Origin of the sequence: Vibrio sp. T11.5 (assembly GCF_027587155.1) — a bacterium.
Lineage (GTDB): Bacteria > Pseudomonadota > Gammaproteobacteria > Enterobacterales > Vibrionaceae > Vibrio > Vibrio neptunius.
Window position 1 is genome coordinate 1 of record NZ_JAPPTP010000009.1, and the last position, 57671, is coordinate 57671.

Annotated in this window: 46 protein-coding genes (1 of these 46 running past the window's edge); 18 read left to right on the top strand and 28 right to left on the bottom strand. The window is 43.1% G+C overall.

Annotation, left to right across the window (positions count from 1 at the left end):
• Positions 1–246: 246 nt before the first annotated feature.
• The 3 genes from OH455_RS11180 to OH455_RS11190 form a co-directional block, all read right to left on the bottom strand.
• Positions 247–1299 carry a hypothetical protein gene (locus tag OH455_RS11180; RefSeq protein WP_287226078.1) on the bottom strand — a complete coding sequence of 351 codons (1053 nt, stop codon included), beginning with the start codon at positions 1297–1299 and terminating at the stop codon, positions 247–249.
• Positions 1300–1384: 85 nt separating this feature from the next.
• Positions 1385–2995 carry a D-arabinono-1,4-lactone oxidase gene (locus tag OH455_RS11185; RefSeq protein ID WP_269981426.1) on the bottom strand — a complete coding sequence of 537 codons (1611 nt, stop codon included), beginning with the start codon at positions 2993–2995 and terminating at the stop codon, positions 1385–1387.
• Positions 2996–3060: 65 nt separating this feature from the next.
• Positions 3061–4902: a carotenoid oxygenase family protein gene (locus OH455_RS11190; protein WP_269981427.1), complete on the bottom strand. Its 1842-nt coding sequence runs from the start codon at positions 4900–4902 to the stop codon at positions 3061–3063.
• A 403-nt stretch (positions 4903–5305) separates the two neighbouring features.
• Between OH455_RS11190 and OH455_RS11195 the strand changes: the two genes are divergently transcribed.
• Positions 5306–6937, top strand: coding sequence for a methyl-accepting chemotaxis protein (locus OH455_RS11195; RefSeq protein WP_269981428.1), 1632 nt, complete (start codon positions 5306–5308; stop codon positions 6935–6937).
• Positions 6938–6974: 37 nt separating this feature from the next.
• Complete coding sequence (alr, locus tag OH455_RS11200) at positions 6975–8192, top strand: alanine racemase (protein WP_269981429.1); 1218 nt, start codon at positions 6975–6977, stop codon at positions 8190–8192.
• A gap of 174 nt (positions 8193–8366) precedes the next feature.
• On the opposite strand, the gene OH455_RS23415 is transcribed toward alr, so the two are convergent.
• The gene (locus OH455_RS23415; protein ID WP_269981542.1) at positions 8367–8447 is read right to left on the bottom strand and encodes a DUF3693 domain-containing protein; all 81 of its coding nucleotides are present in this window, start codon (positions 8445–8447) and stop codon (positions 8367–8369) included.
• Positions 8448–8610: 163 nt separating this feature from the next.
• On the opposite strand from OH455_RS23415, the gene OH455_RS11210 reads away from it, so the two are divergent.
• Positions 8611–8934, top strand: coding sequence for a hypothetical protein (locus OH455_RS11210; protein WP_269981430.1), 324 nt, complete (start codon positions 8611–8613; stop codon positions 8932–8934).
• A 409-nt stretch (positions 8935–9343) separates the two neighbouring features.
• Positions 9344–10456, top strand: coding sequence for a diguanylate cyclase domain-containing protein (locus OH455_RS11215; protein ID WP_269981431.1), 1113 nt, complete (start codon positions 9344–9346; stop codon positions 10454–10456).
• 61 nt (positions 10457–10517) lie between these two features.
• Here the strand turns inward: OH455_RS11215 and OH455_RS11220 are convergent, their stop codons facing one another.
• Positions 10518–11528, bottom strand: coding sequence for a substrate-binding domain-containing protein (locus tag OH455_RS11220; RefSeq protein WP_269981432.1), 1011 nt, complete (start codon positions 11526–11528; stop codon positions 10518–10520).
• A gap of 256 nt (positions 11529–11784) precedes the next feature.
• Between OH455_RS11220 and OH455_RS11225 the strand changes: the two genes are divergently transcribed.
• Positions 11785–12117 carry a hypothetical protein gene (locus OH455_RS11225; protein ID WP_269981433.1) on the top strand — a complete coding sequence of 111 codons (333 nt, stop codon included), beginning with the start codon at positions 11785–11787 and terminating at the stop codon, positions 12115–12117.
• A gap of 218 nt (positions 12118–12335) precedes the next feature.
• On the opposite strand, the gene OH455_RS11230 is transcribed toward OH455_RS11225, so the two are convergent.
• On the bottom strand, positions 12336–12644 hold the full coding sequence (locus tag OH455_RS11230) for a hypothetical protein (protein ID WP_269981434.1): 309 nt from the start codon (positions 12642–12644) through the stop codon (positions 12336–12338).
• Between the two features lie 100 nt (positions 12645–12744).
• Positions 12745–13521, bottom strand: coding sequence for a substrate-binding periplasmic protein (locus OH455_RS11235; protein WP_269981435.1), 777 nt, complete (start codon positions 13519–13521; stop codon positions 12745–12747).
• A gap of 1318 nt (positions 13522–14839) precedes the next feature.
• Between OH455_RS11235 and OH455_RS11240 the strand changes: the two genes are divergently transcribed.
• Positions 14840–15022, top strand: a complete 183-nt coding sequence (locus OH455_RS11240; RefSeq protein WP_269981436.1) for a hypothetical protein — start codon at positions 14840–14842, stop codon at positions 15020–15022.
• Positions 15023–15264: 242 nt separating this feature from the next.
• On the opposite strand, the gene OH455_RS11245 is transcribed toward OH455_RS11240, so the two are convergent.
• The 3 genes from OH455_RS11245 to matP form a co-directional block, all read right to left on the bottom strand.
• A complete protein-coding gene (locus OH455_RS11245) occupies positions 15265–16482 on the bottom strand; it encodes an HDOD domain-containing protein (RefSeq protein WP_269981437.1) in 1218 nt (405 codons plus the stop codon).
• A gap of 155 nt (positions 16483–16637) precedes the next feature.
• Positions 16638–16949, bottom strand: a complete 312-nt coding sequence (locus OH455_RS11250; protein WP_269981438.1) for a DUF3634 family protein — start codon at positions 16947–16949, stop codon at positions 16638–16640.
• A gap of 9 nt (positions 16950–16958) precedes the next feature.
• A complete protein-coding gene (matP, locus tag OH455_RS11255) occupies positions 16959–17405 on the bottom strand; it encodes a macrodomain Ter protein MatP (RefSeq protein WP_269981439.1) in 447 nt (148 codons plus the stop codon).
• A gap of 167 nt (positions 17406–17572) precedes the next feature.
• Between matP and OH455_RS11260 the strand changes: the two genes are divergently transcribed.
• Both OH455_RS11260 and fabA read left to right on the top strand, forming a co-directional pair.
• Positions 17573–19216 (top strand): Lon protease family protein, encoded by a 1644-nt coding sequence (locus tag OH455_RS11260; protein WP_269981440.1) that lies wholly within the window; start codon positions 17573–17575, stop codon positions 19214–19216.
• A 91-nt stretch (positions 19217–19307) separates the two neighbouring features.
• Positions 19308–19826: a bifunctional 3-hydroxydecanoyl-ACP dehydratase/trans-2-decenoyl-ACP isomerase gene (gene fabA / locus OH455_RS11265; RefSeq protein WP_004743352.1), complete on the top strand. Its 519-nt coding sequence runs from the start codon at positions 19308–19310 to the stop codon at positions 19824–19826.
• 135 nt (positions 19827–19961) lie between these two features.
• Here fabA and rmf read toward each other — a convergent pair whose 3' ends face one another.
• From rmf to OH455_RS11335, 14 genes are all read right to left on the bottom strand, one after another.
• Positions 19962–20135 (bottom strand): ribosome modulation factor, encoded by a 174-nt coding sequence (rmf, locus tag OH455_RS11270; RefSeq protein ID WP_006962151.1) that lies wholly within the window; start codon positions 20133–20135, stop codon positions 19962–19964.
• Between the two features lie 163 nt (positions 20136–20298).
• Positions 20299–21864: a DUF3466 family protein gene (locus OH455_RS11275; RefSeq protein WP_269981441.1), complete on the bottom strand. Its 1566-nt coding sequence runs from the start codon at positions 21862–21864 to the stop codon at positions 20299–20301.
• Between the two features lie 18 nt (positions 21865–21882).
• Complete coding sequence (locus tag OH455_RS11280; protein ID WP_269981442.1) at positions 21883–23799, bottom strand: ABC transporter ATP-binding protein; 1917 nt, start codon at positions 23797–23799, stop codon at positions 21883–21885.
• Positions 23777–24019: a glutaredoxin family protein gene (locus OH455_RS11285; protein WP_269981443.1), complete on the bottom strand. Its 243-nt coding sequence runs from the start codon at positions 24017–24019 to the stop codon at positions 23777–23779. The genes OH455_RS11280 and OH455_RS11285 overlap by 23 nt, the downstream gene beginning before the upstream one ends.
• 10 nt (positions 24020–24029) lie before the next feature.
• The gene (gene rlmKL, locus OH455_RS11290; protein WP_269981444.1) at positions 24030–26153 is read right to left on the bottom strand and encodes a bifunctional 23S rRNA (guanine(2069)-N(7))-methyltransferase RlmK/23S rRNA (guanine(2445)-N(2))-methyltransferase RlmL; all 2124 of its coding nucleotides are present in this window, start codon (positions 26151–26153) and stop codon (positions 24030–24032) included.
• 460 nt (positions 26154–26613) lie between these two features.
• A complete protein-coding gene (locus OH455_RS11295) occupies positions 26614–27165 on the bottom strand; it encodes a cell division protein ZapC (RefSeq protein ID WP_045973895.1) in 552 nt (183 codons plus the stop codon).
• 175 nt (positions 27166–27340) lie between these two features.
• Positions 27341–28351, bottom strand: a complete 1011-nt coding sequence (pyrD, locus tag OH455_RS11300; RefSeq protein WP_219347902.1) for a quinone-dependent dihydroorotate dehydrogenase — start codon at positions 28349–28351, stop codon at positions 27341–27343.
• An 83-nt stretch (positions 28352–28434) separates the two neighbouring features.
• On the bottom strand, positions 28435–33276 hold the full coding sequence (locus OH455_RS11305) for an NAD-glutamate dehydrogenase (protein ID WP_269981445.1): 4842 nt from the start codon (positions 33274–33276) through the stop codon (positions 28435–28437).
• A 189-nt stretch (positions 33277–33465) separates the two neighbouring features.
• On the bottom strand, positions 33466–33684 hold the full coding sequence (locus OH455_RS11310; protein WP_269981446.1) for a DUF2835 domain-containing protein: 219 nt from the start codon (positions 33682–33684) through the stop codon (positions 33466–33468).
• A 96-nt stretch (positions 33685–33780) separates the two neighbouring features.
• Positions 33781–36387: an aminopeptidase N gene (pepN, locus tag OH455_RS11315; protein WP_269981447.1), complete on the bottom strand. Its 2607-nt coding sequence runs from the start codon at positions 36385–36387 to the stop codon at positions 33781–33783.
• A gap of 226 nt (positions 36388–36613) precedes the next feature.
• Positions 36614–37276 carry a hypothetical protein gene (locus OH455_RS11320; RefSeq protein WP_045973469.1) on the bottom strand — a complete coding sequence of 221 codons (663 nt, stop codon included), beginning with the start codon at positions 37274–37276 and terminating at the stop codon, positions 36614–36616.
• 137 nt (positions 37277–37413) lie between these two features.
• Complete coding sequence (gene prc, locus OH455_RS11325; RefSeq protein ID WP_269981448.1) at positions 37414–39408, bottom strand: carboxy terminal-processing peptidase; 1995 nt, start codon at positions 39406–39408, stop codon at positions 37414–37416.
• Positions 39409–39425: 17 nt separating this feature from the next.
• Positions 39426–40055, bottom strand: a complete 630-nt coding sequence (gene proQ, locus OH455_RS11330; protein ID WP_206369719.1) for an RNA chaperone ProQ — start codon at positions 40053–40055, stop codon at positions 39426–39428.
• 98 nt (positions 40056–40153) lie between these two features.
• Positions 40154–40627: a GAF domain-containing protein gene (locus OH455_RS11335; protein ID WP_045973465.1), complete on the bottom strand. Its 474-nt coding sequence runs from the start codon at positions 40625–40627 to the stop codon at positions 40154–40156.
• 88 nt (positions 40628–40715) lie between these two features.
• Here OH455_RS11335 and OH455_RS11340 point away from each other — a divergent pair, with 88 nt between their 5' ends.
• The 4 genes from OH455_RS11340 (at position 40716) to rsmF (ending at position 47957) form a co-directional block, all read left to right on the top strand.
• Complete coding sequence (locus tag OH455_RS11340; RefSeq protein ID WP_269981449.1) at positions 40716–42512, top strand: ABC transporter ATP-binding protein; 1797 nt, start codon at positions 40716–40718, stop codon at positions 42510–42512.
• A 32-nt stretch (positions 42513–42544) separates the two neighbouring features.
• Positions 42545–43807, top strand: coding sequence for a paraquat-inducible protein A (locus OH455_RS11345; protein WP_269981450.1), 1263 nt, complete (start codon positions 42545–42547; stop codon positions 43805–43807).
• A complete protein-coding gene (locus OH455_RS11350) occupies positions 43808–46441 on the top strand; it encodes an MlaD family protein (RefSeq protein ID WP_269981451.1) in 2634 nt (877 codons plus the stop codon).
• 91 nt (positions 46442–46532) lie between these two features.
• On the top strand, positions 46533–47957 hold the full coding sequence (gene rsmF / locus OH455_RS11355) for a 16S rRNA (cytosine(1407)-C(5))-methyltransferase RsmF (RefSeq protein WP_269981452.1): 1425 nt from the start codon (positions 46533–46535) through the stop codon (positions 47955–47957).
• Between the two features lie 170 nt (positions 47958–48127).
• Here the strand turns inward: rsmF and OH455_RS11360 are convergent, their stop codons facing one another.
• The gene (locus OH455_RS11360; protein WP_269981453.1) at positions 48128–48964 is read right to left on the bottom strand and encodes a CvfB family protein; all 837 of its coding nucleotides are present in this window, start codon (positions 48962–48964) and stop codon (positions 48128–48130) included.
• Between the two features lie 89 nt (positions 48965–49053).
• Here OH455_RS11360 and OH455_RS11365 point away from each other — a divergent pair, with 89 nt between their 5' ends.
• On the top strand, positions 49054–50439 hold the full coding sequence (locus OH455_RS11365) for a hypothetical protein (RefSeq protein WP_045973455.1): 1386 nt from the start codon (positions 49054–49056) through the stop codon (positions 50437–50439).
• Here the strand turns inward: OH455_RS11365 and OH455_RS11370 are convergent.
• Together OH455_RS11370 and OH455_RS11375 are read right to left on the bottom strand one after the other, a co-directional pair.
• Entirely contained in the window at positions 50408–50887 is a 480-nt protein-coding gene (locus tag OH455_RS11370) for a DUF4442 domain-containing protein (RefSeq protein ID WP_269981454.1), read from the bottom strand. The genes OH455_RS11365 and OH455_RS11370 overlap by 32 nt on opposite strands.
• Before the next feature lie 116 nt (positions 50888–51003).
• Entirely contained in the window at positions 51004–51891 is an 888-nt protein-coding gene (locus OH455_RS11375; protein WP_206369726.1) for a putative PEP-binding protein, read from the bottom strand.
• Between the two features lie 209 nt (positions 51892–52100).
• On the opposite strand from OH455_RS11375, the gene OH455_RS11380 reads away from it, so the two are divergent.
• Positions 52101–53153 carry a 3-deoxy-7-phosphoheptulonate synthase gene (locus OH455_RS11380; protein ID WP_269981455.1) on the top strand — a complete coding sequence of 351 codons (1053 nt, stop codon included), beginning with the start codon at positions 52101–52103 and terminating at the stop codon, positions 53151–53153.
• Positions 53154–53171: 18 nt separating this feature from the next.
• The gene (locus tag OH455_RS11385) at positions 53172–53657 is read left to right on the top strand and encodes a YajQ family cyclic di-GMP-binding protein (RefSeq protein WP_045973449.1); all 486 of its coding nucleotides are present in this window, start codon (positions 53172–53174) and stop codon (positions 53655–53657) included.
• Positions 53658–53731: 74 nt separating this feature from the next.
• Here OH455_RS11385 and OH455_RS11390 read toward each other — a convergent pair whose 3' ends face one another.
• Positions 53732–54667 carry an NAD(P)-dependent oxidoreductase gene (locus tag OH455_RS11390; RefSeq protein ID WP_269981456.1) on the bottom strand — a complete coding sequence of 312 codons (936 nt, stop codon included), beginning with the start codon at positions 54665–54667 and terminating at the stop codon, positions 53732–53734.
• 461 nt (positions 54668–55128) lie between these two features.
• Between OH455_RS11390 and OH455_RS11395 the strand changes: the two genes are divergently transcribed.
• The 3 genes from OH455_RS11395 to OH455_RS11405 all read left to right on the top strand — a co-directional run.
• On the top strand, positions 55129–56157 hold the full coding sequence (locus tag OH455_RS11395; protein ID WP_269981457.1) for an amino acid ABC transporter substrate-binding protein: 1029 nt from the start codon (positions 55129–55131) through the stop codon (positions 56155–56157).
• 70 nt (positions 56158–56227) lie between these two features.
• Positions 56228–57433: an amino acid ABC transporter permease gene (locus OH455_RS11400; RefSeq protein WP_269981458.1), complete on the top strand. Its 1206-nt coding sequence runs from the start codon at positions 56228–56230 to the stop codon at positions 57431–57433.
• A gap of 1 nt (position 57434) precedes the next feature.
• Positions 57435–57671: the beginning of an amino acid ABC transporter permease gene (locus OH455_RS11405; RefSeq protein WP_269981459.1), read on the top strand. 861 nt of this gene lie beyond the right edge of the window; only the first 237 of its 1098 coding nucleotides appear in the window; the start codon lies at positions 57435–57437; its stop codon lies beyond the right edge, outside the window.

Sequence of the window (57671 nt, forward strand, 5' to 3'; positions counted from 1 at the left end):
TCTGATTCAATAGTGTGTTTTTAGAACTATTAAATTTTATATGCTATTCAGTTAAAGTTTAATATTTGATTGAACTAATTTAATAGAGTCTAATTTAGTCATGTTCATTTAATGTCAATATGGGGGTTGAAGGCGCTCAGTTCGCATCAAATTACTTCCTGAACTGGACACGTGGGGAAACGAAAAGGTAGCTTATCAAGACGCGAACTTGGCTGAGCGAAGTCCAGCCAAGTTACGAAACGGTGGTTATTTGTCTGTCACATCATCGCAGTAGAAAGGACCACTAAACTCTAACAGTGCTTGGGGCATATGTATAGATTCCTCCAGCTGTCCAAACTCATATAGAGAGAAAGTTACATCGGCTTTCATAGACTTCATATATTTTTGTTCCCCTCCAAAAATAATAACGGATGGGAACTCAAGAGGATAGAAATCTGCCAAATCAGATTTGGCTTCCATGACCATTTTGTATTTAATTTTGTTCATTTCAACTTTTAGGTAGCCAGCACAAGAATCATATTCACGCTTGACTGACAGATTCCCAATCGCTGGGTAGAAGATCAGATCATAGTTGTCTGAAATGTAGCGTCCAGCCCAAAGCTCTATATTGGAATTACCGATCTTTGCTCCTGTGAACATGTAGTAGAGATCATCGGACAACCCCATGCTATAGACCATGCCAGCACTCGATTCTTTGTCATACCAGCCTTTATCAACCTGAGTATAACCAGTGCCGAATAAAGAGACATTGCCATCTGAAAAGCTATACTGAACCGGCGTTCCTACCGTGTAGAGAAACCATTTGCCTCCGACACCGGGCAATTCAGGAATTATCCCAAAAGGGGTCTGTCCTGGGTTTAATCCTCGCCAATAATGAGCATGCTCTCCATCCCAACGCATTGAAAAATGAAAGTCATCGTAGGTGACTTCAAGCGAGTCTTGATTGGCGACAACTATCCCTGGAATTTCATAGTGAAAAAGCGCTGCGTCATCAAAACCTTTCAGGATGAGTTCGTCGCGGAAAATATCGTATTTTACGGTTTGGCCGTTGAGTGGGGTAAAAGCAAGATGCACATAGGCTTTGGGCGTTGGTTGGTTAAAATCCGGCGCGATATAGCTCTGGAGACTGATCTTGAAATAACCGACATCCGGCACAGCGATGTTATAGAACCACTGTTCTGCCCAGGTTTTATCTGAGCTTGGCAGGTGTGGTCGAATATCATCTAAGGTAGTGGCAGAAACAGTTGTAGAAAGAGTAAACATCGATACAAGGATAAGTAAAATCGATCTGAGATTCATTATCTGGCTTCCTTTCAATAAATGCTGATGAAACAGTGAAGCTCCATCAGCCATAGGGCGCTAACCCTATGGCCGACAGGGGGAACTAGCGACATATACGGGCGTCGGTGAAGTGAAGTCCGTCCTGACACTGGGTTCCAGACTGGCAGTGTTCATCGGTTTGGCAGTAACACTCGCCACGAACATTACACCCCGGTGTTAAATAGTCTTCCATAGGAATGTCGCCACTCACGCGCTCCCAGAAAGGATTGGTAAACACGTTGTAAGGATCCAACTCTGCTTTTGCTTGCAAGAATTCTGACCACATCGGGAATCGAGAAGGCATGTCCTCAAAAATAGCAACCGAGTTTTTACCCCAATGTGGCCGTGCGTCGTACTTACGCAGTGACAGCTGCTCTATCTCCAAATTCACGAAGTAATTCTTCGGCTCTTTTTTACCTTCTTGGCGTAATGTGTACTCGATCCCAACAAATGCGGTTTCGCGACCAGCACTCATGCCAATATAGCTGTCTGACGCTTTACCAAAGCGGAAGTAAATGCCGTTAAGAGGGAAGCAAGTTCTTGGATGAGCCGCGACAATGTCGCGTACATCACGAATCCAATCAGGTAAACGTTCAATATCAATCGCTACTTCCTGAAGTGCGATAGGCAGCCTGTCCCAAATGCATTTGTTGGGGTCTTTACATTTGAAGTACTGCATTTGATCTGAATAACCAATAGGTTCACTTACTTTCTTGCCGGTATTACTGTCACGAAAGTAGGATTTTGCTCTTGCATTGTAGCGCGCTACAGCGGCTAAACACTGTAGCCCAGTCCCTGGGAATTCGTGAGCAGCATTAAACAACAAGCCAAAAAAGAACTCTTCGGCATCAGACACATCCGCCTGAGCGTTGTACGCTTCTCCTTGTGTTTCCAATGGAACAGGGTTGTAAAGCGTTGTAGTGTAACGGCCTAGGCCCGGGAACCAAGCAATATTGGCTGAGTAGTTGTTACGTGCAATGTCTAGGATCACATCTTCTAGACCAGAATCGTCACGATACCCTGTCACTTCTGCTTTGACTTTAAAGGCTTCTTCAATCGCTAAAGTGACCTCTACTACGACACCTAGTACGCCCAGATTTACGCGAGCAGCATTGAGCAAATCACCGTTCAATACTCGAACGTCTCCCTGACCATCGACGACTTTTAGTTCAGTCACATAGTCGGCTAGCATGTTGCTGGGCTTGTCCAGTGTTGAACCATGAGTACCGCTGCCAAGCATACCGCCGACCGTAAATATGGCTAACTCAGTCACCATGTTAATCGCATAACCTTGTTCTCGAAGGAAGTCGTTTAAGTCGTTAAATCTCATTCCTGCTTCAACAGTGACGCGTTTATTCGCTGAGTCAAAATGAACGATCTTATTCATGGCTTTTAGCGTTAACTGAACTTGGTCATCACCCGCACAAGCTGCATCAATTTGGCTGGCAAACTTGCGATTGCCCGTCATTACCTTCTTATCGCGTATCAATGCATCTTTGATGATAGCTTGGACACCTTCAATGGATTGTGGATCGTAGACCGCTTCAGGGTGGCAAGTATACGTTCCCTGATAATTCGAGATTTCGCGTTCGGGTTCGCTCGTCTGAAGCGCAAAGGCTGTTCCTAATGCAGCCGATATTAAGGTAGCGCCGAGCGCGAGAGTTGTTATTCTCATTAAATATTCCTTATTTAAAAGCATCGTGACATTGAGCTTTATCAGCTCGAAATGGAAATTTTCTATCAGCCAAATCGTGGCAATATTTGTTGTTCGATAACGTCTCGAACGGCACGCCTATGCTGAGAGACTCGACTGCGGAAGAAGTCGCCAACGTTAGCTTTGTATCCATCCAGTGGTCTTGGACCTATATTTGGAACCCAAAGCGCATGATTGGTTGTTGCAAAATTGAGTTGCGGATGACCTAAAATGGCAAGAGGACCTTGAGTGAGGTTTTTCGCATCAAAAATCCAGATTTCTTTGCCATTACCCATTGTGTTGGTTGGTTCCTTACGAACGACTGCGGTAAAAATGTAGCCATCATCTTGAGCGTGGCTACCGGGTCTAGACATAAACTGAGGGGTGCGCATTACACAGTCAGTTGGAAATTGATAGGCATCCGTGACTACCATCTGTTGACAATCCATATGGACAAGTGCGGATGGCTGGTCTTCCTGAGGCAGAGAGTCATTGGTAAATAGGCGGTTAGGGTATTGCGAATACGCGTCAGAAACACGCTCAACAACATGGTCTTTGCGATAACCCACAGCCGCCCAGTAAATATGGTCAAATTGCTCTGGGAATTGGAAATGCCCTCGATAGGCAGGGTCGTTCATATCCCAGAAAAGCTGGTCATTTCGTATTAAGCGGAAATCTCCCGTAATTTCTCGCACTGAATCAGATTGTACCTGGATGCGAGCTCTGACTAGACCACCGACATCCACTGGTGCGGCAGGATAGCCTGCGAGCGAATCACGGACTCTTCCTCCAAAAAGCAATCTATCTCTGCTATATTGCGGCTCAGATTTATCCATTGCTCCAAGGTACTGACCATACAGAGTAATTTCGTCTTCATGATCATCGTAATTACACATAACGTCTGAGGTATCGAAGTTCAGCTCAATGTAATCTGCTACAACAATGTCACGATTTGAAACTAGGTCTTTCTTGCGGATCACCCACACTGGTGTTCGGTGTTGTTGAGCGTAGACTGAACGAATACCAATCATTCGTAACGGCTCTACTTGTGCCGCCGTTTCAAAGATTAGGATGTGATGGCGAGTGACACCCAGTGAATGTGCTGTCGCAGCGATAAACGCAGGCCGCCCGTCTCGTCCAATGATCTCCCACCCTTGAAGAGTGCTTTTCTTATCCCACTTCAGAAGTCGGATGAACCCGTTCTTAGTCCCAGTATTTGAAATATTGCCGCCATAGTTAATGGTAAAACACTCATCTGATTCGAGATCAAAGTATGGATGGCCAGTGGTACGTACCTGAGGAAAAAGCCATTTGTCTGGGGTCAGGGCGTCCATCCATGGTGGCAAACTGCTTCGCCATTCATGGTAATGACCTATGGGTGTAATGAGATCTAATGTCATCGCATCAAACTCATAAGGAACGCCGCCCTCGTAACTTAATGCGAAACGGTTATCACCGAGATAATTGGGCGCCGTATTACAATAATTAACAAACCCCATAGAAGGGCTGTAATACGCCATACCACCAAGTAACTTAAATCTATCAGGCCAGTAGCGAATATGCTGTTGCATGATAGCTGAAGGGGTATCGATCATTTTGCGCATAAATGAGACTTGGCCTGAGGAAAAATCCAAGCGGGTCAGCGCACCACGACCACTCGGGCTAAGATGATCTTGTTCAAGTGGAATGCCCTCTGCAAAGAACACATGGCCCATAATATCATCGGGCAACTGCCCATAGAGCAAGTTGAGATTGCCCGAAGACGCCGTGAAATCAGCTCGCATTATCGATTCTGGGAAGAGTGAATGGTTTACCTCTGGTGAAGCAAACAGCTCTCCTGATACAAGAGTTACTCCTGCTAAACCCTTTAAAAAAGTACGTCTTTCCATAGTATCCATTACTGGGTAATTGATTGCATATATTGAAAAGTAGAATGGATTTATAAAATGTATTTAGGAATCTCGAAAACTATGAATTGTGGCAAAAAAAAGAGATGTAATTGGTTGTGTAATTTACACAGTGAAGCATCAAAAAGGTGCTGAAATAATGTAGCTTTATTTTTACCTCACAAATCGTGACGGCGTCACTTAATAATTGCGTGATTCTCTATTGCCGCAAGATTTTCATCATGAGTCTCGCCATTCATATCATCCTAGCCTATCTTTATTGAGTATTAGAACATTAGAGTTAATGGAATACTGACGCTGTTCTGAGGGGACGAGCCTCGCTTCTCAGACGACAGTGGGATGTAAAACACTAGGCACTCTTAACGCAATTTAAGGTACCCAAGGTATGCATGTGAAGAACCTTTCTATCGGCAAAAAAATCGCTTTGGCGTTTGTCGTTATTGCCGTCATGAATTTAGGGTTTGGCTTTCTAATGTTAAGTGAGCTCAGGAACATCAAAGCTGAGCTCCTTAACTACACCGATGACACGATGCCTGCGGTCGAGAAAGTCGACTCAATTCGAGATCAAATGTCTCTTTGGCGACGAGCGCAGTTCGCCGCTTTCGCAATGAATGATGCGACGAAAATTCAATCGACGATATCCAAGAATGAAAACATTCGTCAGAAGATTAATGAAGGGCTAAACGCGTACGGCAAGACCGTCTGGCCTGGCGAAGAACAACAAACGTTTGATCGCCTCGATAAAAAGTGGCAAGGATATTTAGCAACAATGGACTCGTTCAATGAGGCTATGTTGGATATGGACAAGGACACGGCGTATCCCGTTTTGGCCAACTCACTCGGTGAGTTTGAAGGCATCGAAGCAGATATAAACAGTTTGGTCGACATCCTCAAAGGCGCAATGAACAACAACCGTGAAGCTATTCTATCGTCAGTTGATGGGTTAAGCCGTTCCGCTATGATCATTAATGCGTTGATCATCGCTGTGATGATTCTCATGACTGTCTTTTTGACGCGACTGATCTGCGGACCTTTGGTGGTAGTTGTCAAACAAGCCAATGCCATTGCGGAAGGGGACTTGTCCAGAACGCTCGATCGATCAGCCATTGGTAACGACGAGTTAGGTGAATTAGCTGACGCTTCAACCAGAATGCAACATAATCTCAAAGATTTAATCAATCAGAGCGTCACCGTTGTTCGTGAACTCGGGCGTGCTGTCGACGAAATGACACACACCTCGAACAAATCCGCGCAAGAAATGCAGGACCAACAATCACAGGTTACCCATGTCGCCACAGCAATGAGTGAGATGAAGTCATCCGTTGCCGATGTTGCGCACACCACGGAAGTCTCTGCTGAAAAGGCCAACGATGCCAATGGCAAAGTACAAGAAGGGGCTCGCAACACCCAAGTCATGGTGGGCTCTATTGAAAATGTCGCCAAAATCATGAGCGAAGCAGGAGAAAACGTCGCAGAGCTTGAACAGCAGTCGAATCAAGTCAATACGATCGTTGATGTGATTCGCGATATTGCGGATCAAACCAATTTACTCGCACTTAACGCGGCTATTGAGGCCGCTCGAGCAGGGGAGTCCGGACGAGGCTTTGCTGTTGTTGCGGATGAAGTACGTACGCTTGCTGGGCGGACACAGGATTCAACAAGTGAAATCACTGCCATTATAGAAAAACTTCAGGCTATCGCGAGCCAAGCGAAAGAAACGACAGACCGTTCTCGCAAGCAAATCGAAACGTGTGTTGAGCAAGGAAATCAGTCTCAAGCGCTCATGACTACGATTCTTAGCTTCATCACAGAAATTGCCGATATGGGTACCCAGATCGCCAGTGCCTGTAACCAACAGGACAGTGTAGCGGAGGAGCTCAGCTCGAACATCGAGAATATTAACATGTCGGCGCAATCCGTATCAGCGGGTTCCGAGAGTACCGCTCAAGGGTGCCAGGAACTCAGCCGTTTGTCCGCTTCGCTCCAGCAAGCAATGGGTAAATTTAAACTGGACTAGTGACCTAGACCAATGCCGTGTGGAAGAGGGAGGTTTTATGGTTTTTCGCACAACACTGATTTCAATAGCCGTCGCATCAGTATTAAATCCAGCGATTTCCATCGCTGCTCCTTTAGCACTGCCTGATGTACCGCCAGTAATCAATCAAGTGCAGCAATCAAACGCTTGGCTGGAAATAAGTTTAGGCCAGTTAAAACAAAATATGGCGCAGTTCCGTTCAAACCTCAGTCGCGAAACCAAACTTTGTGTCGTAATGAAGGCGGATGCTTACGGGAATGGTATACGCGGTTTAATGCCGACGATACTGGAGTTCAATGTGCCTTGTATTGCCATCGCGAGCAATGCTGAAGCGAGGACGGTTCGTGGTAGTGGCTTTGAAGGCCAGTTGATTCGTGTTCGTTCAGCGGATATCGAGGAAATAAAGCAAGCAATGGATCTTGATGTTGAAGAATTGATCGGAAGCATAGAACAAGTTAAGCAGATCAAAGCGTTAAATGCAGACAAAACGATCAAAGTTCACTTAGCCCTGAACGATGGAGGCATGTCTCGAAACGGGATTGATATGAACAGCGCAAAGGGCAAGCAAGAGGCATTAGCCATTGCGAATGACCAAGGTGTCGACATTGTCGGGATCATGACTCATTTTCCAAACTATGATGCTGATGAGGTTAGAAGGAAACTAGCGAACTTCAACCAAAGCTCTGCGTGGTTATTTGAAAACTCCAACTTAAAAAGAGACGATGTTCTGCTTCATGTGTCCAACTCATACACAGCATTGAACGTGCCTGAGGCACAGCTAGATATGGTCAGACCCGGCGGCGTTTTGTATGGCGATCTTCCGACCAATCCCGAATATCCTTCAATCGTGAGTTTTAAGACTCGGGTGGCTTCCTTACACAAGGTACCGGCAAACTCTACCGTAGGCTACGACAGCAGTTACGTCACAAAACGTGACAGTGTATTGGCCAACCTACCGGTTGGATACTCAGATGGATACCCCAGAAAAATGGGGAATAGAGCGCATGTCATCGTCAACGGGCAACGTGCACCGGTGGTTGGAAAAACGTCCATGAACACCACTATGATTGATGTGACTGATATCAAAGGCGTACTTACCGGACAAGAAGTAACACTGTTCGGTCATCAATCTAATGCGAACATAACGGTAGCGGAAATGGAGACACATGCTGAGTTGATATTCCCAGAACTCTACACCGTTTGGGGCGCAACCAATCCAAGACTTTATATACCTTAGTGCGGTGTTAGGCCTTTGGACAAAGCTTAACCTAATAAAAGTTAGGTTAATCTTTGATTAAACTAAATGTTTATTAGGTATTTTATGGTAAATAGCATTATGTTTAATGACTAAGCCAATAGAGAGTCGAAGAAAGCACTTGTGCAAGAGTGCTTTCTATTTGCAGTTTGTCATTTAACATAATATACATAATGCGCACTTAGCTAACGCTTCTGTAGGGATGCCAATCCACATAGCCAAACCCATGCAAGCCATTGATATTCATTTCAACCGAATAATTGATCTGTGTGTCAATCAACTTTATTTCAATTTCTCAATAAGTTAACATTGATTCATGAAATGAATTTGTCATTACTCATGCAAAAAACAAATCGACAAATGATACAAATGTTAGTTGCAAACAATCAATTGGGGTTTTATGAAAAACAAATTTTTAGGGCTTATCTTAGTTTTGTCTTCATCAGCTTTTGCCGGTGACAGAGTAACATCAAGTTGGTTTACACCTACTCAAGTTGGTGCAGATCACAACGGGCCAGTATTCATCATTGCTCCTACGGGAGTTGCAGATGAGTGTCCTGGTAATATAATTCAGTCCTACAAAATTGTACCAGATGGTGCAAACGAAGATGGTTACAAATCTTTTACCTCAATCGCTTTGACAGCCCAAACTGCAGGTAAACAGGTACAAGTTGAGTACGATAACGGGCCTGGGTGCTACGCTTATCGAATCATTATGAGATAAAAGCTCACACACTGTTTAGATTTCTTCTCAATTATTGCGCTTGATAGTGCATATCAAGCGTACTCCTCAAGTCTCAACTAAAACTACCCTAGTTGGAGCAACCCGCGATCAACAACTGTAAAAAGTTCTGATCGATATTCGAACATAAAATCGCAGCATCTTTAGTCTCCGCGCTTAGACTGTTTATCACTGTTGCTAGTAATCTTGCGTAGGAGCGTCTAAGTCAGTTTTTCAAGCTATAGCGCTCATCATTATTATACTAGCTATGTCCTAGGTTACATACCAATTGCCACTGTCATACTTTTGAACAGCAATCTTTTTTAATCCTCCGAATACTTTTTTATAAAACTTTTCTACTACAATTTTGGGATAAAGATAACGAAAGTAATATTTGGCTAGGAAATTGAGTATGAAAGTCACCGACAAGTCTCTTGTTGAGCAACAAAAGATATCTGAAACCTCATTGAAGCAACGCCTTTCTCTTTTTCGACTGACGGATTCTGACCTTCAAGAAATAAGGAGTCTGAAGACAATGATTAACCGTGAGATAGATGGTTTAGTTGATACTTTTTACTATCACCAAACTCAGATACCCGAAGTTGAGTCGTTGATTGGTGATGCTGGAACATTGCAACGATTAATGATGGCCCAAAGAAAATACGTGATGGATCTATTCTCTAAGGAGATAAATCTTGACTACGTCGAACATAGATTACGGATAGGCTTGGTCCACAAACGAATCGGTGTCGACCCCCAACTCTACCTTTCTGCAGTGAATTATCTAAAAGAAACTATCTTTTTTACTATTTGCAAAAATATCGACGACAAGCAAAATGCTGATAGGTTGTGTACAATAATCAATCGTCTAATGGACTTTGATGTATCCTATGTGTTTGATACTTATATTCGAAGCATGATGCATGAGATTGAATTCGAAAAGAATAAGTACTTTGATTACGTTGGTGACCTAGAAAGCTTAGTCGCACGGCGTACTCAAAGCTTAGAGGATATGGTACGCCTTGATCCTCTAACCAACCTTTACAACAAGCGAGCATTTGAAGAATTGGTTGAGCCAGTATTTCGAGAAGCCAAAACGAGAAATGATCCACTGACCGTTGTATATATTGATGTCGATGATTTCAAAAAATTCAATGATACCTATGGTCATGAAGACGGTGATAGTGTTCTGATTGCAGTAGCCGATAGTATTCGTGGAATATCTCGTAGCGTTGATCTTTGTTTTCGCATGGGCGGTGATGAGTTCGCGATCATAATGCCAAGATGTGGGGAAAAAGATGCCAATTTCACTTATGTACCTCGACTCTGGAAGCAATTACACTCCATTAGAAACGACATCTCTCTAAGTATAGGTATGTGTCAAACTGGTCCAAATGACTACATCTCCATTAACTCTGCCTTGTCTAAGGCCGACAAAGATATGTATCTAGATAAACGACAGGATAAAAACAAAGAGAATAAAAGACTGGTGGCCGTAAGAGCGAATAAGTCGACAGGAAAATAGCATGAGCCAGCCGACAAGCTCGTGTTACTCTGGTTGTTGTTCGTTAGCCCCCATTCCACTGTTAGTTATTGGTGCAAGTGCGATAATTCTCAGAAGTACAATGCGTCATCGGTGTATACATTACTGCGTCTACGGATTGATTATTGACCAGTTTATAGAGGGTTAAGATAGCTTGTTTACCCATCTCATAAGGGTTTTGGCCCACGTTTCCGTGGGCGAGATTGTCCTTTAGATAGACCAATTGTTCCTGCGCTGTATCGGCGGTAATGATGATGATTTCTCGGTCCATCATGGCCTGCTTGTGAGGAGTGACGACGTCTTTGTATCTATCCAGGTATTGGCTCCATCCCCCTACTGCCACGATGGCGTTAATTTCACGTTCTTGGTATGAGTTAAGGACATTGTTGAGATCGGCTAAGGCTCGTTCAAATTGGCCGAAATTGTACAGAGGGTCACTAAATTCAGTCCAACCGTTTGCTCCCTTCAAGCGCTCGCCGGGCGGTTTTACATACTCTTGACCAGACAACGCTGAACGAACCCCCATTATCCTCAGATTTAAATTTGGAGAGTCTGGTCTGCCACTTTGAATGATCAGAGTCCCCCCATTGGGAAGCATTGATTTAAGCTGCTCACCCAGTGCTTTGCCTAAATCAAAATCGTTAGTGCCAATATAAGCCGCTCTTAACGTGGGATTACGTTCCAATACTTCTTGTGAAAAATCCGCATCATACGTAATAATGGGAACCCCCATCTGTTGTGCTTTTTTTATACTCCGCTGGAGCATATATTCTGATTGAGGAACGGCAATAGCGATACCATCTATCCCCTCATCCAAAAGAGCAGAAATGATTTTGTCCTGCTTACGCACATCAACATTTTTGGGGCCTCGATAAACACACTCTACCTGATTCAACCCTTTAGCTGCGGCCATACACCCTTCTTTGCTTGCCTCAAAAAAAGGGTTGTTCTCTTCTTTCGGAACCACTGCAAATCGAAGCTGTTTTGACTCAGATACGCTGAGAGTACTGAATAGCACGCTGAGAATAGTCACATTTTTTATAAACCCAATCATGTTGGCCCGTTCCTTTGAATGACTAAAAATTTTACCTGTCACTTAAAACTTAGCTCAAAAAGTAAAATTTGGGAGCTTTGTTCCATGTCATCCATCTCAGCATCAGCAATGTAAATCTATGTAAGCATGACTTTTTGATATTCAATTATTTTGATAAAGTTCACTATTATAACATTCGAGTATGCATGACCCATCACAATGTGAGCAGAGCAAATGCAAACATTTTGGCTACATCTAAAAAACGGATTTATCTCAAATGAACACTATGAACCTGCCAGACAGTAAAGCAATAGCTTGTGAAGATCATTTAATCATCTGGTTTTGGGAGATCAATATGCAAAAGAAAGGCATAGAGCATAAAAAAATCATGGCTGAGCTTAAAAAGCTCGGTGATTTATTAGTGAAACTTAGACAACAAAAACCTCATTTTTTACTGCCAAGTTCACGGCTAGAGTTAGTCAAGGACATCATGCAGCATACGTTGTTAATGGGAGATAAATTCTATCAAAAGCATGAGTACTTTGTTTCTGAAATACAACAGCTTATCGACACTCACTACAAAAATCAGTTGTTCGTTGAGTACGTTTAAACCAACAATCGCCGTGTGATGCCCGCCCTACTTGCCCTTACTTTCTCGTTTAATCACTGCACCAATCATTTTGAGTTATTTGCATGGTCAGTTTTTCGGCCAAAATAATACTCAGCAAAGGTGGCTGACTTATTCGAACACCACTGAACCGAGGCCAAAGCAACGGTATTTAAATGATTGCAGTGAACAACAACCAAGCGGTTTACGCTCCGTGCTGTTTACTGACTCTCAACCTTATCAATATTGTTTAAAGAACATGACTCAGTACCCACAGGTGAAGTTACGACTATTTTCTGAAAACCGACAACTAAATTATGCTGAACTGTACCGCTCTTGTAAGTTAGGATGTCTGCACTATTAATCCCTTTGGCTTTGACGTCTTTTTTTCCCTCAGCGGAAGTGCAAACCATTGTGCAACCTCCCATTTTGCATGTGATATGGGTGATAAATTCAATGTTTGGATTGTTCGCAGCCCATGTTGGAAATACTGCGGCTACTAGCAAGATGCCAAGATACGGTTTCTTCATTTAGGGTCCTAGTTAAAATTCTCTGCTCTTCGATTTCCATCTTTCAACAGACTTTATAAAACGTTGGCCAGCGATGTCACAAGTAAAACACACTCTTTGATCAATGATATTTATCTTGATGTTGTGAAAAGACATCCTCTCTCAACTCTTCAATGGCTTGCCATATTTTTTGTGCCAGTTCAGGATTAGTTTCAACAAATTTATGGCTTAAGACTAAATAGTAATCTTTGGTTACGATGGCTGGCTGAACTTGCTTTACATCACTGATCTTCTGCTTGCTCAAGAACTGTTTTGCCATCGTATCTTGGACTGCAATTGCCGACAAGCGCTTTAACTGCAACATATTAAACAACTGCGCTGTTGTTTTTACTTCAAATACTTTTAGTTGCTTTTTCTTTAATTCTCTAACGATCGAAAAACCCAAATGCGCACCAACCTTTTGGTCTGGATCCGCTAAACTTTCTCCGTCCCAATTAAACATATGATCTTGGAGTGTATAGAAGTAGTATCCGATAGTAGCAATACGTTTGCTAACGTCGGGCTTGTCTCCGTTCATAGGATAGTGAGCATATTGTGCACGCTGGGTATTGTAGGAAAAAATAAAACCACCATCGACGTCTCCATTGCTTATGTCTTGTAGAACCCGTTTCCCTGGTAAACGAACATATTTTACATCCAGCTCTAACTGTTCTGCGACACGATTGATAACATCCAATGCTATCCCGGGAGGATCAGCGACTTCTGTGCCATTTCCCATCTGAAACGGATAAGATTCAACATCTGAGTAAGCCAACTTGAGAGTGGTTGTCGCCATTACCTGAAGTGACAATAAACCCATCACGAGTATGGCTGTCAGGTTGCAAACAAGATAATTCATAGACACTTTACCTTTCAAGCAAGACTAAACAAAGCATAGAGTCTAATCGCATGATTGTCTGATCATTTACGACAATCGCAGACTTTATTATTTTGACGAGAGTATTCGTAATAAAGCGTTACCCGTCTGACTAGGCTTTCACCGTACGCATGGGCTGCTTCAAGTGTGAACAAATAGAAAGCAATACCACTATCACCCGTTACTTATTTAAAATATGTCGCTTACTGACAATGGTTCTTATCAGTAACTGGGAGCTGGTTGGCTGTAGACCTCTGAAACTCCACCATACTTCCAAAGTGAGTTGGCGACGTGATTCATTCAGAATTGCAATGTAACGTTTAGACAAAAAAAAGGCTCAACGCTGAGCCAATAAGCTTTCATAGAAAGAGATCGTAAGGCGTCTTCTGGATATACCCGTCGGACGCAATCACCATAGCTATATCGATGTAGTCAATGAAAGCACTGTTCATTGCCAATGTGAACTCACCCAAAGTAAAACTGCTTTATGAACATTGTTCCCAAAAAAGATGAGAACCAACCTAAACTTTGAAATTTCGCTACAAAATCAGTTTGCAAACCATTGCATCATCGGCTAACTAATCAAAATTAACTTGTCGCACAATTGGAACCCTGCGCCCGTTTCTATCCGGAATCACTTGCAGCATGACGCGCCGGCAAACGAATATATAGGAAAGAAAGGCCGTACTATGATGTGATACAAATCAAGGCTCAATATCCACCGCTAAAATAAAAAGAACCGGCTCACGAGGAGCCGGCCTGCTTACCCGAAACAGCAAACGTAAGGCACTTGGATTATCTCCCAAGGCCCGCTTACAGTAACAAATTCATTTTTTTATGAAAGCCATCACAATACATCTCTGTGAAGCTCGTCCAGCAAAAAGATTGTTTTATAGACATTTGACTACATATATGAGCAAGAGTGATTATTTATATAGAAATAATCATTATGTATTTGTTATTAATCATAATTAAAATTTTTTAAATAAATCCATATATCCATTAAATTCAATTGCTTAAATCAAATATCTTCAATAACTCGACAAAAATTAAAATTTAGCACATGTATGACCAGTTATTGACGTAACACATCATAATTTGGAAGCCAATCGCTAAAGTTTTTTATCGATTGGACAAATAGTAGTAATAACCTACCCGAGCAATGCGCCGGTGCGAATCCCGTGCCACATGACGTTACTAAAGAGGTTAATCTTATGTTGCATTTTTATCAGGTGCATATCTGGAATGATCGCATTACTGTTAATACTAGGTTCACCAACCGTTACATAGTGAGGTCAAGATGAAAGTACTAATTCAATATACTCAAACTGGCAAATACCGTGATCAAGCATGGGAAGCATATACATTGAAAGCTAAAGGTGATGTACATGCTGTTACTCCTTCCTACGCTGCACAACTAATCAAACAAAACAAAGCCAACTTATTTACTACGGACAACGCTGATATTGTTATCGAGTCTTGATAAAAAAGAAGCTCTCAGCATTAGTGCAGAGGGCTTCAGACCTAAACAAACATATACCTTTCATTTACTCATGCGCCCAAATTGATGATGTCTTCTATCACCCAAACCACATTCAGGAGGCAATGTAGTAGCGCTATTACTCGAATCTGCCCAAGTAATCGTCTATACCGACTCATCTTGGGTTATATAGTGTATATGTAGTAATTTTTTAGTTATAGTGCATTGAAATACGTACTTGAAGCTCAGGAACTTAATTCTATGCGGCCAGGATGGCTGTTGCGAATTGCTTTTAATGCATCCGGTGGCATTTGCACGTTTGCAAACCAAAAAGGCTTATGCTTGTCAACAAATACGTGACTGCGTTCAAGAGCATCATATATTGAGTAAGCCTGGGCTTGCGCTAGTGCGACACCATAAGGGCTTCTATCCAACATTGGTGTCTCTTCCAGATCTTCTAACAGAGCATTCTTTAAATGTACGTTGGTTGGTGACCAATCTATGAATTCGACCACTTTACGAGTGAGTGACTTTTCCAGACTAATAATGACTTCAGGAAGAATACTCATTGTTGGCTTAATTTCTGCGCACGCGTAATACTCCTCGCGACGATTTTTATCCCGATAAAACTGCATTCGCTCAAACAATGCATCTTCGAACATCATTGGAAAATTGTTAACGATGGCAAACTGACTAATTGTGCGTAAAATCCCGATGGCCACCCCCTGCTCTGGCGATTTGACTTCAGCCTCCTGCAGGCGTAATCGAGTTACGTTGGCAGTCAATATCATATGCTGCCAGAGTTTGGGAGCAATAAGCTTGGTCGAAGGTTCATCCCAACGAAGCAAAGGCTTAACCATGAGAATTGGAAATAGAATACGGCTGTTGTCAATGCCTAGTAGCCCTATCGCCATCTTAGTATCAGTGAAACTTCTGATAGTTTTGCCAAGACGAGCACAAAATTTGGGGTTCCTGCATAGCTCGAAAAGATTATTCTTTAGTTGATTATCGTTCACAGCTAACACATCAAGTTTGCTGTAGCTAACCGAAGGCGAATATGCAGTGCTTAAAAAATAGGAAAAATCTGGAAAACGTCCAAACAGTTTCAAAACTTCCAATTCAGAGAGTCGCTCCATCATGCTCTTCATGGCTGATTTCGAAACATCTTCAATGACGTTTTCATGCACCTTTTGTCTTTCTTCAGCCGCTTGGCGTCGCTCCTTAACTTTGCGTTTCTCGCACTTGAGTAACAAACGCTGGTTTGCCATGACTCGTTCTTTTTCGTTAAGGATTACCGTGTCGCAAAACTCGCTCTGACGGCTAAGTACAGAATCTACATCAGACTGGTCAAGAACATACTTTAAGCTTACCAACCATTTGGCATAACGTTCTCTCGTTGATAATGCAATGTCGCTCGCAAGCTGGTTAGCCTCTTGATTGTATTTTTTGTTGGTGAGTAACAAGTGTGAAAGCTCAGCATTGGGTCATAAAAATAATAATAGCACAATATTTCGGCCCACTTACGAGAGGTGTGAAAACAGACAATCACTATAGAAACCACTGTTTTAAAAACAAAATAGCTAGTGGCTAACTAGGGCTTATCTCAGTTTGGATGACTTTAATGTGCTTTCTTTTTACCTTTAGAACGAAAGCCTTGATGTGGAAAAACATTTCTTATTCGCTGCTGTACTTTCTTAGGAACATTTTTCGAAAAAACCAACTTGGAGCCAGCACGTTGTTGATAGACTTTGAGCTCGCCATCAAAGGGGGCACGCTCTGCAATATCGAGCACATTGTGTCGAAAAGTAGGTGGAAAATGCCCCTTCTCTTTGATGATATGTCCTGATTTAAACTGAACATGCAACGCTGGCCTATCAACCAACACTAGCCAGAATACAACAATGGTAGCGACTAAAATCACATAAAGCATATCGGCTCCTTAGTCGAGTAACTTACTCAAATCTTCTTTAAGACTATTGACCGCTTTGCTCGCCTTTTCACTGCGCGACGCTTCAGATAGCAAATATTCAATGGCATCAGACAATGTACAGCCCAATTCGTTAGCACGAGTAGACAGTTTTTCCCAAACTCGATAATCCAAATCGATTGATTTTTTCTTGGTATGAATTTGCTCCGCGTTAAAATGGCGCTTACGCTTTGCACGGATAGCTTGTTTGAGCTTGTTGTCCAGCTCAGGTGACATATGACGCTCTATCCACTCTAGTACTTTTGTCGGTTCGTGCTCTAAATGGCGTAGCTCATTCACCGCAACCTCTGCTTCACTCGTATCAACATGTCGGGTGATCGCCTCTCCATTCCTCCATTTACTGATGAGATACGTCCACTTCCAACCACATTCTAAATTTTCAAGTTGTTGATATTTCATTTTAAACAGTTCTCGTTTTGTTTGGGTGACAGTGTAACTCAATGATACTATAGTTACAATCTTTATTGTAGAAAAATCGACCAAGATCATCACATTAAATTCGCTATGTCATACTTAACCGTTTTTCTATATAATTTCTGACCTTTTCAAGTACATGAATACTGTAAATGAACCAAGAAAGCTGGCGTGCAGTCACTCCACAATACACAAACTATGACGATATAATATCGAGATTTGAACGCCTACCCAATGTGGGGTTTCTCGACGTTCAGCCTCGACTCAAGCAAGCCTTATCAACCTTCGCGGCTATTAAAGGTTTCGCCAGAATTCTCGTCATAAACTCGCCAGATAACGCTTTCTATCGTTCCCAAATTAAGCATAGTTTATCTTTCTTTTCTGGCAGTCACGTAGTTGCTACAGAAAGTATTAGCGTAAACGAGCTCATTGGTAGCTACTCTTGCAACGAATCAGGTGACATTACCGCTCAAAAAGCTGGATTGTTGGCGAAAGCAGATGGTGGTTTTCTGATTGTTTCTGCCAATATGCTACTCGCGAATCCAAGCAGCTGGCCAGTATTCAAATCGGTTTTTTTAGGCCAAGAGATTACTCCAGTCAATACAACACCACGTAATATTACTTGTAGTGTTCCTAGCCTAACCTATGACGTTAAACTCGTTGTTGTTGGCGACAGAGACCAAATCGCTGACCTCGAATATATGGATAGTGAACTCTATACAGGTTTAGCGTCTTACACTGAGATTGAACACGACATCACTTTAAGTGAACAATCGTTAGAACTATATTTAGGCTACTTATCATCTCTTCTGAAAGAACACAGCTTACCGACTCTCTCTCGTGGAGCTATCCACAGACTAATGGTAGCAGGAGCTAGATACACTGAAGATCAGCGCTATATGCCGATTGAACCGCTATGGCACTTAGCTATTTTTCAGGAAGCTTGTCTTTATGCTGATGAACGCATTATTGATGAAGGCGCATTAGACAAAGCATTAGACGCAAAGTATCAACGCGAATCTTATCTCCCCGAGCGCGCATTGTCAGATATCTTAGATGGGCAGGTAATCATTGAAACCCAAGGTGAATGTGTCGGCCAAGTCAACGGTTTAACCGTCATTGATGTGTCTGGACACCCACTTTCCTATGGTGAACCGGCCCGTATTTCATGTGTCATTCATTTTGGTGATGGCGATATTTCCGATGTAGAACGAAAAGCTGAACTGGGCGGTAATTTGCATGCTAAAGGTATGATGATCATGCAAGCATTTGTTTCAAGCGCTCTACAACTGGATGAACCACTGCCATATTCGGCCTCAGTCGTATTTGAACAGTCTTATTGTGAAGTTGATGGTGACAGTGCGACACTCGCTGAATTATGTTCTTTTGTGAGTGCCCTATCTGAGTATCCAATTGACCAACAAATCGCAGTGACTGGTGCCGTTGATCAATTTGGTCGAGTTCAAGCAGTTGGAGGTCTTAATGAAAAAATTGAAGGTTTCTATCGTGTTTGTAAACATCAAGGCTTAACAGGTAAACAAGGCGTCATCCTCCCTAAAACGAATTTAAAACACCTAGCTCTTCATAAAGATGTAGTAGAAAGTATCAAAAATAATGAATTTCATATCTGGTCAGTGGAAACGGTTGATGAAGCAATTCCTATCATCATGGGTAAACCTTTCCGTGGCGATGATGAAACGAGTGTGATCAAGAAGATTGCGGAGCGAATTGAAAACTTTGAAAAACATGAACTTCCTCAAGGATTTGTGGAACGCATCAAAAACTGGTTCTCTTAGGGCAAAGATTGGTCACATTTAGACTGATCGGAGTTGTTTAGCGTACACGTGTTCACTAACATGCTGCTATCAAAATTTGGAGTAATTGATAATGCAAAACAAACGTGATTCTTATAACCGCGAAGACCTACTTGCCTCAAGTCAAGGCGAGCTATTTGGCCCAGGCTATCCTCAGCTTCCAGCGCCAAATATGCTGATGATGGACCGCGTGACTAAGATGTCTGAAACTGAAGGTGATTTCGGTAAAGGTCTGATTCTAGCAGAACTCGATATTACTCCAGATCTATGGTTCTTTGATTGCCACTTCCCTGGAGATCCAGTAATGCCTGGTTGTTTAGGCCTTGATGCAATGTGGCAGCTAGTCGGCTTCTTCCTTGGCTGGGTTGGCGGCAAAGGTAAAGGGCGTGCTCTTGGTGTTGGCGAAGTGAAGTTCACAGGTCAAATTCTACCTACAGCTAAGAAAGTAACATATGAGATTCATATGAAGCGTGTTGTAAATCGAAAACTTGTTATGGGCCTAGCTGACGGTCGTGTACTTGTTGATGGCAAAGAGATCTACGTAGCGAAAGATCTTAAAGTTGGTTTGTTCCAAGACACCTCTGCTTTTTAATTTGAAAACTTTTTGAAAGCGACTCCCTAGAGTCGCTTTTTTAGTAACAAAATTTTTAGTTATAGTGCGTTAAATAATTAAACAAAAGCCCCAGTTGTTGGGGCTTTATATGTTCCTTATGTCGTATTGAGTCTTTTATTTGTAGAGACCAGAGTGTTTGTCTTCCCTGGCATCGCGCCAACCACCGAGCCAATAAGATCGAGCATCCATCTGTTGGTAAGGACATGAGTCCGTTGAGCGGCCATTTAAGCCTGCTTTGTAGCCTTGAGACTGGGCTCTTTCTAAGCGGTCACGCTTTTGTCTCTTCATAGTGTCGTCCTCATACATAAAGTTTTTCTAACGTACTACTATTAACTTTGTGTGGAGTTTTTATGACTCCACTGTTAAGAATCGATCAAAAAACGCCCTTTCTCAAGGTATAAAAAAGCACAGATCCAAAAGTGTGAACCTGTGCCCTAGATTAAAATTCAACCTATTTTCTGCGGAACCCTAACAAGCCAAGCAGAGTCAGAGCAAAGAAGCCCAATGAACCACCTTGACGATCAACTTTGTCTTCTTGAGTTACAGGACGAGCTTGGATATCAGACGTCGTAGCACCGTTAATAGGGACAAGTTTCACTGCGACGATCTTTTCTGAACCAGTAATACCACCGTTACATTTTGAATCAATCGCAGTGGTATCATACCCACCAGAACAATACAAAGCAGTACCTGATATGACACCAGCATCATTTATATCTGTGGCATCGATAATGCGGAACTGATTGTTAGTCGATGACGTACTGCCATCATTTGTCAGGTCATCGAGATACCAAGCTCTATTATTAAGAGGTGCTTTGGCATTAGAGGTTAGCGGTGCAATAAATGCCCTTTGAGATCTTGGTTTACCGCCGCCACTTTCATGGTGTGTTTGATTATCTACAGCCCCAACGACCTCATCATTGTTATTGATAGCGCCCGCTTTACCACTAGCTCCAGAAAAGAATATGTCACCTGAGAACTCTTTGTAGCTGCCATTGGGATTTGCAGGATCTGTGATGTAAAACAGACTGTTAGCATAAGCACCATTTAAAGGTGTAGAGTACTTCACTTCACCTATTGCGATACCATTGGTGTTTACTGAGGTCAAAATAGAGCTAAGGTAGTTGCTTTGATTCTGGAACCGGCTAACAAAGCTGGTTGGTATACTGCTTAAGTTAGTCAAATTAAAAACAGCGGCAACGGGCTTTTCATCAGAATCAGAGTTGTAGCCTACCGCATATGTGGTACCTGATACATCAGCCAGATCACGTGCACTACCTTGCGGCATACTGCGTCCATCTACGCCTACGTTTGAAACCCAATTTATACGATTTAAAGTACTACCGTTCCAAACAGCTCCATAAGAATAATAGTCGTTTGTATTGGTGGACTGCTTAGTCACACTGCCAACATAGAGAGCGCCAGACTTAGCCCATACTTTGCTTTGATCATAACCAGTTGAATCTAATGAAGTGTCTGAATAAGCGACGGTACGGTTTTTCAAGCTTCCACCATAATAAGTACCAACCGCATCTCCACTGCCAGTCGCAAAACTGTTAACAATGACATTGTTTTGGGTGCTTTGAACTTGAGAAGAAGCGTTCTCAATATATGCATAGGAGTTGTTTACAGCAGAACTTTCTCGAGCATAGCCGTTGGTATATTGATCAGTAGCCCAATCATCGCATAGTGTGCTGTTGTAACCTAAGTACTTGCTGCAATAGCTCTTAAAACCGTCATACCCCTCTTCCAACAAATCATAACCAAACTCGTAGCGAAACGGAGCTTCATCACGATAGTTAAAACCTTCGTAATACAACTTCTCTTCATACGCAACTTTCGATGTCGACTGATCACAGTTGTTTCCCCAACAATTGGTTGATTCAGGTTCCACCGCTACACCATATGTTTTAGCGTTACTGTCAACCACTGGTTGGTAATCATAAACGTTGTATATTGCAGCATTTGCTCCAAAAGAAGTCACAACGGCAAATGTTATGGACGACAGTTTAAACATATTACTACTCATTATTCGTTAACTTTCCTGTTGCATTGCTTCGAGCTCTTCCCAGCGTACGAAGGCAATTTCAAGCTCCTGCTCTGCAGCAGTTAGCTTATCTAATACGGGTTGCGTTTGCTCGACGGGTTTTGAAAAGAAATCGGCGCTGTTGACCTGCTTTTGTAAGCTCTCAATGTCTGCTTCTAACTCTTCAAGTTTGACTGGCAATGCTTCTAACTCTCGCTGCAGTTTATAAGATAACTTCTTAGGCTTGTTCTTTACTGCCGCGGTTTTGGGAGTTTCCTCAACCTGTTTAATACTTTTTGTTGGTTTTTCAGACGCGCGAGCCTTCTGAGTTTGAATACGTTGTTGCTGCGCATCGTGATAACCACCAACAAATTCCTCAATAACGCCTTCACCTTCAAAAATCCAGCTTGTCGTTACTGTGTTATCGACAAACTGACGATCATGACTGACAAGTAAAAGCGTACCCTGATAATTGGCAAGCAAATCTTCTAAAAGTTCCAAAGTTTCGATATCTAAATCGTTGGTTGGTTCATCTAGCACCAACAAGTTGTTTGGCCTTAGGAATATTCTTGCCAGCAATAAACGGTTTTTCTCGCCTCCGGAGAGTGCTTTAACCGGAGTACGAGCACGTTTAGGCGCAAATAAGAAATCTTGCAGATAGCTCAACGCATGGCGCGGACGACCACCAACCATGACTTCTTGTTTACCATCAGCTAGGTTATCAATCACCGACTTTTCAGGATCTAGTACTTCACGGTACTGGTCAAAATAAGCCACCTCTAGCTTAGTGCCACAGTGGAGCTCACCGGACTCAGGCTGAAGTTCATCCAGTAACAGCTTAAGCAGCGTACTCTTACCACAGCCGTTTGGTCCAATCAGGGCGATGCGGTCACCGCGCATGATATTGAAAGAGAAATCCTTAACGATCGACTTGCCATCAATGTCGTAGTTGATGTTCTTTGCTTCAAACACGATCTTGCCTGAGCGTGACGCATCATCAATCTGGATATTTGCTTTGCCCTGCACTTCACGGCGATCACTTCGCTCTTCACGTAGCTTTTTAAGCGCACGTACGCGCCCTTCGTTACGGGTACGTCGAGCCTTGATACCTTGACGAATCCACACTTCTTCTTGAGCGAGCTTTTTATCGAATTCTGCATTTTGCATTTCTTCGACCCTGAGCATCTCTTCTTTATCGACTAGGTAGTTGTCATAGTTACCTGGGAAAGAAGCCAGTTTGCCGCGATCAAGGTCGACAATACGTGTCGCCATCGATTTGATGAACGCACGGTCGTGAGAGATAAAGATAATCGAGCCACGGAAGTCTTTGAGGAAGCTCTCTAACCATTCAATCGTTGTGACATCAAGATGGTTAGTTGGCTCATCAAGTAATAATACGTCTGGATCGCGAACCAATGCTCTCGCAAGCGCTGCTTTGCGCTGCCAACCTCCAGAAAGGTCAGTCAGTTTGGTGTGGCCATCGAGCTTAAGCGCAGCGAGCACGTTCTTGATACGGTCTTCAAAGCGCCACGCACCAGAGTGTTCTAGGTTCTCTTGAATACGTGCAAGCTTATTGATGTTCTGCTCTGATGGGTCAACCGCAATCAGATCGAGCTGATCTTGATAGATCTTAATCTGCTCGCCGATTTCTGCTAGCCCACCAGCAACATAATCGAACACAGTACCTTCTTGGTTTCTTGGTGGGTCTTGCTCTAGGCGTGAAACGACAACATCTTGGGTAACTGTTAGCTTTCCATCATCGAGTGCCACCTCACCGGCAAGCACTTTCATTAACGTCGATTTACCCGCACCGTTTCTACCAACCAAACAAACGCGTTCATTCTCTTGCAATGCGAAATCTGCGTTATCTAGAAGAGGATGATCACCATAGGCCAGTAATCCATTATTTATTGTAAGTAATGCCATTTTCGTCTAACCAAAGCTGTAATTGTTGTAAATCAAACGGCCAATTAAGCTCGCTACCTTGATAATTGAGCACCGGAATGGTGACACCGTAACGAGAAAACAATTCATCGTCGAAAGCAATTTCGACAATCTCGACCTGATGAGAAATATTGAGCTGTTTTGTAAGGTCAAATGCCATCTCACATAGATGGCACCCTTCTGTACTGTATAAAGTGATCACGTGTGACCTACTATTCCTTGTGAGTCAAAACCCAGCAGTTATGAATGTGTTTATTGCGCGAAAAATCCATTGGTAAAGTTTGGTGTGAAATATTTTTTGCAACTAAGCCAAGTTCATCCAAACCCTCTATATCCATCTTAAAGTGACGCTTATTGTTTGAGAACACAATCGTACCGCCATTGCGAAGCAAACGCTTAAGGTTCTTCATTAACTGAATATGATCTCGCTGTACATCAAAGCTTTGTTCCATACGCTTAGAGTTGGAGAACGTTGGCGGATCGATAAAGATAAGATCAAATTGTGCCGTTGAGCGCTCAAGCCACTGTAGACAATCAGCTTGCTCGAATCTATGCTGACGGCCAACTTGGCCATTCAGTTTCATGTTTTCTTTTGCCCACTCTAGATAGGTATTCGACATATCAACGGTTGTTGTTGATTTAGCACCACCACAAGCGGCATGCACCGTGCCAGATCCGGTGTAAGCAAACAGATTTAAAAAGTCTTTACCTTGAGCCATTTCACCGAGTTTACGACGTGTAATCTTATGGTCTAAGAACAAGCCTGTGTCTAAGTAGTCATGCAGGTTTACTTTAAGCTGCACACCATACTCATGCACATTGAGTGTTTCAGACTCTTGAGACAGCTTTTGGTACTGTGAACGACCTTTCTGCTTCTCACGGACTTTAAGTACAACTTTATTAGCTTCCGTACCCGTTACTTGAATGGCTGCGCGAATGATATCTGTCAGACGGCGCTTAGCCTTTTCCTCTGGGATATTCTTTGGTGCCGCGTATTCTTGAATCACAAGGTGATCGAGGTAAACATCGATAGCGACATTGTATTCCGGTAAGTCTGCATCATAGATTCGGTAGCAATCGAGCTTCTCTTTACGCGCCCATTTACCAATTTTGGCAATGTTCTTCTTCAAGCGGTTAGAAAAATCAGGTGCAATCAGAGACTCTGTGACATTGTCACCTTTATTCTCTACCGGACGGTCACTAATAGAATAATTCTTCTGGTGACACGGTAACGCACCATTATTCAGTTTGAACTGTTTGTCTGCACGCATGCGCAAACAGCTTAGAAGCTCATCAGAGCTAGAGAAAATAGACGCTTGGCAACCACCGAACTCAGTCTTCAGCTGAGCACCAAATGCCGTGTACAGAGCAATCAAGCCAGGATGAGTACCTAAACGCTCACCATATGGTGGGTTTGAAACAATAACGCCCACTTCAAACTCTTTAGGGCGCTTAACTTGCGCAGCATCACCAAGGTTAAATTCAATCAGAGAGTCAACACCTGCTCGGCGCGCGTTGTCTTTTGCGGTTTTAAGCACTCGCGCGTCGTTATCAAAGCCGAAAAACTTGGTGTCAAGTTTCTTGACGCCCCTTCTCGCCTGTACTGCGGCTTCTGATTTAATCTCAGCCCAAAGCTCAGGTTCAAAGTCTTCTAGAGACTCAAAGCCCCATTTCTCACGGTTTACGCCAGGAGCCATGTTCGCCGCCATCATGGCCGCTTCAATCAAGAGCGTACCGGAACCACACATAGGGTCTAACAGCGGCTTATCAGCACTCCAGCCACTACGCTGTATAATAGCAGCCGCTAGTGTTTCTCGAAGTGGCGCACGGCCAGATTCTGGGCGATAGCCACGTTGATGAAGGCCGCCACCCACCATATCCACACCAAGAATCGCTTTATCACGATGTAGACGCACATGGATACGAAGATCGGCACGATCTTTACTGATCGAAGGTCTTGGAAGGTTCTTTTTCTCGAAACTATCCACTACAGCATCTTTCACTTTCATTGCACCGTACTGGCTATTGCGGATTTCACGGTTAGTACCATTGAAATCAACAACAAACATCTTCGAACTATGGAATTGATTGACCCAATTCACTGAAGACGTTGCTAGATAGAGATCCATATCATCGTTACAAGTGAACTCAGATAGTACACGGACGAAACGCGACGCTAAACGGCTCCATAAGCAACAACGATAAATTTGCTCATTTGATGCTTTAAAGCGTACCCCTGCTTGAACAGGTTTGGCATTCGCGATCCCTAGCTTAGTTAACTCTTCAACCAACAAGTTTTCCAAACCGTTGGACGTAACCGCAAGATATTGATGCATAGTGTTCTTAAATTCTTGATAAATGACCCTTCATTATACCTGCCTCACATCAATTACGTTAGTTCAATCCACCTTTATCTTTCCCTCAATACACTCAATTGAACAAAACATCAGCATATTAATGCGGATCATTTACTTTCAAACCGAAGTTTAAAGCTAAGACAACTTTGTACAGTTAGTAAGGCTTTAATTGGTAGTGAATACTTATTCACACCAAAAATGGACTATACCAATAAAAATATTTCGCGTAATTAAATTACAGAAAGTGGCTAATTGGGGAATAAAAAGGTTAAATCAGGAGCGTAGCAGTATCAGAAGTGGGAATATTTTATTGATAGATAAATCGAGAAATTATGGATAACTCACGTTATCCCCTACCTTCAGTCTCAAATGAAAGTGGTTTTAAGCAAAAAAAGTCGGCTCGAAGGCCGACAGGGAAATGAAACAAAGGAACGAATTGTTAGCTGACCAGAGCCATAGGTTGTGTCTGACCAGAGAGAATATGATTGGCGGTATTCATGCGATCATGCATAACTTTAATCGCCTGGCCAAATTGAAGGGATTTGACGCCATTAAGAACAAATGCTTCCAAGTTAATCGATGCACACAAGCTGGCACTGTCTCCTACTTCCAATACCAAGAAGTAGCCATTGCTATAATTGTTCGACAATTGGACAAAATCACCTTCTACAGGCACATTTAGACCATCTGAGAGACAATCAAAGAACCAGCTCTTGGGTTGGACTGGCTTATGGAAGCGCTTTGCTGCAACACAATAGAGGGCTAATTCAGCCTGACGAGGCTCTGAAAGGTCTAGATGAGCAATTTGCTCTTTGTATGTTTGGTAAGCAGAAGCATCATCAACGGAGAATTCGTTAACACCGATTGCGCAATCTACAATCAACTTTTTGGAAAGATTTGTCTTGAATACCATATCATCACCCAGATCCAGCATCAGGTGCTGCTCTGTGTCATCATAGTACCAAGTCCATTTGTCACTCGGTTTAAGCATCATTCCAATCTCGTGTAAAAGTCAATTCAGGTAAAACTCTAAATTACCTTCCCATACAATTACCGAAATTCTATTCGCTAATGAACAAAAAAAAAGAGGAAATGATAAATCATCTCCTCTTCAAAAACTGAGTAAATTCAGGCTTTACGCCAGTGTGACAGCGTCACTTATACCATCATAGGTTTTTAACAATATCTCTTACAAGAGTTGGACCATGATAGATAAAACCAGAGTAAACTTGGACAAGTTGCGCGCCTGCCATCATTTTCTCTTTCGCTGCAACGTATGAGTCAATACCACCTACCCCGATAACCGGAATTTGCTCTCCCAACTCTTCATGTAGACGACGAACAACTTCAGTACTTCGAGATTGAACCGGACGGCCACTCAACCCACCTGCTTCATTGGCATGCTTCATTCCTTCAACAACACTGCGATCCAATGTTGTATTTGTCGCGATAACACCATCAATGTTGTTCTTCAGTAAAGACTCGCAGATCTGGCTGATCTCATCATCACTAAGATCCGGAGCGATCTTAAGTGCAAGTGGTACATACTTATTATGCTTCTCAGTTAGCTCGGCCTGCTTCACTTTTAATTCAGACAGCAGTTCATCCAAAGCTTCACCGTACTGAAGTGATCGTAATCCTGGAGTATTTGGCGATGAGATGTTCACGGCGATATAGCCTGCGTGCTCATACACTTTTTCCATACAGATCAGATAGTCTTCGGCACCCTTTTCAATCGGTGTATCTTTGTTCTTACCGATATTAATACCCAGCACACAATCGAAGTTAGCTTTCTTTACGTTGTCAACCAGATTATCGACACCTAAGTTGTTAAAGCCCATTCGGTTGATAATACCTTCAGCTTCCACTAAACGGAAAAGACGCGGTTTATCGTTACCGGCTTGAGGTCTTGGCGTTACTGTCCCGACTTCAACAAAGCCAAAGCCCATTGCGTCGAAAGCTTCAATACATTCACCGTTTTTGTCCAAACCCGCTGCTAAACCAACAGGGTTACGGAAAGTCAAGCCCATACATTCGACTGGACGATTAGGAAGTTGTTGACGATAAAGAAGATCGAGAGGTGTACCGGTAAAACGTTTGAAGTTTTGAATTGCGAGATCATGTGCCTTTTCGGCATCAAGTTGGAAAAAGCCAGTTCTGGCTAGACGGTAAAGCATTGTGCCTCCGATAGAAAAAAGCCCCGTATAAACGGGGCTGTATTATTTACTGTTTTACCGAATAATTCAACGAAATGTGTCAATTACTCGTTAGCTGAACAGTTTAAGTTAAGTAACATCAACTCACGTAACGCCACTGAGAACTTAGCAAATTCATGCACTGATCCAACTTTGAACTCATTAAGGATGTTTTCCCAGCGATGGAGCGAAATTTCATTATTTTCGATCCAATCATCCAAAGCTTTCATCACATCGAGATCTTCCGGTGCACAACTGCAACTTAATACCTGGCCTGTTAGCTGTCGTTGCTGCCAATCAAGATCTTCACGGAACGCTGCTCTTGCCAGTGCCTGCCAATGGTTATCAACAGCCTGACCATTGATCTGCTTCAAGAACCAATGAAGAGACAGACGATCGCCTAAGTTGAAATACAGCTTAGCGCTCTGCTCTATCGATTTGCCTTTCTCTCGAGCCACTGTTGAAATATCCAGTACTGAATATAGGCTAGACAAACGCGCAACATAATTAGCAACCTCAGGACTAATACCCTGTTCAACCCACGCCTGAGCCATTTCATTGTGCTCTTCGACTTCAGCAGGCACCAGCATATCGTCTAGTTTGGCTTTGATCGTTTCAACATCACCTTGATAAAGTTCGATCAGTGCTTTCACACATTGGCGGCCAGTGCGGTTGCGTAACAACCAGCGAGAGAGACGGCGCAACGTTCGACGAACATAGAACATCATGTCGTATTGCGCTTCTGTTGACGCTTCATTGTCGAGTTCGCGCAGTGACTTAAGCACATCACCTAAACCGAAGATTTCACGTGACGCAGCGTAAGCATTTGCTATATCAACAACATGTGCACCTGTCTCTTCTTGTAGACGAGTCACATAGTTACAACCCATTTCGTTCACCATCTGATTTGCAAGTGCTGTTGCAATAATCTCAGCACGCAGCGGATGGTTATCCATTTGCTGCGTATAGTTACGGCGTAACTCAGTTGGGAAGTAATTGACTAGTTGCTGTGCATGGTAATCATCGTTGGCAATGTCATCGTGAACCAGCTCTTCTTTCAGAACCATCTTGCCGTAAGCAACCAGTACTGACAGCTCAGGGCGAGTCAATGCTTTACCTAGCTTTTCACGCTCAAGTAGCGTTTCATCATCTGGGATGTATTCAAGTGCACGGTCTAGGTGACCCGCTTTCTCCAAATCGTGAATAAAGCGAATCTGCTCTTTGACGAGCGACGTACCCTGCTGTTCAGTCACAGAGATAGATTCAGATTGGCAGTAAGCGTCATCAAGAACAATCTCACCCACTTCATCTTCCATGGACTCAAGGATCTTATTACGCTGCTTAACGGTTAGATCGCCATTGGCCACCAAGCCATTGAGGAAGATCTTAATGTTAACTTCGTTATCCGAACAATCCACGCCACCGACATTATCAACAAAGTCCGTGTTTACGCGGCCGCCAGTCAGGGCATACTCGATACGACCCAGCTGAGTCATACCTAAATTCCCACCTTCACCGACAACTTTTGCACGCAAGTCTCGCCCATCGATACGCAGAACATCGTTAGCACGGTCACCAACATCAGTATGCGTTTCGTTTGACGCTTTAACGTAGGTGCCAATACCACCATTCCATAGAAGATCAACTTCCATCTTAAGCAGCATCTTGATGAGGTCGTTTGGCGCTAATGACGCTTTCTTAGTACCGATCATCTTCTGGATTTCTGGTGTCAAAGCAATCGACTTCGCTCGACGAGAGAAGATGCCGCCACCTTTAGAAATTAGCTTGGTGTTATAATCTTCCCAGCTTGAACGAGGTAACTTAAATAAACGATCACGCTCTTTCCAGCTCTTCGCTGAATCTGGGTTTGGATCAATGAAGATATGCATGTGGTTAAACGCAGCCTGCAAACGAATATGCTTAGACAGCAACATACCGTTACCAAATACGTCACCAGCCATATCACCAACACCGATAGCAGTGAAGTCTGTAGTCTGACAGTTAATACCCATTTCGCGGAAATGACGCTTTACTGATTCCCAACCACCTTTCGCTGTAATACCCATAGCTTTGTGGTCGTAACCGTTAGAACCACCAGAAGCAAAAGCATCACCTAGCCAGAAGTTGTACTCATCAGATACGGAGTTCGCTAAATCAGAGAATGTCGCTGTACCTTTATCTGCCGCAACAACCAAATACGGGTCATCTTCATCATGACGAACAACGCCCTTCGGCGGGATCACTTCCCCTTCGATAATGTTGTCTGATACGTCTAGAAGTGCGCGAATAAAGCGTTTGTAACAACGTTGACCTTCAGCAAAGATCTCATCACGACCACTTAGAGTGTGCTGACGTTTACAAACAAAACCGCCTTTTGCACCAACCGGAACAATAACCGTGTTCTTAACCTGCTGCGCTTTTACCAGACCCAAGATTTCTGTACGGAAGTCTTCTTGACGATCTGACCAACGTAAACCACCACGAGCTACCTTGCCACCACGTAGGTGAACACCTTCGATATCCGGTGCATATACAAAGATCTCAAATGCAGGAACTGGCTGAGGAATTTCTGGAATGTCACTCGGCTTCATCTTCAACGATAGCCAAGGCTTATTCTGCTTATTCGCGTCTAGCTGATAGTAGTTAGTACGCAGCGTTGCACTGATCATTTCTACATAGCGACGGATGATACGATCATCATCCAAGCTCTCTACATGATCAAGTTGCTCTGTGATCTTATTAGTCAGTTCAGTCTGGCCTTTCTGACTGCCCTTAAATTTAGGATCAAAACGCTTAGCAAATAGTTCTACCAAACCTTTTGCTAATTCAGGATAGTGGCTTAGCGTTTCTTCAATGTATTGTTGACTGAACGGGAAACCCACCTGACGCATGTAACGCGCGTAGGCACGAAGAATCGATATCTCACGACCCGTCAATGAAGCACCCAGTACTAGGCGGTTGAAACCATCACTCTCCAGTTCACCAGCCCAAATTGCAGCAAATGCTTGTTGGAAACGATCACGAGCTTCACGAAGATCAACTGTCTTTTCGCTCTTATGAAGCATTGAGAAATCGAGGATCCAATACACCTGACCGTTCGCTTTACGAACTTCATAAGGTGACTCACCAATAACTCGTAGACCCAAGTTTTCCAACATTGGCATCACGTCTGAAAGGTGAATAGGTTCATCTCGATGGTAAAGTTTGAGACGAACTGATTTTGAATCTGAACCCAGCTCTTGTGGACGATAGAACAACATACCTAACTTGTTGTCATCGCTGAGCGCTTCAAGACGTTCAATATCTGCTACTGCAGAGCCAGGCATGACATCTTCTTTGTACGAACGAGGGAATGCACGTAGATACTCTTTCGATAAAGGCAGACCTTTACTTTCACCGAAGTTCGCAACAATCGCGTCAGACAAGCGATCATCCCAAGTTGAAGATGCTTCCATTAAGTTTTGCTCAATCGTTTTAACGTCTACGTCCATGTTGTTGTTATCAACACGAACAATGTAATGAGTTCGGGCTAGTGGGCTCTCTGAGAAATAAGTTGTAAACTCGACTTCTTTATCACAACCGAAATATTGTTTTAGGATTCGCTGAGTCTGACGACGAAGCTCAGTGTTATAACGATCTTTCGTTACGTACACCATACAGCTGAAGAAACGACCAAACGGATCTTTGCGAACAAACAGGCGAAGCATATCGCGGTCTTGCATCTGCACCACACCCATGCCCACTTCAAGGAGTTCTTCTTCTTTCGCTTGAAGTAGTTCATCGCGAGGGTAATTTTCAAGAATATTGTGCAGTGCTTTGTAAGAGTACGAACCTTCACGATAGCCACTTGCGGCCAGAATACGTTCTACTTTTTCACGAATTAACGGAATGCTTTCGACACTCTGGTTATACACAGCAGAGGTATAAAGGCCAGTGAAACGGTGCTCACCGACAACTTTGCCGTCTTTATCAAATTTCTTGATACCGATGTAATCGGTATAAGCCGGGCGGTGAATTCGTGAAGGCGTATTGCCTTTAGTCATGATCAGCAAGAATGGTTTTTTCGCTTCCAGACGTGCAGAGTCAGGAAAATCAGAAAGCTTCACGCTGCGGACACGATTGCGATTGCCGAAAAGCCCAAGGCCTTTATCAGCTGTTGGGCGAAGTTCGGTATCACCGTCAACATTGACGAGATCGTATTCTTTGTAACCCATGAACGTGAAATTGTGGTCACCTAACCAACGAAGAAATTTAAGTGTCTCTTCGTAACGATCACGCTCCACCGCTACCTTACCTTGTTGTGCTTCAACTTGATTCGTCACTTCTTCCAGTTTTTCAACCATCAGCAGCCAATCTTGAACGACCAAAGCAGTATCTGTGAGTATTTTAAGCAGCTCTTCTTTTAGAGAACTCATCGTCTCTTTTGCGCTCAAGCGGTCAACTTCAACATGGAACAGCGACTGAAGTACACCTGCACCTTCATTGATACTGGTAATCTCACCTTTTTTGTTGCGTTCAATCTGGGTAGGGCCATGAAGCATTAAGTGAGACGCTAAATCTAAACGACTCAGTGCCATTTTTACCGAGTCAACGAGGAAAGGACTATCAGGAACCACGATTTCGACAATGGTGTGCGTGGATTGCCACCCTTGGCGACTAACGGTCGGGTTAAAAACTCGGACCGACACATCATCTGCTTTTTTCTCATTGATATGGTGCCAAAGGCTGACGACAGCACCATACAAGTCAGATTCGTTTCGTTCGACTAGATCGTCTTGAGATATGTTATTGAATAAATGCTGAGCAAGTTGAGTGACTAAAGGTTGATGAGCAAGCTCGAGTTTGTCTTGAATCAGTTTATAGACTTTTTCAAGCAGAACCGGCATCAGAGTTTCACGCGCGGTCATAATCACACTCCACAATTAGAATTGTATATATTTTTTGAGGGTTGTTGTAAGCATAGTGCTTAACACGGGTAATGCCGCTTTATTGTAAAAGCTTTATTGATAAATAGTTAATTCTTTTAGGAGTGGTAGGAGGTGAAATGTTCGATAATGTGACTAAGGCACTATTTAAACTCCTATAAAATCAGTTGCTCACAGAACTTCTAACTTAAGAAACTTGTTATTTTGGTCAGTTGTTAAACAAAAACGCCCCTTAAGGCCAATTTGACTAAGAAAAGGTCTAAACCTTGATGCTGGCAATTGTAAACGTAAGCCATTGTCTGTCACCACTAAAACGTTGCTCGCCGCACCATTGTAATGAGCGAGAAAAGTTTGATAAGAAATGTTGAGTGAAAAGTAGTAATGATTCATTTTGTTTGGTTAAAAAAGTAACGATATTTATCACGACCAGAAAAAACTGTATAAATAAACAGTAGCACTATAAAGTGCTACTGTTTCGTGCAGCGATTACGCTTCCAGAGCTTTGTTAACCTTTTCAAATAGGTCTTTGGCTAAGTTATCCATCGATTTGAGTACTTCAAGCTCTGCTTTAATTAGCGCTTGGCGCTCTTCATCATATTTGCGGAACTTAAGCAATGGATCAATCAGACGCGAAGCAACTTGCGGGTTACTGCTATTCAGCTCTTGCAAAATCTCACCTGCGAACTTGTAACCCTCACCTGACTTAGCATGGAAACGCACTGGGTTCATATTCAGGAAAGAGCCAACAAGGCTGCGAGTTCGATTTGGGTTTTTCAAACTGAATGCTTCATGACTCATCGTGTCCTTGATCACATCGAGTACGTTATCTGCTGGGTTAGTACCCTGCAACGTAAACCACTTGTCCATAACCAGACCATCATGCTTCCACTTATCACTATAATTAGACATCAGTGTTTCGCGGCATGCTAGTTGCGCACTATTCGCGGCACTCATTGCGGCAATGGTGTCTGTCATGTTATTCGCAGCGAAATACTGCTTCTCTGCTAACTCATTGCCTTGTTCCGTATACGCGAGATAAGCTAATGCAGTGTTACGCAAAGAGCGCTTACCGATCGCTGCGTGATCGATCGTGTATTCAACCTGCTTCAAGCTATGATAAAGCGCGCCAAACTCGTCTTCCAACTCAGCAGCCAACTTCACTTTGATCGATTTAAGCACTTTAGCAACGGCATCCACGTCCACTTGTTTGTACCAACCGGATACTTCATTGTGGCTTGGCAATGCCATCATCTCAGCAATAAATGCTGGTTCAAGCTTATCTGACAATAATACACCTCGGAAGGCATCAATCAGCGCTGGAGACAGTTCAACATCTTGACCGTTTTGTACTGCTTCGACGTTGCTACGAATGTATTTTGCTAACAGCATTTGACCAGCATCCCAACGAGCAAAGTCATTGCGCGCATGCACCATCAGGAAAATCAGTTCTTCATCGCTATAATCGTACTTGAGAACTACTGGAGCAGAGAACTCACGAAGTAAAGACGGCACTGGTTGTTCAGATACGTTTTCAAATACGAAGGTTTGCTTCGCTTCGGTGACGTTAAGAACATTTTCAACTTTTTTACCGTTACATTGTAACTCAATGACATCACCGTTTTCCGCGTACAACTCAACATCAAATGGAATATGTAACGGCTGCTTTTCTTGCTGCTCATGAGTCGGTTCAGTGCGCTGAGAAACAGTAAGCGAATACGTTTGTGCCGCTGAATCATACTCACTTGTAACAGATACCGTTGGTGTACCTGACTGGCTGTACCATAGGCGGAATTGTTTCAGATCGACACCTGATGCATCTTCCATAGCCGCGACAAAATCTTCACAGGTTGCCGCTGTACCATCATGGCGCTCAAAGTAGAGCTTCATACCCTTCTGGAAACCTTCTTCTCCCAGCAGTGTATGCATCATTCGGATAACTTCACTGCCCTTTTCGTATACCGTTAAAGTATAGAAGTTGTTCATTTCTATAACTTTTTCTGGACGAATTGGATGTGACATAGGACTCGCATCTTCTGCGAATTGTGGGCCACGAATAATTCTTACGTTGTTAATACGATTCACCGCTCGTGAACCTAAATCCGACGAAAATTCCTGATCGCGGAATACAGTAAGTCCCTCTTTCAAACTCAACTGAAACCAGTCTCGGCAAGTAACGCGATTGCCTGTCCAGTTGTGAAAGTACTCGTGACCAATTACCGCTTCTATGCCTAAGTAGTCAGTATCCGTTGCCGTTTGCTCATTGGCCAAAACAAATTTAGAGTTAAAGATGTTAAGACCTTTGTTTTCCATTGCGCCCATATTGAAGAAATCAACTGCAACAATCATGTAGATATCGAGGTCATACTCTAGACCGAATCGTTCTTCATCCCACTTCATTGAATTGATAAGAGACGTCATTGCATGAGGAGCGCGATTAAGGTTACCTTTGTCGACAAAGATTTCTAAAGCCACATCACGCCCGGATTTGGTCACATACTTATCACGAAGGACATCAAAATCCCCAGCAACAAGTGCAAATAGATAAGCCGGTTTTGGGTGTGGGTCTTGCCACTGAACCCAATGACGACCGCCTTCTAAATCTCCTTCTGCAATACGATTGCCGTTACTCAGTAAGAATGGATAACCCACTTTGTCTGCGATTACTTTCGTTGTGTACTTCGCTAATACATCTGGACGATCCATATAATATGTAATTCGACGGAAACCTTCAGCCTCACATTGAGTACAGAATGCACCACCCGATTTATACAAACCTTCCAAAGCCGTATTTTCTTCGGGATTAATTTCAGTGACTATTTTCAGTTCGAACGATTCAGGTAGTGCGCTAATCTCTAACAAACCTTCCCTTTCTTCAAACCTTGTCCAATCCTCACCGTTAACAGAGATATTAATCAGCTTAAGACTCTCACCTTCCAATTGAAGCCTTGTGTCTTCCTTTAACTGCTTAACTTGAGAAACCGCGGTTACAATGGTCGCGGTGTCATGAAGATCGAAAGTTAAATCGATGTCGGAAATAGTATGAGATGGTGAGCTATAATCTTTACGGTATTTGGCTTGAGGTGTTTGAGCCATGTCGGAATCCTTCTGACTAGATATAATACATTGATCTTGTGTCTATTCGAGACACTTCTTGGATACGTTGTTGTTTGCAAACGCTGGTAATTTTATTTTGAGCTAGCTTAACCGCAGACAATTAAAAAAACGAGGTATTATGTTTAAATACCTCGTTTTTACCCAAGTTGATGAATACATTTTGACTGTTCGTCTAAATAGTCATCTCGATTTGCTTTGTATCATGTCACCGAACCCGGTTTAGCACGGCGTAAAGCGCACCTTCTTCCATTTCTAAAGTGAGAATATCACTATCTAAACTGTATTTGGTTTCGTGCTCGCCGTTTTCATAAAGCAACACCAAGTGCTCTCCTTCGGTGTAGTAGACACCTTTGTGCACCGCTTCATCACCCTCTCCGTTACTCACCCTAAACATAAACACGAAGTCTGGTTGCAGAATAAGGTCCAAACGCTGTACTTCACTGGCTAACATTTCATGGCCACTCAATTGCGCACTAGACCACATGCCAGCAAGTGAATTCGATAACGCTTTTGTGAAAACGACACCATTGAGGTTAAGCATATTGTGGTTGGTGTTGTAGCTGTATATTTGCGGCTCAGACGTATTCAAACCGAGGATAAGCGTATCTTCATTAGCGTCGTAAAGCCCTTCCCAGTGGTCCACTGAATAGTCACGTTTTTGAATATCAATCTTAAAGCTGTAATTTGAATCTAAAGTCAGTTTAATCGCTAAGAAATTTTCTTGTGATTTTTCTGGGTTAGGGTTGACGAGGTACCAATCCCCTAGCAAAAAGGGCTGATCAAATTGAGTTAAATCACTATTGTCTCTGGTTTCGCTTGCGACCACAGAAAGACTAAGACAAGCAAGTAGAAATCCAATCCATCTCATAGCGCACCTCTCACTCTTTTCTTTAAGCTTAGGTGGGTAATTCTGAATAAGCGAAATTTTTTTGATCTATATCACGCTAATTATTGATATAAAAAAAGCGAGCTTTGACCAGCTCGCTTTTTATTTTTATTTTGCAGTTACTTAATCATATCAACCATAATAGCGACCGATTCATCTAAATAAGCATCTGGAGCTTGATAGTCTTTCGGCACGTCATCAAGAGATTTAAACAAAGCCTCTCCATGATATTTTTGTCTAAGGTTAATACGAGCTAGCCGATCATCATCTGATTTATCACTTTCCTCTTTGCGGATTTTTTCGTTCAGAGACAGAGTGTTATCATCTTTTTCAGCTTTGTACCTAGCGATGTCTTCGGCTATGAATTGAAATTCTAAGTCTTTGGCAATTCTGACTTGATGTTCTGCGTCCAGTTTCTTTATCAACTCATCGTTACGCTGTAACACTTCATATTTTGCCTTGTCAATGCTATCCCAAGGCAGTGCGTTGTCTTCTACACTCTCACCAGTTTCACTTGGCTCGATTGGTGTTGGAAAAGCAATATCAGGCGTAACACCTTTGTTTTGTGTACTTCCACCATCAATGCGATAAAACTTTTGAATTGTGTACTGAACGTAACCTAACTCTTTATCAAACAAATCATAGATGTGATTTAACGAGCGATGTTGCTGAACCGTACCTTTACCAAATGAATTCTCACCAAGGATAACCGCTCGACCATAGTCTTGCATTGCAGCAGCAAAAATTTCTGAAGCAGACGCACTGTATCGATTAATAAGTACTGTCATCGGACCGTCGTAGCTGATCTTGCCGTCAGTATCACTATTTACATTGACCCGACCATAGCTATCACGAACTTGAACGACTGGGCCACTGGTAATAAAGAGACCAGATAACGCGGTCGCTTCAGTAAGCGCTCCTCCACCATTATTTCTGAGATCGACAATAATGCCATCAATACCTTTAGCTTTCAGTTCAGTGATAAGCTTATCCGTATCTTTTGCCAGACCGACATAGAAGCTAGGCACTTCAACTACACCAATCTTCTTGCCATCTTTTTCGATCACTTCAGATTTAACAGCTCGGTCTTCAAGACGGATTTTATCTCTAACAATAGAAATGACTTCGGCTTTCGCATCCTTACCTTCTGGTAGGACTTGCAAGTTAACTTTAGTCCCTTTAGGTCCTTTGATGAGCTGTACAACATCATCCAATCTCCAACCGATAACATCGACAATCTCTTCACCATCCTGACCGACACCAATGATGCGATCACCTTCAGCCAATTGCTTGCTCTTAGAAGCAGGGCCACCAGCCACTAAAGAGCGAATGACAGTATAGTCATCAGTCATTTGCAATACAGCACCAATTCCTTCTAGAGATAGATTCATCTCTGTTTGGAACTGTTCTGCATTACGAGGTGAAAGATAGCTAGTGTGAGGGTCTACTTCGCGGGCAAACGCATTCATGTAAAGTTGGAATGCATCTTCGTTGTGGGTTTGACTCAGACGCTTGAGTGCATTGTTATAGCGCTTGCCTAAGACATCTTTGATTTCTTTCCAATCTTTACCCGTCAGCTTAAGGTTCAACGCATCATATTTGACTCGTTTTCTCCATAACTCATCGAGTTCTGCGGTATCCTTAGGCCAAGCCACTTTACTACGGTCAAGCTCAATACTCTCGTCAACATCAAACTTCATTTCGGAGTCGAGCAAGGATAAGGCATAAACAAACCTCTCGTAACGACGCTTCATCGACAAGTTATAGATATCAAAAGCAATTTTGTTGTCACCTGACTTTAACTGATCGTCAATCCCGTTTGCCGACTGATTAAAAGCGTCGATATCAGCTTGAGTGAATACGTTTCGATTGAAATCAAGCGACTCGATATAGCGATGAAATATCGCTTGAGAAAATTGATCGTTGAGAGTGAAGTGTTTGTAGTGAGAACGAGTGAAACGAGAAGTCACGCGCTTACTTGCTGTTGCATGCTGAGATTCGGGAGCCAAGACAGGTAAGTCTTCGAGAGTAACTTTCGCTTCAAGAGCGCTTGCTGATGAAGCTGCTAGCCAGAGGCTAGCAGCAATCAGCGACAATTTTGAACGGCATTTCATGCGTAGGAGTGTCTCCTTTAGGCGCGTAGGTGCTCCGCTTTAACAACCATTTGTAGGCCATTAGACAGTTGAACACGCACATCTTCCTTATTGATTTCAACGATAGTCGCAGCCATATTTCCTTTACCCATATTGACGTTCACTTGATTACCGATAGTCATTTCATCAGCATTCAAAGCTCGCGTTTCTACTGGCTTGCTGGCTTTCTGTGCTTTATTTTGTTGTGGGCGACGGTTTTGTGGCTTTTTGTTAGCCGGTTTTGCTTTAACTTTACCTTCTTCACGAGCTTTTTGCGCTTGCTCTTTACGACGAGCTTGAACTTTAGCCTTGCTTTCAGCCAGCACTGTTTTTGCGTGTTCAACGTGCTCTTCTTCTAACTCACCTGCTGAATTACCATCTAGGTCAACACGAGTCGCACCCAGTTTTACACCATGGAGGTAACGCCATGATGAAGTGTATTGTCTTAACGCTGCACGAAGCTGAGTTTTACTCACCTTTGGATCGTCGCTTAGACGTTCCGCAAGATCTTGAAAAATACCAATTTTAAGTGGCTTTGCTTCACCTTCTAAAGTAAAGCACTTAGGGAAACATTCAGCAATATATGCAATCACTTCTTTGCTGTTTTTTAACTTTTCAGTGTTTTCCATGAGGAGTCCTGGTTAGTGCGGTCTGTCCGCGAGCATTAAGATAAATATTTCAGGTATTATAGTGACCTGCAAGCGAAAAACCACACTCAATCTAGAAATTATGCACCGATAGCGTGTGAATTAAGCAGCTTTTCCACTTCATTCATCAAAAATGTCAAACCTTCTTCATCTATTTCGCTAAAACGACCCACTTTCGGACTGTCAATGTCTAGCACACCCACGATGGTTCCATTAATACTAAATGGAATAACGATCTCAGAGTTACTCGCTGCGTCACAAGCAATGTGCCCTTCAAACTCATGAACATCAGCAACCCTCTGGACACTGTTCGTTGCTACAGCCGTACCACAGACACCACGACCAATAGGAATCCTGACACACGCTGGTTTACCTTGAAACGGCCCTAAAACCAACGTCTCTTCTTTGATTAGATAGAAACCCACCCAATTTAGTTCCTCAAGCTCCATATTCAAAAGCGCACTTAGATTAGACAAATTGGCAATAAGGTCTTTTTCCGACTCTAAAAGTGCAACAGCTTGCTTGGTTAAGCGGTGATAATGTTCTATTTTCATATTGACTTCCATTTGAAAATTAGAGACTTCCATCATGAATCAACGTACAATCGTCCGTAAACCATAAATAGTAAGCATTCTCATTATAATGTCTGATAACCCCAACACTATTAGCCGTTCTTGGCTCATAACTCAAGTAAAAAAGCACAAGTCGAAACTTGTCCTCGCCAACATCATCGCGTTTGTTGCTACTCTCGTCAGTGTTCCCATCCCTCTTTTAATGCCGTTAATGGTAGATGAAGTACTACTTGATAAACCCGCAACAGGTCTTGAGCTGATGGACAAAGTGTTACCGGTTTCGATGCAAACACCAACCGGCTACATATTCCTTACTCTATTACTTGTGATTCTGATGAGAACCGTTAGCCAAGGTTTAAACATCCTTCAAGGGCGTCAGTTTACTCTCGTATCCAAAACGATCACCTATCAGATGCGCAGCAAGATGATAGACAAATTAGGTCGGATCAGTATCAGACAATATGAAACTCGCGGAAGCGGTGGAATCAATGCTCACTTAATTACCGATGTCGAAACCATTGACCAGTTCATAGGCACCACTTTAAGTAAATTTCTGATTAGCTTGCTCACTGTAATTGGTACGGCTGGTGTACTACTGTGGCTAGAGTGGCGTCTCGGCTTATTCATCCTTTTGGTCAATCCAATTGTGATTTATTTCTCTCGAAAACTAGGCAGTAAAGTAAAACACCTCAAGAAACGCGAAAACCAATCTTTCGAACGATTCCAAAATCGTCTTGTTGAGACATTAGACGGTATCTACCAATTGCGTGCAGCCAATCGAGAACGAGAGTTTCTTGGCGAACTAAAACAGCAAGCCAATCAGATCCGAGTAGACGCTGATAAATACGCGTGGCAATCCGAAGCCGCAGGTCGAGTTTCTTTTCTTCTGTTTCTGCTTGGGTTTGAACTGTTCCGTGCCGTCGCCATGTTAATGGTCCTGTTCAGTGACTTAACTATCGGTCAAATATTTGCGGTCTTTGGCTACCTATGGTTTATGTTGGGGCCGGTACAAGAATTACTTGGTATTCAGTTTTCTTGGTACAGCGCAAAAGCGGCAATGGGCCGCATAAACGCCCTACTCAATTTGGAAGAAGAGCACCGCCCAGAGAGTAAAATCAACCCGTTTACAACAGATAAAGAAGTCGACGTTAAGATCGAACATATTGATTTTTCTTATAATGACGAAAGTAAAGTGCTCAATAATCTAAACTTGAATATTCCAGCTGGAAAGAAAGTTGCATTGGTTGGTGCAAGTGGAGGTGGGAAATCAACACTCATACAATTGCTTATAGGTGTATATCGTCCAGACTCAGGCATCATCCGTTTCAATGGTGAGACAACAGATGATATCAGTTATGACATAATAAGAGATAAGATTGCCGTTGTATTACAACAACCTATACTATTCAACGACAGTTTAAGGCATAATCTCACGCTCGGCTCTGACTATGACGATTTACAACTGTGGCGGGCTCTTGAAATTGCTCAAATGCAAGATGTAATAAGCCAATTAGGTGACGGTTTAAATACACAAATTGGCCGAAACGGCATTCGATTATCAGGTGGCCAAAGGCAGCGACTTGCTATAGCAAGAATGATTCTTAGCGATCCTAAGTTTGTCATTCTGGATGAAGCAACTTCTGCGTTAGATACGGCGACCGAAGCAGCACTTCATAAAGCGCTGACAGAGTTTTTGAATGGGCGAACAACGTTAATCGTCGCGCATCGCCTCTCTGCCGTCAAACAGGCTGATTTGATCTACGTTTTAGAAGATGGACAAGTAACACAGGCAGGCACTCATGGTGAGTTGGTCAAACAAGAAGGTTTATACCAAACGCTTTATGGAAGCGTTCAGTCGCACGCCTAACCATAGTTATTACTCAAGATTTGGAGGGTAATATGAGCCCTCCAAAATTATCACCACACCTTTCTGAAACTTCCCACGTTAGACTATGTCACGGGTGTGAATTGCCCATAGATACCGTCTATATTGAACCTGGAAAAAGCGCTTATTGCCCACGTTGTGGAAGTAAATTGTATCGTGGAGGCAAACCTTCTCTATCTGGCAACCTAGCCATAGCCATTACTTGCCTTTTACTTTTCATTCCTTCTCATTTCTTTAACTTTATTAGTATTCGACTATTCGGCGTCATGATCCCAGCGACCTTACCTTCTGGTGTTTTCACACTATTTGAAGAGGGTTTTGTTTTCCTAGCTATACTAATCATCTTTTGCAGCTCTATCGCACCATTATTAGTCAGCGGTTCGGTCCTAACTGCTCACGTTGCCCTTAAGCAACGTAAATTTTCATTACTTAAATATTCTCTCTATACAATTCAACACCTGAAAAACTGGGTGATGATTGATGTATTTCTCGTCAGCGTCGCTATTTCCTGCTTTAAGTTACAGGACTATTCCGACATATACGTGGGCGTAGGTTTATATGGTTTGGTCCTGTTACAGATCGCGACAGTCATGCTTGTCACACGAGTGAGTGTACGCCGTTATTGGGAAGCCTACGAGACTGAACATTCTTATCAGTTCAAAGAGAAACAACTTCACTGTCACCACTGCCACCTTTCTCAACCAGAAGGAACGCAGTGTGTTCGCTGTCATAAACCCATTTATCACCGTAAACCTCGCTCCGTACAAATGACTTGGGCTTATCTTGTTGCCGCTACGATTGCCATTTTTCCGGCAAATCTGATCCCGATATCGATTTTGATTACTAATGGCCAGCGACTTGAAGACACCATTTTTTCCGGCGTGGCTTCACTGGTAAAAAACGGTATGCCAGGAATCGCGGTCATTATATTCGTAGCGAGCATTGTCGTTCCCGTCGCCAAAATCATCGGTTTGGCGTACTTATTGCTCGCGATCCAATTTAAGCGCAAAGTGTTTCATCGCCAAAGAATGATGATCTATTTTGTTATTAGATGGATAGGACGTTGGTCCATGATGGATTTGTTTGTTATTTCTATCATGATGACCTTAGTCGATCGCGGCCAGATCCTCGATTTTACTCCAGGGTATGGAGCGGTTGCGTTTGGAATCGTTGTTGTATTGACTATGCTGGCGGCAGAGAGTGTTGACCCGAGACTGTTGTGGGATAATTATCCAGATCCAGAAAAGAATAATCAGAGAAAAGAGAAGAACCATTAAATGACTCATTCATCTTCTAATCAACCCTCTTACTCGCCGGACGTGAAGCGTAATAAAGGTGTGTCTCCTTTGTGGCTTTTACCTTTGCTGACCATGGTCCTTGCTGGTTGGTTGGTTGTTAAGGCGATTAACGACGCTGGTCAGCGAATTCAGATCTACTTCTCTGATGCTCAGGGCTTAGTCGCAGGCCGTACTACGATTCGCTATCAAGGCCTAGAGGTTGGTATCGTGCGTGACATTAACCTCTCACAAGACTTAGAAAGTATCTACGTAGACGCTGATATTTACCCTGAAGCCACTAAACTCTTGTCGAAAGAAACGCGCTTTTGGATGGTCAAACCTACCGCCAGCCTGTCTGGCATCTCTGGATTAGACGCTTTAGTATCTGGCAACTATATTGCAATCCAACCGAGCGACAATCCCTCTAAACCCGAAACTCAATTTACGGCACTTGAGCGCTCACCTTCAGATATTTTGGCACGTGAGGGGCTTAACATCACTCTAAGAGCGGAAGACCTCGGCGGTATATCGGTTGGCTCTCAAATCGTTTATCGCAAGATTCCCATCGGTGAAGTCTACAGCTATCAACTTGATGAACCTGGTAGAAATGTGTTAATTCAGGCTTCGATTCACGACGAATACCGCAAAGTCATTACAGATGAGAGCCGTTTCTGGAACGTCAGCGGTTTAGGAGCCAATATCGGATTCGATGGCGTTGATGTGAGACTTGAAAGCTTAAGTGCTTTAATTGGAGGTTCGATTGCGGTCGATTCTCCCGATGGCGGTGAGCCAGTAGCAGACAACACCAGGTTCAAGCTGTATCCAGATCTTAAAACGGCAGGACGTGGTATACCAATTAAAATCACCTTACCAGATGATAACCAAATCAGTCCGACTGGTGCTCCTATCATGTACCGCGGCATTGAAATTGGTCAGGTCACCGACTTGCAGCTTAGTAATGGAAGAAAAGAGATTGTTGCCTCGGCGGCTATCCAACCAGCGTTCTCAGACATGCTGACGAGCGGCAGTAATTTTATCCTCGAAGAAGCGAAAGTTTCACTTTCTGGTGTAGAAAATCTCACAAACTTAGTGAAGGGAAATTTCCTTACTCTGGTGCCAGGAAAGGGCGAACGCTCTCGTTACTTCAACGCAATTCGTAAGGATCAGTTCAATAAACAACAAGCAAAATCTGTGGCCATAACACTGGTTGCCGACAATTCATTTGGCCTTGGTGCTGGTGCAAATGTTCTTTATCGTGGAATTACTGTCGGTGAAGTCACCAAAGTCTCGCTTGTTAGTGAAAAAGTGCATCTAGATGTGTTGGTGGACAAAGCCTATGCCAATACCATTAAATCCCAAAACCGTTTCTTCGTGACGGGGAGCGCCACTGCGGAGCTAACCGAATCAGGCCTCAATATCAATGTACCTCCTGCAAAGCAATTACTGACAGGTTCGGTCAGTTTTGTTAGCGAAGGGGTTGAGAACCCTAGAGAGCAATACACACTCTATCCAAGTAAATCATTGGCTGAATTAGCGAAATACAATATGTCTGGCTCTGAAAGTATTACGCTATTTGCGAACGAGCTTCCCCCTATCAGTAAAGGCAGCCCATTGCTTTACCGTAATTTGCAAGTAGGTAGCATTTCTGATTTCCGTCTTGTTGATGGTGGCGTGGTCATTACCGCAAGTATTGAAAATCAATACAAACACCTAGTCACCGAACAAACCGTCTTTTGGAATCGTTCTGGCGTTGAAGTGGATGCTAGCCTAGCCGGTATAAGTGTTAAAGCTGCTCCATTAAAGTCACTCATTCAAGGCGGTATTGCGTTTGATTCTTTACCGGGTGTCGAAAACAAACAGAATGACAAGTGGCTGCTCTATCAAGATTTCAAAACAGCGCGAAAGTTTGGCCATGTCATTACGCTCAACGCTGAAGGTGAAAACAACATTACTAAAGGAACCGCGGTAAAATATAACGGCGTGCAAGTGGCTGAAGTCACCCTTGTAATACCTGATTTTAAGCGTGAGCGTGTTGAAATTAAACTTCGAGTGTTACCTGAGTATGCAGACAAGCTCGCCACCGAGGGCAGCTACTTCTGGGTTGCTCAAGCGACTGTTGGCTTGAATGGCGTGAAGAATCTTCAGAACCTTCTCACTCAAACTATTAACGTAGTCCCGGGTACAGGCAAAGCTCAGCATACTTTCCATCTCAATAAACAAGAGAGAGATAAACAGGGGGTATCCTTCACCCTGCAAAGCGAATCTCGTGGCTCAGTCGCTAAAGGTACACCTGTACTCTATAGAGAAATTGAGGTGGGCAAAGTCACTAATGTGGAACTCGGAGAGTTTGCTGATCGCGTTGTCTCGACCATCTCTATCCAGCCCGAATACGCTTATCTTGTAAGGCAAAATAGTATTTTCTGGAACATTTCAGGCGTCGATGTCTCCATCGGTCTAGGTGGCGCAAACATTAAAGCGGGGACCATCGACAGTATTGTGAGAGGCGGAATCACCTTTGCCAATCCTGAAAACAATCAACTGCAGCCCATAGCGCAGCCTGGTCAGTCTTTCTTCCTCTATCCTACACCAGAGGAGAATTGGAAGACTTGGCGTACCGCTATTCCGAAACCATAAACAACATTAGATTTTCAAACGCAGCGATTTCGCTGCGTTTTGTTTTTCAATCCGCTATAATTCCGACCCCTGTAAAAACTGAGATAGAACTTTGCATCAGAACGTCTATTTACCCGCAGAATTTTTGAAAGAAATGGAAGCCATTCTTCCTGACAGCCTCAATATGGAAGACTTTGTCGCCGCGTGTCAACGCCCTCTCCGTAAAAGTATTCGCGTAAACACGTTGAAGATTTCTATCTCAGAGTTTATTCAGCGAGCTCAAGTAAAAGGCTGGCAACTGTCACCTATACCATGGTGTGAAGAAGGTTTCTGGATCGACGCTGACGAATCACAAACCCCACTTGGCAACACTGCAGAACATATGTCCGGCTTGTTCTACATTCAGGAAGCAAGCTCAATGATGCCTGTATCTGCCTTGTTTAACGATCAGGGTGACCACTTCATTAGTGTGCTCGACATGGCAGCCGCACCGGGTTCAAAAACCACTCAAATTGCAGCAAAAATGGATAACTTAGGGGTCTTAGTGGCCAATGAATTCTCATCCAGTCGGGTCAAGGTCTTACATGCCAATATTGAACGTTGTGGTGTACGCAACGCCGCGCTGAGTAATTATGACGGCCGAGTTTTTGGAGGCTGGCTGCCAGAACAGTTTGATGCTGTTTTAATTGATGCACCTTGTTCAGGTGAAGGTACAGTGCGTAAAGACGCCGATGCGATGAAGAACTGGAGCAAAGAGTCCGTTCTATCCATCGCTGATACCCAAAAAGAGTTGATAGAGAGTGCGTTTTACGCACTTAGGCCAGGCGGTGTTATGGTTTACTCAACGTGTACATTAAGTATCGAAGAGAACCAGCAAGTTTGTGCGCACTTGAAAGAGCAGTTTGGCAACCTCGTAGAGTTTGAGCCTCTAGATTCTCTCTTCCCTGAGTCAGAGAAAGCGCTAACTGAAGAAGGCTTCCTGCATGTTTTCCCTCAAATGTATGATTGTGAGGGCTTCTTTGTAGCCAGAATAAGAAAGCTTGGTTCCACTGAAGCACCACAAGTGAAAAAGCGCTTAGGTAAATTCCCATTTGAAAAGGCATCCAACAAAGTTCATCAAGAAATCAGCAAACAGCTGCGTGATAGTTTAGATATCGAGCTTCCAGAAAATTCGCAGGTTTGGATGCGTGACAATGATGTCTGGCTCTTCCCTAACGCATTAGAAACTATGCTTGGTGAATTCCGTTTCTCAAGAATGGGGATTAAAATCGCTGAAGCTCATAAAAAAGGCTACCGATGGCAGCATCAGGTCGCGACAGCGTTAGCTACTGGCCAAGAGTCGAACTGTGTCACACTTTCTACAGACGATGCCCGCGAATGGTTTATGGGTAGAGACGTTCGACCGGAGAATCTATCAGGCAAAGGGGAAGTGATTGTAAAGCTTGGTAACGATGTGATTGGATTAGGAAAATGGGTCGGAAATCGAGTGAAGAATGGTCTGCCTAGAGAGCTAGTGCGAGATAAAAATCTATTTTAAATCGCAAAATATGAGTAGAAAATGCCAGAACCGCCTAGCGAAACAATGACGATGTACTACACTTTAGTGAATGATAAAGCATAGAATATCAACCAGTTAGCGCAGGCTCTATAAGAGCCATTCCCCTAGGCCCAAAGCAATATCCGCTTCGGGCCTTTTTTTGGCCTCAATTACGAAACGATGCGAATACCACCTTCCTCTATCGTAATTTTTCCTTGCTTATATAAGCCACCGATTGTTTTCTTGAATGTCCCTTTGCTGGTACGAAACGCAGCAAAAATACTTTCCGGTGATGATTTGTCATTCAAAGGTAGGAAGCCTCCCTTCTTTTCAAGAACATCCAATACTTTTTGACTCAAGTCATCCATCTTAGCAACACCGATTTTCTGCAAAGAAAGGTCTACTTTGCCATCTTCGCGAATACCCTTGATATACCCTTTGAGTCGTTTACCTACAAACAATTTACCAAAGACATCGGATTTGAAGATCATACCCCAGTGTTGGCCTTCCACGATCGCCTTAAAGCCTAAGTCACTGCGCTCAGCAATAATTAAATCTACTTGCTGATTACGCTGGTAATTCGCAGGTGTCTTGTCTAACAGTTTGTTAAATTTAGTCGTACCAACAATTCGACCAGAGGCTTTATCTGTGTATACGTACACTAGAATGGTTTGGCCTTCCGAGTAGCGCGAACGCTGCTCACTAAATGGGATTAACAGATCTTTGCCTTTTATTCCCCAATCAGCAAAGGCACCAGTACTGTTGATTCCTTGAATCTTCATCAACCCCCACTCGCCCACTTGAGCAATTGGGGTTTCAGTTGTCGCAACCAGCTGATTATCAGAGTCGAAATATAAGAAAGCATCAATAAATTGACCTACTTCGGTGCCTTCTGGAACAAACCTATTGGGTAGTAGGCTAGTGCCGTAATCGCCTGCATCGAGAAATACGCCAAAATCTGCTTTTTTTACTACTTCTAAGTGGTTTATTTGACCAACTTTAATCATTTCAACTGTCTCTTGCTAAATTTGCGGTGATTATACCGAAACTCTGTTATGCTTTCGCCAGATAATTATATTTTTTTCAGGAGTATTCTTTGCTCACCGTTGATAAGCAGGACGGCATCACTCTTAAGATTTCCCACGCAATGGCTTCATCCAAGAAGTCAGATCTTGACCTCTACTTTTTCATTCCTGGCGAGCTCGGCCTAACACCAGATGTACTCAAAGAGAACGAGATTTATTACGAGTCCATCGTACAAAAACGTGCCTATTTTAGTGACAAAACACTATTGCCACTCGTACACAGCCGTTTGGCAAAGCGGGGGCGCCTGTCTTCGACTCAATACCGTGTTAGTTTGAGTTTGTTTGCCTATCAGTATGTGATTGCATTGGATAAAGCCGTCAATGAACTCAATAAACATAATTCAGACGTTGTAACCACCGATGAAGTGGATGAAGTTATAGAGTTGGCATTAGATATCTTGAAAAAGTTAAGACGAAGCATTCCGTACGAGGAAAGCATCAAGCGCTACTACGCTAATATAGACAACTATCTTTCTTGGTATACTGGCCAGCGTTTTCTGTCTCTCATCGCTCACATGCCACGAGACAATGACTACAAGACTATCAAAGATCGACTCTTGGCTATTGTTGAGAAAGAAGCTGCACACCGTAAGCTTAACAATTACAACTCAAAAAGCGTTCGTGACGACGTAACCCGTCTCAGTAATAAAATGCGCTTGCTGCGCCGCTTGATTGAACACCCCGTTGTGTTAAAAGCTAAAACTCAATCACTTGGAAAGAACATGAAGCGAGTGGTCAAAGGCTCAGCAACAGGCTTTGTCATGGTTTTTGTCACCATTACAGCGATTCTCGCACGGGACTATTGGGGAGAGATCACCGTCTCTTTCATCATTTTGATGTCATTTGTGTATGCGCTGCGCGAAATATTTAAAGATGATCTTCGCGATGTCATGTGGCGATGGATTCGTAAAGGTCGACCAAAATGGCGCCAATACTATTTGGACCCAACGACGAACAAAGCCGTGGGCCAAAAGTTAGAGTGGTTAGACTATAAAAACATCCTTAAGCTGCCTGACCGCATCCAGAACATCCGTAAGAAACGTGTTGTGCAACGTGAAGAGCAAATCCTCCACTACCGTTCTGAAACCGAGATGTCAACGTCCAAATTTATGAGCGGTTACGAAGAAACTCGAGAGTCGATGATGCTCAGTATGAGACCATTTATGCGTTTGATGGATAAGGGTTCGAATAAAGTTTACACACTAAACAACGGTCAGGTCAGCAAAGAATCCGTTGAAAAGCGGCATCTGATTAACCTCATCGCCAAAGAAGATAGCCATGATGGAACACCTCATTATTATCGTTGGAAAATTGTTCTCAATCGAAACAAAATTGTGGCCATTGAACAAATTGAGATAGATGACGTTAGTCACCCATTTTCTTCAATGACAGAGTAAGTTGAAACTCTGCCATCGGCTCGTCACCATGTAAGCTTGGACAAACCGCGGTAATCCTCACTGGCTGATTAATTCGCTCTCCGGTCTCCATTGTTTGATCCAACATTTTGTCAATGACTGCCCCATCGTTGCAAACAAAGTGAACGTCACCCTCTGGCCGTTTGAGGAATTGCCCGTCAACAGCTTTAAAGGCCAGAGATACTTTATGGCCTCTGTCTTGAGCTTTGCTCATCGCCATAAACCCACCAGCTACATCTGCTCCTACCGCCAGCACACCGAAATACATACTATTAAGGTGGTTCTTAGTTTTTCTTTTGAGGGGTATTTTTACTTCAACTGAGTCAGAATCGAGTTTGAGTATTTTTGGCCGACACAACCAAATCAAGGGGACTTTAAAGAATCCGAAAAGTTTAAGGTACAAATTGGCTTTAGTAAGTGGAGAAAGCATTTAACTGGTCCGACATGTCACTCTGTGTATCCCTAGTTCATAACGAACAAAGGTTGATGTCAACATTTTGTTAACATCAACCTTTTGAAGTTATATCGAAGTCACCTATTTTCAGGTTACGACGTCACAACAACTTGGATGTAAGCATGCTCAAGAATGTATTCCCGTATTTTACTGTAGCGAGCAAGTCCACTAGTTACGACCAATACAGGCTTAGAATTGTGATTTGCCGCTTTGACTGCCATATCCACTAGAGCGATAACGGCTTCGCTCTGAGGGTCGAACAGGTGTTGCAAATCTTCACTGAGCCTGTCAACACCAAGCGTATACTGAGAGAGGTTCTCTAGGTTAATAACTAAGCCATCGAAGTAATGCAACAATCGCTCTGAGAGCAACGCAGCAGACGGGACATCAACAGTATACAAAACCTTCAACCCATTTAAACCTCTTGGCAGCCCCTGCTCTGCCAGTAAATCAATAATCTTGGCTGCATCAGACAATGCTCTGACAAATGGAACCACAATCTCAACTTGTACGCCTTGCTGCTGCAACGCCTTGAGAACTTGACACTCCAGAGCAAATGCATGACTAAACTTAGTTTGAGCGTAACGAGATACACCGCGCAAGCCTAATGCTGGGTTGACTTCTTGTGCTTCAGCTTTCCCACCGAGAAGTGAGCTCAATTCGTAACTATCCGCATCACTTAACGCGACACGCACAGATTGATGGTTGGGCTTCACCGACTGCATAATTCGTTCAGTTAACGTGGCGACAAAATGGTCTTCCATCGAAACTTCGCCAAGTATCGCGTCAATAGAGCTGAGTTCAACGTCACTCAGAATGGACTCAACATTTTTAAAGCATGGGTGGTAGAAAATATTTTCTGAGACTAAATCGGAGAGAGAAACAAAGAGGTGTGTGCTTTCTGAAGACGGTTCTTCACCCGGTATTGCATCACCTAAATTGAGTCGTGATTGCCATTCATCTGAAGTATTAATGCTCATTACTGCTCCGTGCATTTTATTGTTCGATTCTTTCCTGAACATACCGACAGAACCAAAGTAAAACAAGTTAAAATGCATTTTTATAAATTTTAAACGCATAATATCTCACCCACCAAAGATGGGCACGCCAAGAATGAAGATAAGAGGTTTATTCCTAATGATGTTTCCGTTATCTTTACCGCTTCGCAATAAAAACAACAGGCTTTCGTATGCCACTCAAAACCGATGAATTAAGAACCCAACCATTGGGTCCAATGCCAACTCCGGCAGAACTTGGAAACGCCCATCCAATTACGGAAGACGTAGCAAAACGCATCGCTGAATCTCGCCGCCAAATTGAAAAAATTCTTGTAGGTCAAGATAATCGCCTGTTAGTCATTGTCGGGCCTTGCTCAGTTCATGACACTGAAGCCGCACTTGATTACGCTAAACGCCTAGCGGAGGTTCAGGAGCACTACAAAGACGAATTGTTTGTCGTCATGAGAACCTATTTTGAGAAGCCGCGCACTGTTGTTGGTTGGAAAGGCTTGATCACTGACCCTAACCTAGATGGTTCTTATGCATTAGAAGCGGGCCTAAACAAAGCTCGTAAGCTTCTTCTAGATATCAACAAACTCGGATTAGCTACGGCGACCGAGTTCCTAGATATGATCACTGGCCAGTATATCGCTGACTTAATCACTTGGGGCGCAATTGGGGCACGTACAACCGAGTCACAAATTCACCGTGAAATGGCTTCAGCGTTATCATGCCCTGTCGGGTTTAAGAACGGTACGAATGGCAACATTAAGATAGCGATCGATGCAATTCGCGCATCTCATGCCTCACATTACTTCTACTCACCAGATAAAAACGGTCGTATGACTGTTTATCGCACCAGCGGTAACCCGTTCGGGCACGTGATTCTACGGGGAGGCGAAAAAGGTCCTAATTTTGATGCAGGATCTGTAGAAGCGGCCTGTCAACAACTAGAAGAGTTTGGTTTGCCTCAGCGCCTAGTCGTCGATTTCAGCCATGCCAACTGCCAAAAACAACATCGCAAACAACTTGATGTTGCGAAAGACATTTGCGAGCAGATCACATCTGGCAAAAATCAGATTGCGGGTATCATGGCAGAAAGCTTCATTATCGAAGGCAATCAGCCAATGAAAGACATAAGCAATCTTACATACGGTCAGTCAATCACCGACCCATGTTTGAGCTGGGAAGATACATCAACCATGCTAGACATGCTGGCAACCGCCGTTAAATCACGCGGTTAAACGAGAGGAATAAGAATAATGCCATCTTTTGATATTATATCTGAAATTGATACGGTTGAACTACGTAATGCCGTAGATAATGCGTCACGAGAATTGTCTACTCGCTTCGACTTCCGCGGCGTGGATGCATCATTTGAAATGCAAAAAGATGAATCTGTGCGCCTAAATGCTGAAGGTGATTTCCAGCTAAAACAAATGCGCGATATTCTTCGCTCACACCTGACAAAGCGAGGAGTCGACGCCAATGCAATGGAAGCAAAAGCTGAAGAGGCTTCCGGTAAGAACTGGCATCAAATCGTAGTTTTCAAGCAAGGTATTGATACACCAACAGCCAAGAAAGTCGTAAAGGCAATTAAAGATGCGAAGCTAAAAGTGCAAGCGTCAATTCAAGGTGAAAAGGTAAGGGTCACAGGTAAAAAACGTGATGATCTACAAGCAACTATTGCTATGATTCGCGAAGCTGACCTAGGCCAGCCATTTCAATATGATAACTTCCGTGACTAGCTAATGCGTTCCATTGGGATTTATCTAACAACAAGCCCGCACTTTGCGGGCTTGTTTTAATATAAACAAAATAACTAAACAGAACCTAATCTAATATGTGTATCATTGTTCTTGAGCAAATTATATTGAGATGAATCCGGTTCAACCAATATGACCACTCGTAACTTTTCACTTCTTGCGTTAACCAGCCTCTCAGACAAATCCACGTCACGGTGATATTCTTCCCTTTCAGCATCTCTTCTAATGAGATCCACGAACTCAAACGGGCAACCTTTGTCAAACAACACGAGCTCTGCTTGCTGCATCATACGCAACGCTTTGAGAGGAAGAAGCTCGACATCATTTCCATAATCTATCCACGTCACCATGCCTTTATCGTCAATCTGATTTCCAAACATGCTCAAGTAAATATCTTCTAGCTGTGAACGTTGAGTCGCCAGTTCAGTGTCTGGATGATCGAAGAATGACTCCCAAAACTTACGCCTGAGGTCAACAGAAGGTAACCGAAGCTTGATATCGCTTCGCTTTGACGCCCCGAAATCCGCGAGTAGTGACAGGTTTTGTGGCAAAGTGGCCTCAAACTGTTCTCTAATGTTACGTACCAGCACGGGCGACGCACCACCACTCGAAATTGCGATTTGAATTCTCCCCCGATTTATAATTGATGGGGTTATAAAATCACAATAGGGCTGATCATCCACCACGTTGACAAGTAAACCTAACGCTTTAGCATCGTGATAAACGCGATGATTAAGATCTGGATTGTCCGTTGTGGCCCACACTTGAATGTATTTGCGATCTAATACGTCTTGCGAATAAAAATTTTGTATCCACAAACACTCGTTATTCGCCACCAGTTTCTGCAAATAAGGTTCTATTTGGGGCGACACTATGGTTACGTTTGCGCCTGAACGAATCAGGCTGTCTACTTTTCGACAAGCGACTTCTCCTCCTCCAACAACCAGAACGGGTTTGTCGGTAAGGTTCATAAACAGAGGAAAATACTGCATTTCTATCCTTGGGCAATGATAAGACCTATTTAGAATATACTACCAAAAATGGGGCACATCGATAAACCCAACAATAAACATCGTATGATTTATCACCAAATTTAATATTATTTATAGAATTATCTTTTAAATCTATTCAGATCAACGAAATGTAAATATTATGTAAACAGTAAATTATGGTGAGTCTCTACGTTTGCACCATTAGTGTGATGCCTTGCACTATTTACATTCGTTTAACATTTGGTCATCCTACTAACAGGTCAGGTTTGTAAATTCAATTAATAAATCTTTTTAAATTATATATTTGAGAATTTACCGATCTTTTCCTACGCTTATAAACGGTTGATTTATATACAACTCAAATCTGGGTAATCAACCAATAACTATTGAAACACAACATTTTTTCATTCGTTGTATCAGGTGTTACCTGGTTTAACATGGATCATACAGGAAGGATACAAATGGCGAACAAACTAACACTTCTTGCTTCAGTAGTAGCTGCTTCAACTGCGCTGATGTCTACAAGTGCTTTTGCAGCAGATAGCACTCTGGATAAAGTGACTAAGCAGGGTTTCCTAACTTGTGGTGTAAGTACAGGTCTACCAGGATTCTCTAACCCCAACTCAAAAGGCGAATGGGAAGGTATTGACGTAGAGTACTGTCAAGCACTTGCTGCGGCCGTGCTTGGTGATAAATCAAAAGTTAAATATGTCCCGCTGACCGCTAAAGAACGCTTCACCGCACTGCAATCTGGTGAAATCGACGTTTTATCTCGTAACACAACATGGACCTTACACCGCGATACCGCTCTGGGTCTGAACTTCGTAGGCGTTAATTACTACGATGGTCAAGGCTTTATGGTTAAGAAGGATCTTGGCCTGAAGAGTGCAAAAGAACTCAATGGTGCATCGGTTTGTGTTCAGTCTGGTACAACAACAGAACTAAACCTAGCTGATTACTTCCGCAACAATGGCATGTCATACAAGCCTGTAGTATTCGATACAGCAGCTCAAACTTCCAAAGGTTTCGATGCGGGTCGTTGTGACGTGCTAACTACTGACCAGTCAGGTCTGTATGCACTTCGTTTAAACCTTCAGGATCCAAGTTCAGCTGAGGTACTACCCGAAATCATTTCTAAAGAGCCTCTTGGCCCTGTAGTACGTCAAGGTGACGATCAATGGTTCAACATCGCTAAATGGACGCTGTCAGCGATGGTGAACGCAGAAGAGTACGGTATTTCTTCCAAAAATGCGGATGAGATGCTCAAATCCACAGATCCAAACATTAAACGTATTTTGGGTGTCGAAGGACCTAAAGGCAAAGGCCTTGGCATCCGCGACGATTGGGGCTACCAAGTTGTTAAACAAGTGGGTAACTACGGCGAAAGTTTCGAGCGCACTGTAGGTAAAGGTTCTCCACTACAAATCTCACGTGGTGTAAATGCACTTTGGAATGCGGGTGGCTTTATGTACGCTCCACCAATCCGTTAAACAAAACATAACAACAAAATGGGCGGTATAAGCCGCCCTTTTTATAAAATGGATTTGAGGTTATAGCTGTATGAAACCGACTAATACTGTTGCGTCGAAGACGGATAGCGGAACGACTTCTAACGCGAGCCTTTTATACAATCCCACCTTTCGATCAGTCGTATTTCAAATCATTGCGATACTAGCTCTGGTCTTTTTCTTCTACACAATAGTCAATAATGCACTGACTAACTTGGAAGCACGTGGTATCGCCACGGGTTTTGGCTTTCTGACGCAAGAAGCGGGCTTTGGGATTGGCCTAACGCTGATTGAATACGATGAAACTTATTCTTATGGCCACACATTTATTATCGGCCTCCTCAACACTGCCTTAGTTTCTGTTCTCGGTATTATCCTTGCTACAGTGATTGGCTTTATTATGGGTATTGCTCGCCTGTCATCAAACTGGTTAGTCAGCCGGCTGGCCGCTGTTTACATTGAGACATTCCGCAATATCCCTCTTCTTCTACAGATATTCTTTTGGTATTTCGCCGTCTTACAAGCGCTACCTTCAACAAGGCAAAGTCTCAGCCTTGGCGAGGCCATTTTCTTGAATGTGCGTGGGTTGTATTTCCCATCACCGATTTTTGAAGCTGGTTCATCAATTGTTGTTGCTTCGTTTTTGATAGGGATCGTTGCCACTGCCTTTATCAGTATTTGGGCACGTAACAAACAACGTCTGACAGGCCAACAAACGCCAATGGGTCGAATTGCGTTGGGGTTGATTGTTGTTTTTCCAACAGTGGTCTACTTCCTTATGGGGTCACCTATTTCAGCAGAATACCCTGAGCTCAAAGGTTTCAACTTTCAAGGTGGGGTTAGCATCATCCCAGAGTTGGCAGCACTGCTACTGGCTTTGAGTATCTATACCGCATCGTTCATCGCTGAAATTGTACGTTCAGGTATCAATGCCGTTAGCCATGGGCAAACAGAAGCAGCAATGTCACTTGGCCTACCCCGATCTAGGACATTGAAACTCGTTATTGTTCCGCAAGCACTGCGAATCATCATTCCACCTCTGACAAGTCAATATTTAAACCTGACCAAGAACTCATCGCTTGCGATGGCAATTGGATACCCGGATTTGGTCTCTGTATTTGCTGGTACAACGCTCAACCAAACAGGTCAGGCAATTGAAATCATTGCGATGACAATGGCCGTTTATCTATCATTGAGTTTGATTACATCAGCTCTGATGAATATCTATAACCGTAAAGTTGCTTTGGTGGAGAGATAGCATGAAAGTACATCAATTTCAGCCGGACCTGCCACCACCAGCGAACACAGTCGGTATGGTCGGATGGCTACGCAAAAACCTATTCAATGGCCCGGTAAACTCCATCCTGACAATTATCTTGGCTTATTTAGCGATATCACTTCTTTGGACAGTGTTTGATTGGTCAATACTCAAAGCCGATTGGGTGGGCACCACTCGTGACGCATGTTCTCGTGAGGGCGCTTGCTGGGTATTTATC

Excerpts from the sequence above, each read along its gene's own strand:
- OH455_RS11180 (WP_287226078.1), bottom strand. The coding sequence starts at position 1,299 with ATGAATCTCAGATCGATTTTACTTATCCTTGTATCGATGTTTACTCTT.
- OH455_RS11185 (WP_269981426.1), bottom strand. The coding sequence starts at position 2,995 with ATGAGAATAACAACTCTCGCGCTCGGCGCTACCTTAATATCGGCTGCA.
- OH455_RS11190 (WP_269981427.1), bottom strand. The coding sequence starts at position 4,902 with ATGGAAAGACGTACTTTTTTAAAGGGTTTAGCAGGAGTAACTCTTGTA.
- OH455_RS11195 (WP_269981428.1), top strand. The coding sequence starts at position 5,306 with ATGCATGTGAAGAACCTTTCTATCGGCAAAAAAATCGCTTTGGCGTTT.
- alr (WP_269981429.1), top strand. The coding sequence starts at position 6,975 with ATGGTTTTTCGCACAACACTGATTTCAATAGCCGTCGCATCAGTATTA.
- OH455_RS23415 (WP_269981542.1), bottom strand. The coding sequence starts at position 8,447 with ATGGCTTGCATGGGTTTGGCTATGTGGATTGGCATCCCTACAGAAGCG.
- OH455_RS11210 (WP_269981430.1), top strand. The coding sequence starts at position 8,611 with ATGAAAAACAAATTTTTAGGGCTTATCTTAGTTTTGTCTTCATCAGCT.
- OH455_RS11215 (WP_269981431.1), top strand. The coding sequence starts at position 9,344 with ATGAAAGTCACCGACAAGTCTCTTGTTGAGCAACAAAAGATATCTGAA.
- OH455_RS11220 (WP_269981432.1), bottom strand. The coding sequence starts at position 11,528 with ATGATTGGGTTTATAAAAAATGTGACTATTCTCAGCGTGCTATTCAGT.
- OH455_RS11225 (WP_269981433.1), top strand. The coding sequence starts at position 11,785 with ATGAACACTATGAACCTGCCAGACAGTAAAGCAATAGCTTGTGAAGAT.
- OH455_RS11230 (WP_269981434.1), bottom strand. The coding sequence starts at position 12,644 with ATGAAGAAACCGTATCTTGGCATCTTGCTAGTAGCCGCAGTATTTCCA.
- OH455_RS11235 (WP_269981435.1), bottom strand. The coding sequence starts at position 13,521 with ATGAATTATCTTGTTTGCAACCTGACAGCCATACTCGTGATGGGTTTA.
- OH455_RS11240 (WP_269981436.1), top strand. The coding sequence starts at position 14,840 with ATGAAAGTACTAATTCAATATACTCAAACTGGCAAATACCGTGATCAA.
- OH455_RS11250 (WP_269981438.1), bottom strand. The coding sequence starts at position 16,949 with ATGCTTTATGTGATTTTAGTCGCTACCATTGTTGTATTCTGGCTAGTG.
- matP (WP_269981439.1), bottom strand. The coding sequence starts at position 17,405 with ATGAAATATCAACAACTTGAAAATTTAGAATGTGGTTGGAAGTGGACG.
- OH455_RS11260 (WP_269981440.1), top strand. The coding sequence starts at position 17,573 with ATGAACCAAGAAAGCTGGCGTGCAGTCACTCCACAATACACAAACTAT.
- fabA (WP_004743352.1), top strand. The coding sequence starts at position 19,308 with ATGCAAAACAAACGTGATTCTTATAACCGCGAAGACCTACTTGCCTCA.
- rmf (WP_006962151.1), bottom strand. The coding sequence starts at position 20,135 with ATGAAGAGACAAAAGCGTGACCGCTTAGAAAGAGCCCAGTCTCAAGGC.
- OH455_RS11275 (WP_269981441.1), bottom strand. The coding sequence starts at position 21,864 with ATGTTTAAACTGTCGTCCATAACATTTGCCGTTGTGACTTCTTTTGGA.
- OH455_RS11280 (WP_269981442.1), bottom strand. The coding sequence starts at position 23,799 with ATGGCATTACTTACAATAAATAATGGATTACTGGCCTATGGTGATCAT.
- rlmKL (WP_269981444.1), bottom strand. The coding sequence starts at position 26,153 with ATGCATCAATATCTTGCGGTTACGTCCAACGGTTTGGAAAACTTGTTG.
- OH455_RS11295 (WP_045973895.1), bottom strand. The coding sequence starts at position 27,165 with ATGCTTAAACCGAGTGACAAATGGACTTGGTACTATGATGACACAGAG.
- pyrD (WP_219347902.1), bottom strand. The coding sequence starts at position 28,351 with ATGCTTTACCGTCTAGCCAGAACTGGCTTTTTCCAACTTGATGCCGAA.
- OH455_RS11305 (WP_269981445.1), bottom strand. The coding sequence starts at position 33,276 with ATGACCGCGCGTGAAACTCTGATGCCGGTTCTGCTTGAAAAAGTCTAT.
- OH455_RS11310 (WP_269981446.1), bottom strand. The coding sequence starts at position 33,684 with ATGAATCATTACTACTTTTCACTCAACATTTCTTATCAAACTTTTCTC.
- pepN (WP_269981447.1), bottom strand. The coding sequence starts at position 36,387 with ATGGCTCAAACACCTCAAGCCAAATACCGTAAAGATTATAGCTCACCA.
- OH455_RS11320 (WP_045973469.1), bottom strand. The coding sequence starts at position 37,276 with ATGAGATGGATTGGATTTCTACTTGCTTGTCTTAGTCTTTCTGTGGTC.
- prc (WP_269981448.1), bottom strand. The coding sequence starts at position 39,408 with ATGAAATGCCGTTCAAAATTGTCGCTGATTGCTGCTAGCCTCTGGCTA.
- proQ (WP_206369719.1), bottom strand. The coding sequence starts at position 40,055 with ATGGAAAACACTGAAAAGTTAAAAAACAGCAAAGAAGTGATTGCATAT.
- OH455_RS11335 (WP_045973465.1), bottom strand. The coding sequence starts at position 40,627 with ATGAAAATAGAACATTATCACCGCTTAACCAAGCAAGCTGTTGCACTT.
- OH455_RS11340 (WP_269981449.1), top strand. The coding sequence starts at position 40,716 with ATGTCTGATAACCCCAACACTATTAGCCGTTCTTGGCTCATAACTCAA.
- OH455_RS11345 (WP_269981450.1), top strand. The coding sequence starts at position 42,545 with ATGAGCCCTCCAAAATTATCACCACACCTTTCTGAAACTTCCCACGTT.
- OH455_RS11350 (WP_269981451.1), top strand. The coding sequence starts at position 43,808 with ATGACTCATTCATCTTCTAATCAACCCTCTTACTCGCCGGACGTGAAG.
- OH455_RS11360 (WP_269981453.1), bottom strand. The coding sequence starts at position 48,964 with ATGATTAAAGTTGGTCAAATAAACCACTTAGAAGTAGTAAAAAAAGCA.
- OH455_RS11370 (WP_269981454.1), bottom strand. The coding sequence starts at position 50,887 with ATGCTTTCTCCACTTACTAAAGCCAATTTGTACCTTAAACTTTTCGGA.
- OH455_RS11375 (WP_206369726.1), bottom strand. The coding sequence starts at position 51,891 with ATGAGCATTAATACTTCAGATGAATGGCAATCACGACTCAATTTAGGT.
- OH455_RS11380 (WP_269981455.1), top strand. The coding sequence starts at position 52,101 with ATGCCACTCAAAACCGATGAATTAAGAACCCAACCATTGGGTCCAATG.
- OH455_RS11385 (WP_045973449.1), top strand. The coding sequence starts at position 53,172 with ATGCCATCTTTTGATATTATATCTGAAATTGATACGGTTGAACTACGT.
- OH455_RS11390 (WP_269981456.1), bottom strand. The coding sequence starts at position 54,667 with ATGCAGTATTTTCCTCTGTTTATGAACCTTACCGACAAACCCGTTCTG.
- OH455_RS11395 (WP_269981457.1), top strand. The coding sequence starts at position 55,129 with ATGGCGAACAAACTAACACTTCTTGCTTCAGTAGTAGCTGCTTCAACT.
- OH455_RS11400 (WP_269981458.1), top strand. The coding sequence starts at position 56,228 with ATGAAACCGACTAATACTGTTGCGTCGAAGACGGATAGCGGAACGACT.